General features: G+C 62.4%; 51 protein-coding genes, 4 tRNA genes and 1 pseudogene (2 of these 56 cut by a window edge). 24 read left to right on the forward strand and 32 right to left on the reverse strand.

Translation table 11 applies throughout. From position 1 onward, the window contains the following. Window positions 1-271, forward strand: the 3' portion of a protein-coding gene (locus LOY26_RS20345) for a peroxiredoxin (protein ID WP_156311203.1). 203 nt of this gene lie to the left of the window's left edge; only the last 271 of its 474 coding nucleotides appear in the window; the start codon falls outside the window, past its left edge; its stop codon occupies window positions 269-271. A gap of 31 nt (window positions 272-302) precedes the next feature. On the opposite strand, the gene LOY26_RS20350 is transcribed toward LOY26_RS20345, so the two are convergent. Beyond that, on the reverse strand, window positions 303-1,373 hold the full coding sequence (locus LOY26_RS20350) for an AI-2E family transporter (protein WP_186658352.1): 1,071 nt from the start codon (window positions 1,371-1,373) through the stop codon (window positions 303-305). Window positions 1,374-1,393: 20 nt separating this feature from the next. Further along, window positions 1,394-1,633: a sulfurtransferase TusA family protein gene (locus tag LOY26_RS20355; protein ID WP_027594652.1), complete on the reverse strand. Its 240-nt coding sequence runs from the start codon at window positions 1,631-1,633 to the stop codon at window positions 1,394-1,396. A 120-nt stretch (window positions 1,634-1,753) separates the two neighbouring features. On the opposite strand from LOY26_RS20355, the gene LOY26_RS20360 reads away from it, so the two are divergent. After that, on the forward strand, window positions 1,754-3,190 hold the full coding sequence (locus tag LOY26_RS20360) for a M48 family metalloprotease (RefSeq protein ID WP_033699831.1): 1,437 nt from the start codon (window positions 1,754-1,756) through the stop codon (window positions 3,188-3,190). A 45-nt stretch (window positions 3,191-3,235) separates the two neighbouring features. On the opposite strand, the gene nadA is transcribed toward LOY26_RS20360, so the two are convergent. Together nadA and LOY26_RS20370 are read right to left on the reverse strand one after the other, a co-directional pair. Continuing rightward, window positions 3,236-4,294, reverse strand: a complete 1,059-nt coding sequence (gene nadA / locus LOY26_RS20365; RefSeq protein WP_186658350.1) for a quinolinate synthase NadA — start codon at window positions 4,292-4,294, stop codon at window positions 3,236-3,238. A 230-nt stretch (window positions 4,295-4,524) separates the two neighbouring features. Next, the gene (locus LOY26_RS20370) at window positions 4,525-6,033 is read right to left on the reverse strand and encodes a YdgA family protein (protein WP_258714044.1); all 1,509 of its coding nucleotides are present in this window, start codon (window positions 6,031-6,033) and stop codon (window positions 4,525-4,527) included. A 472-nt stretch (window positions 6,034-6,505) separates the two neighbouring features. On the opposite strand from LOY26_RS20370, the gene LOY26_RS20375 reads away from it, so the two are divergent. The 4 genes and pseudogenes from LOY26_RS20375 to LOY26_RS20385 all read left to right on the forward strand — a co-directional run bounded on the left by LOY26_RS20375 (window position 6,506) and on the right by LOY26_RS20385 (window position 11,090). After that, window positions 6,506-7,858 carry an APC family permease gene (locus LOY26_RS20375; RefSeq protein WP_033699834.1) on the forward strand — a complete coding sequence of 451 codons (1,353 nt, stop codon included), beginning with the start codon at window positions 6,506-6,508 and terminating at the stop codon, window positions 7,856-7,858. A 285-nt stretch (window positions 7,859-8,143) separates the two neighbouring features. Then, a pseudogene (locus tag LOY26_RS27120) lies at window positions 8,144-9,133 on the forward strand (HAMP domain-containing protein); the annotation flags it as partial. Between the two features lie 102 nt (window positions 9,134-9,235). Next, window positions 9,236-9,991 carry a methyl-accepting chemotaxis protein gene (locus LOY26_RS27125; RefSeq protein WP_408980778.1) on the forward strand — a complete coding sequence of 252 codons (756 nt, stop codon included), beginning with the start codon at window positions 9,236-9,238 and terminating at the stop codon, window positions 9,989-9,991. A gap of 139 nt (window positions 9,992-10,130) precedes the next feature. Beyond that, window positions 10,131-11,090 carry a cation diffusion facilitator family transporter gene (locus LOY26_RS20385; RefSeq protein WP_033699836.1) on the forward strand — a complete coding sequence of 320 codons (960 nt, stop codon included), beginning with the start codon at window positions 10,131-10,133 and terminating at the stop codon, window positions 11,088-11,090. 117 nt (window positions 11,091-11,207) lie between these two features. Here LOY26_RS20385 and LOY26_RS20390 read toward each other — a convergent pair. The 18 genes from LOY26_RS20390 to LOY26_RS20475 form a co-directional block, all read right to left on the reverse strand. Further along, a tRNA-Lys gene (locus tag LOY26_RS20390) sits at window positions 11,208-11,283 on the reverse strand. Window positions 11,284-11,343: 60 nt separating this feature from the next. Beyond that, window positions 11,344-12,018 (reverse strand): 7-cyano-7-deazaguanine synthase QueC, encoded by a 675-nt coding sequence (gene queC / locus LOY26_RS20395; protein ID WP_186658343.1) that lies wholly within the window; start codon window positions 12,016-12,018, stop codon window positions 11,344-11,346. Window positions 12,019-12,035: 17 nt separating this feature from the next. Next, window positions 12,036-12,683 (reverse strand): 7-carboxy-7-deazaguanine synthase QueE, encoded by a 648-nt coding sequence (queE, locus tag LOY26_RS20400; protein WP_033700214.1) that lies wholly within the window; start codon window positions 12,681-12,683, stop codon window positions 12,036-12,038. 159 nt (window positions 12,684-12,842) lie between these two features. After that, window positions 12,843-13,658 carry a tol-pal system protein YbgF gene (gene ybgF, locus LOY26_RS20405; RefSeq protein WP_186658332.1) on the reverse strand — a complete coding sequence of 272 codons (816 nt, stop codon included), beginning with the start codon at window positions 13,656-13,658 and terminating at the stop codon, window positions 12,843-12,845. Window positions 13,659-13,664: 6 nt separating this feature from the next. Further along, complete coding sequence (pal, locus tag LOY26_RS20410; protein ID WP_008090230.1) at window positions 13,665-14,162, reverse strand: peptidoglycan-associated lipoprotein Pal; 498 nt, start codon at window positions 14,160-14,162, stop codon at window positions 13,665-13,667. 54 nt (window positions 14,163-14,216) lie between these two features. Next, complete coding sequence (gene tolB, locus LOY26_RS20415) at window positions 14,217-15,488, reverse strand: Tol-Pal system beta propeller repeat protein TolB (RefSeq protein ID WP_033699839.1); 1,272 nt, start codon at window positions 15,486-15,488, stop codon at window positions 14,217-14,219. A gap of 26 nt (window positions 15,489-15,514) precedes the next feature. After that, on the reverse strand, window positions 15,515-16,633 hold the full coding sequence (gene tolA / locus LOY26_RS20420) for a cell envelope integrity protein TolA (protein WP_033699841.1): 1,119 nt from the start codon (window positions 16,631-16,633) through the stop codon (window positions 15,515-15,517). Beyond that, window positions 16,633-17,085, reverse strand: coding sequence for a protein TolR (gene tolR / locus LOY26_RS20425; protein ID WP_012273765.1), 453 nt, complete (start codon window positions 17,083-17,085; stop codon window positions 16,633-16,635). Before tolR ends, tolA begins: the two co-directional genes overlap by 1 nt. 14 nt (window positions 17,086-17,099) lie before the next feature. After that, a complete protein-coding gene (gene tolQ, locus LOY26_RS20430) occupies window positions 17,100-17,795 on the reverse strand; it encodes a protein TolQ (RefSeq protein ID WP_008090219.1) in 696 nt (231 codons plus the stop codon). A 2-nt stretch (window positions 17,796-17,797) separates the two neighbouring features. Then, window positions 17,798-18,250, reverse strand: a complete 453-nt coding sequence (ybgC, locus tag LOY26_RS20435; protein ID WP_186658330.1) for a tol-pal system-associated acyl-CoA thioesterase — start codon at window positions 18,248-18,250, stop codon at window positions 17,798-17,800. A 125-nt stretch (window positions 18,251-18,375) separates the two neighbouring features. Continuing rightward, entirely contained in the window at window positions 18,376-19,422 is a 1,047-nt protein-coding gene (gene ruvB, locus LOY26_RS20440; protein ID WP_033699844.1) for a Holliday junction branch migration DNA helicase RuvB, read from the reverse strand. Continuing rightward, window positions 19,419-20,036 (reverse strand): Holliday junction branch migration protein RuvA, encoded by a 618-nt coding sequence (gene ruvA / locus LOY26_RS20445; protein WP_186658316.1) that lies wholly within the window; start codon window positions 20,034-20,036, stop codon window positions 19,419-19,421. The genes ruvB and ruvA overlap by 4 nt, the downstream gene beginning before the upstream one ends. 109 nt (window positions 20,037-20,145) lie before the next feature. Further along, the gene (ruvC, locus tag LOY26_RS20450) at window positions 20,146-20,670 is read right to left on the reverse strand and encodes a crossover junction endodeoxyribonuclease RuvC (RefSeq protein ID WP_033699846.1); all 525 of its coding nucleotides are present in this window, start codon (window positions 20,668-20,670) and stop codon (window positions 20,146-20,148) included. A gap of 187 nt (window positions 20,671-20,857) precedes the next feature. After that, window positions 20,858-21,604, reverse strand: a complete 747-nt coding sequence (locus LOY26_RS20455) for a YebC/PmpR family DNA-binding transcriptional regulator (RefSeq protein ID WP_186658314.1) — start codon at window positions 21,602-21,604, stop codon at window positions 20,858-20,860. Window positions 21,605-21,718: 114 nt separating this feature from the next. After that, window positions 21,719-23,494: an aspartate--tRNA ligase gene (gene aspS, locus LOY26_RS20460; protein ID WP_033699848.1), complete on the reverse strand. Its 1,776-nt coding sequence runs from the start codon at window positions 23,492-23,494 to the stop codon at window positions 21,719-21,721. A gap of 93 nt (window positions 23,495-23,587) precedes the next feature. Beyond that, the gene (locus LOY26_RS20465) at window positions 23,588-23,809 is read right to left on the reverse strand and encodes an FmdB family zinc ribbon protein (RefSeq protein WP_033699849.1); all 222 of its coding nucleotides are present in this window, start codon (window positions 23,807-23,809) and stop codon (window positions 23,588-23,590) included. Window positions 23,810-23,901: 92 nt separating this feature from the next. Then, window positions 23,902-24,231 carry a ribbon-helix-helix domain-containing protein gene (locus LOY26_RS20470; RefSeq protein WP_033700215.1) on the reverse strand — a complete coding sequence of 110 codons (330 nt, stop codon included), beginning with the start codon at window positions 24,229-24,231 and terminating at the stop codon, window positions 23,902-23,904. Window positions 24,232-24,409: 178 nt separating this feature from the next. Beyond that, window positions 24,410-24,883: a Dps family protein gene (locus LOY26_RS20475; RefSeq protein WP_033699851.1), complete on the reverse strand. Its 474-nt coding sequence runs from the start codon at window positions 24,881-24,883 to the stop codon at window positions 24,410-24,412. Window positions 24,884-25,161: 278 nt separating this feature from the next. On the opposite strand from LOY26_RS20475, the gene LOY26_RS26920 reads away from it, so the two are divergent. Next, window positions 25,162-25,755, forward strand: coding sequence for a cold-shock protein (locus LOY26_RS26920; RefSeq protein ID WP_186658308.1), 594 nt, complete (start codon window positions 25,162-25,164; stop codon window positions 25,753-25,755). 38 nt (window positions 25,756-25,793) lie between these two features. Here the strand turns inward: LOY26_RS26920 and LOY26_RS20485 are convergent, their stop codons facing one another. Together LOY26_RS20485 and LOY26_RS20490 are read right to left on the reverse strand one after the other, a co-directional pair. After that, a complete protein-coding gene (locus tag LOY26_RS20485) occupies window positions 25,794-26,000 on the reverse strand; it encodes a SlyX family protein (RefSeq protein WP_186658305.1) in 207 nt (68 codons plus the stop codon). A 1-nt stretch (window position 26,001) separates the two neighbouring features. After that, window positions 26,002-26,421 carry an HIT domain-containing protein gene (locus LOY26_RS20490; protein WP_186665711.1) on the reverse strand — a complete coding sequence of 140 codons (420 nt, stop codon included), beginning with the start codon at window positions 26,419-26,421 and terminating at the stop codon, window positions 26,002-26,004. A 765-nt stretch (window positions 26,422-27,186) separates the two neighbouring features. On the opposite strand from LOY26_RS20490, the gene LOY26_RS20495 reads away from it, so the two are divergent. The 3 genes from LOY26_RS20495 (at window position 27,187) to LOY26_RS20505 (ending at window position 31,320) form a co-directional block, all read left to right on the forward strand. Continuing rightward, a complete protein-coding gene (locus tag LOY26_RS20495; RefSeq protein WP_033699857.1) occupies window positions 27,187-28,470 on the forward strand; it encodes an OprD family porin in 1,284 nt (427 codons plus the stop codon). 160 nt (window positions 28,471-28,630) lie between these two features. Continuing rightward, window positions 28,631-30,346 carry a proline--tRNA ligase gene (locus LOY26_RS20500; RefSeq protein WP_033699858.1) on the forward strand — a complete coding sequence of 572 codons (1,716 nt, stop codon included), beginning with the start codon at window positions 28,631-28,633 and terminating at the stop codon, window positions 30,344-30,346. Window positions 30,347-30,366: 20 nt separating this feature from the next. Continuing rightward, complete coding sequence (locus LOY26_RS20505; protein WP_186658299.1) at window positions 30,367-31,320, forward strand: hypothetical protein; 954 nt, start codon at window positions 30,367-30,369, stop codon at window positions 31,318-31,320. A gap of 30 nt (window positions 31,321-31,350) precedes the next feature. Here LOY26_RS20505 and dinB read toward each other — a convergent pair whose 3' ends face one another. Beyond that, a complete protein-coding gene (gene dinB / locus LOY26_RS20510; RefSeq protein ID WP_186658513.1) occupies window positions 31,351-32,409 on the reverse strand; it encodes a DNA polymerase IV in 1,059 nt (352 codons plus the stop codon). Window positions 32,410-32,629: 220 nt separating this feature from the next. On the opposite strand from dinB, the gene LOY26_RS20515 reads away from it, so the two are divergent. The 5 genes from LOY26_RS20515 (at window position 32,630) to LOY26_RS20535 (ending at window position 37,325) form a co-directional block, all read left to right on the forward strand. Further along, window positions 32,630-32,706: transfer RNA gene (locus LOY26_RS20515), tRNA-Met, on the forward strand. Window positions 32,707-32,840: 134 nt separating this feature from the next. Beyond that, a tRNA-Met gene (locus LOY26_RS20520) sits at window positions 32,841-32,917 on the forward strand. Window positions 32,918-33,051: 134 nt separating this feature from the next. Then, window positions 33,052-33,128 (forward strand) — tRNA-Met (locus LOY26_RS20525). Window positions 33,129-33,390: 262 nt separating this feature from the next. After that, entirely contained in the window at window positions 33,391-36,033 is a 2,643-nt protein-coding gene (gene mprF / locus LOY26_RS20530) for a bifunctional lysylphosphatidylglycerol flippase/synthetase MprF (protein ID WP_186658297.1), read from the forward strand. Then, entirely contained in the window at window positions 36,033-37,325 is a 1,293-nt protein-coding gene (locus tag LOY26_RS20535; RefSeq protein WP_033699864.1) for a virulence factor family protein, read from the forward strand. Before mprF ends, LOY26_RS20535 begins: the two co-directional genes overlap by 1 nt. A 36-nt stretch (window positions 37,326-37,361) precedes the next feature. On the opposite strand, the gene LOY26_RS20540 is transcribed toward LOY26_RS20535, so the two are convergent. Continuing rightward, a complete protein-coding gene (locus LOY26_RS20540; RefSeq protein WP_186665705.1) occupies window positions 37,362-39,272 on the reverse strand; it encodes a potassium transporter Kup in 1,911 nt (636 codons plus the stop codon). 236 nt (window positions 39,273-39,508) lie between these two features. Here LOY26_RS20540 and rimO point away from each other — a divergent pair, with 236 nt between their 5' ends. From rimO to tsaA, 5 genes are all read left to right on the forward strand, one after another. Further along, window positions 39,509-40,840 (forward strand): 30S ribosomal protein S12 methylthiotransferase RimO, encoded by a 1,332-nt coding sequence (gene rimO, locus LOY26_RS20545; RefSeq protein ID WP_033699866.1) that lies wholly within the window; start codon window positions 39,509-39,511, stop codon window positions 40,838-40,840. A gap of 111 nt (window positions 40,841-40,951) precedes the next feature. Continuing rightward, complete coding sequence (locus LOY26_RS20550) at window positions 40,952-41,410, forward strand: GNAT family N-acetyltransferase (protein WP_033699869.1); 459 nt, start codon at window positions 40,952-40,954, stop codon at window positions 41,408-41,410. A 112-nt stretch (window positions 41,411-41,522) separates the two neighbouring features. Beyond that, complete coding sequence (locus LOY26_RS20555) at window positions 41,523-42,233, forward strand: rRNA pseudouridine synthase (RefSeq protein ID WP_033699870.1); 711 nt, start codon at window positions 41,523-41,525, stop codon at window positions 42,231-42,233. Between the two features lie 49 nt (window positions 42,234-42,282). Continuing rightward, entirely contained in the window at window positions 42,283-42,744 is a 462-nt protein-coding gene (locus tag LOY26_RS20560; RefSeq protein ID WP_186658291.1) for a DUF1456 family protein, read from the forward strand. Between the two features lie 6 nt (window positions 42,745-42,750). Then, window positions 42,751-43,446 (forward strand): tRNA (N6-threonylcarbamoyladenosine(37)-N6)-methyltransferase TrmO, encoded by a 696-nt coding sequence (gene tsaA, locus LOY26_RS20565; RefSeq protein ID WP_047583258.1) that lies wholly within the window; start codon window positions 42,751-42,753, stop codon window positions 43,444-43,446. A 57-nt stretch (window positions 43,447-43,503) separates the two neighbouring features. Here tsaA and LOY26_RS20570 read toward each other — a convergent pair whose 3' ends face one another. The 4 genes from LOY26_RS20570 to LOY26_RS20585 form a co-directional block, all read right to left on the reverse strand. Further along, window positions 43,504-44,826 carry a dicarboxylate/amino acid:cation symporter gene (locus tag LOY26_RS20570; RefSeq protein ID WP_186658288.1) on the reverse strand — a complete coding sequence of 441 codons (1,323 nt, stop codon included), beginning with the start codon at window positions 44,824-44,826 and terminating at the stop codon, window positions 43,504-43,506. A 324-nt stretch (window positions 44,827-45,150) separates the two neighbouring features. Then, window positions 45,151-46,497: an ATP-binding protein gene (locus tag LOY26_RS20575; RefSeq protein WP_033699876.1), complete on the reverse strand. Its 1,347-nt coding sequence runs from the start codon at window positions 46,495-46,497 to the stop codon at window positions 45,151-45,153. Continuing rightward, window positions 46,494-47,171: a response regulator gene (locus LOY26_RS20580; protein ID WP_033699878.1), complete on the reverse strand. Its 678-nt coding sequence runs from the start codon at window positions 47,169-47,171 to the stop codon at window positions 46,494-46,496. The genes LOY26_RS20575 and LOY26_RS20580 overlap by 4 nt, the downstream gene beginning before the upstream one ends. Before the next feature lie 80 nt (window positions 47,172-47,251). Next, complete coding sequence (locus tag LOY26_RS20585; protein ID WP_033699880.1) at window positions 47,252-47,857, reverse strand: outer membrane protein; 606 nt, start codon at window positions 47,855-47,857, stop codon at window positions 47,252-47,254. A gap of 131 nt (window positions 47,858-47,988) precedes the next feature. Here LOY26_RS20585 and LOY26_RS20590 point away from each other — a divergent pair, with 131 nt between their 5' ends. After that, window positions 47,989-48,780, forward strand: a complete 792-nt coding sequence (locus tag LOY26_RS20590; RefSeq protein ID WP_033699881.1) for a dienelactone hydrolase family protein — start codon at window positions 47,989-47,991, stop codon at window positions 48,778-48,780. Between the two features lie 74 nt (window positions 48,781-48,854). Beyond that, window positions 48,855-49,556, forward strand: coding sequence for a 4'-phosphopantetheinyl transferase (locus LOY26_RS20595; protein WP_258714046.1), 702 nt, complete (start codon window positions 48,855-48,857; stop codon window positions 49,554-49,556). A 3-nt stretch (window positions 49,557-49,559) separates the two neighbouring features. Here the strand turns inward: LOY26_RS20595 and LOY26_RS20600 are convergent, their stop codons facing one another. Next, entirely contained in the window at window positions 49,560-51,167 is a 1,608-nt protein-coding gene (locus LOY26_RS20600) for an ATP-binding protein (protein ID WP_186658285.1), read from the reverse strand. Next, entirely contained in the window at window positions 51,164-51,862 is a 699-nt protein-coding gene (locus tag LOY26_RS20605; protein ID WP_186658282.1) for a response regulator transcription factor, read from the reverse strand. The genes LOY26_RS20600 and LOY26_RS20605 overlap by 4 nt, the downstream gene beginning before the upstream one ends. 624 nt (window positions 51,863-52,486) lie before the next feature. Between LOY26_RS20605 and LOY26_RS20610 the strand changes: the two genes are divergently transcribed. Both LOY26_RS20610 and LOY26_RS20615 read left to right on the forward strand, forming a co-directional pair. Further along, window positions 52,487-55,366 carry a ribonucleoside-diphosphate reductase subunit alpha gene (locus tag LOY26_RS20610; RefSeq protein WP_033699885.1) on the forward strand — a complete coding sequence of 960 codons (2,880 nt, stop codon included), beginning with the start codon at window positions 52,487-52,489 and terminating at the stop codon, window positions 55,364-55,366. A gap of 586 nt (window positions 55,367-55,952) precedes the next feature. After that, window positions 55,953-57,150, forward strand: partial view of a ribonucleotide-diphosphate reductase subunit beta gene (locus LOY26_RS20615; RefSeq protein ID WP_033699886.1) — the 5' portion only. It continues 53 nt past the right edge of the window; only the first 1,198 of its 1,251 coding nucleotides appear in the window; it begins with the start codon at window positions 55,953-55,955; its stop codon lies off the right edge, out of view.

Consider the following 57,150-nt stretch of genomic DNA (forward strand, 5'->3'; position numbering starts at 1 on the left):
CGTATCGCGCGATGGCCTCAAGTCGCATGAGAACTTCAAGGCCAAGCAAGGCTTCCCGTTCGAGCTGATCAGCGACAAAGACGAGGCCCTGTGCCAGCTGTTCGACGTGATCAAGCTGAAGAAGCTGTATGGCAAGGAGTACATGGGCGTGGACCGCAGCACCTTCCTGATCGACAAGGACGGTGTGCTGCGCCAGGAATGGCGTGGGGTGAAGGTACCCGGGCATGTGGATGCCGTCTTGGCGGCGGCTCAGGCGTTGAACAAAGCTTGAGATTGTCGGGGCTGCTTTGCAGCCCCAAAAATCACAACAGCGGCGCCACTGTCGGCTCTTGCCGCGGCCAGGCATCCAGCACCGCCTTGAACAGCGTTGCCAGCGGGATCGCAAAGAAGATCCCCCAGAAGCCCCACAACCCGCCAAACAGCAGCACCGCGCAGATGATCGCCACCGGGTGCAGGCTCACCGCCTCGGAAAACAGCAACGGCACCAGCACGTTGCCATCCAGCGCCTGAATGATCGCGTACACCGTCATCAGGTAGATGAACTGATCGCCCCAGCCCCACTGGAACAGTGCAATCAACGTCACCGGCACGGTCACCACCACGGCGCCCACATAGGGCACCACCACCGACAAGCCCACCAGCAACGCCAGCAAGGCCGCATAGTTCAGCCCCAGGCTGATGAACGCGATATAGGTGGCAACCCCGCAGATCAGAATCTCGATGCCCTTGCCGCGAATGTAGTTGGCGATCTGCCGGTTCATCTCGTTGCCCACGCGGTTGAGCAAGGTGCGCTCACGGGGCAGATAACCCACCACCCAACGCCCGATCACCTCGCGGTCCTTGAGGAAGAAGAACACCAGGATCGGCACCAGCACCAGGTAGATCATCGCGTTGACCAGCAGCGGCAGGCTCGACAACGAGAAAGTCAGTGCCCACTGGCCGAACTTGCCGATTTCACCGCGCACCGACTCGATGGCATGCAATACCTGCTCATCCGACACCAGGTGCGGGTAGCGCTCGGGCAGCAGCAGCAACAGCGACTGCCATTTGCCGAGCATGCCGGGCAATTCGTTGAACAAGGTGATCAGCTGATGCCAGAGCAGCGGCACCAGCACCAGCAGGATGACCGCCAGTGCCCCCATGAACAACGCAAACACCACGGCCACCGCCAGCCGGGTGGGCACCCGCAGGCGCTCCAGGGCGTTGACCAGGCCCTGCATCAGAAACGCCAGCACCATCCCCGCCAGCACCGGCGCCAACATGCCGCCCAGGGTCAGTACCGCGGTAAACGCCAGAACCAGCAGGACCGCCAGCACCACCGCCTCCTCATCGGAGAAATAGCGCTGCATCCAGTCGCGAAGCACTTTGAACATTGACGATCCTTGGTTGAGACTCAGGCCTTGCGCAGCCAGTAAGTGTAGGTGCCGGCCTCGGCCGTTTCATGCAGCAGCGTATGACCGGCCAGCTTGGCAAAAGTGCGGAAGTCGCGCTGCGAGCCAGCATCGGTAGCAATCACCTTGAGCACCGCGCCACTGGCCAGGCGGTTGAGTTCCATCTTTGCCTTCAGCAGTGGCAGCGGGCAGTTCAGCCCGCTGGCGTCGAGTTCGGCGTCGCAGGTCAGGGTGTCACTCATCGGGGTTCTCCACGTGCGGGGCAGACGTCTTTGGTAACAGGCCCGCTAGGATACCGCCACTGGTCGCCAACGTGTGAGCGGGCTACAGTAGAGGCCTTTGACCCGACGCGAGCTTCGTGCATGAATCTACTGCGCCCTACCCTGTTGACGCTGGCCTGCCTGATGGCCCTTCCCGGCCATGCTGACGACCTGCCATCACTGGGTGATGCCAGCTCTGCGATCGTCTCGCCGCAACAGGAGCACCAGCTCGGCCGCGCCTGGCTGAGCCTGTTGCGTGGCCAGGTCAACCAGCTGAACGACCCGCAGCTCAAGGACTACGTCGAAACCAGCGTGTACCGCCTGGCGGAAACCAGCCAGTTGCAGGACCGGCGCCTGGAGTTCATCCTGATCGACAGCCGCGAGCTCAACGCCTTTGCCGCCCCTGGCGGCATCGTCGGGGTCAACGGCGGGCTGTTCCTCAATGCCCAGACCGAGGGCGAATACGCCTCGGTACTGGCTCACGAACTGGCGCACTTGTCGCAGCGCCACTTCGCCCGTGGCGTCGAAGCCCAGCAACGCATGCAACTGCCGATGATGGCCGCCCTGCTGGCAGGCATCGTGCTGGCCGCGGGTGGCGGCGGCGACGCCGGTATCGGCGTGATCGCAGGCACCCAGGCCGCCGCTATTCAGGAGCAGCGGCGCTTCTCGCGGCAAAATGAACAGGAAGCCGACCGCATCGGCATCCAGAACCTGGAAAAAGCCGGTTACGACCCGCGCAACATGCCCAGCATGTTCGAGCGCCTGGCGCGCCAGTACCGCTACGATGCCAAGCCGCCAGAATTTCTGCTGACTCACCCGGTGACCGAGTCGCGGGTTGCCGACACGCGCAACCGCGCCGAGCAGGCACCCAAGGGCGGCATCGAGGACACCCAGCGCTACCAGTTGATCCGCGCCCGCGTGGCACTCACCTACGAAGGCACCCCGGGCCTTGCCGCCAAGCGCTTCCGCGCCCAGCTTGACGAAGACCCGAAGCTTGACGCCGCGCGCTATGGCCTGGCCTTGGCGCAGATCAAGGGTGGCCAGCTGAACGAGGCCCGCGAGCTGCTCAAGCCGCTGCTGGCCAAGGCCCCCAACGACATTACCTACAACCTGGCGCAGATCGACCTGGACATCACCAACAACCGCCTGGCCGATGCACAGCAGCGCGCCGAGCGGATGCAGGGGCTGTACCCGGGCAATTACCCGCTGAAACAGGTGCGCGCCGACCTGCTGGTCAAGCAGAACAAGCCGGCCGAGGCGGAAAAGGTACTGAACGACCTGCTCAAGAGCCGGCCGGATGACCCGGATGTGTGGTACGAGGTTGCCGAAGTGCGGGGGTTGTCGGGCAATACCATCGGCTTGCACCGGGCACGGGCCGAGTACTTCACCTTGGTGGGGGATTTCGACCAGGCCATCCAGCAGCTGGATTACGCCAAACGCCGTGCGGGCAGCAACTTCCCGCTGGCGTCGCAGATCGATCAGCGCCAGCGCGAGATCATGGAGCAGCAGCGGATGGTCAAGGACATGATGGGCCGCTAGGGCACATCTGGACCGCGAATGGGCCGCAAAGCGGCCCCAGCAATATCAGGCGTTACCCGACAACTTCAAGCGCGCCGCCTGAGTAAAATCGAGCATCCTGTTCAATGGCTTGATCGCCTTGGGCACCAGCGCCGGGTCAACGAAAATCTCGTTGCTGCCCGTGCGCAGGCAATCCAGCACCCGCTCCAGGGTATTCATCGCCATCCACGGGCAGTGCGCGCAACTGCGGCAGGCTGCACCGTTACCGGCCGTCGGCGCCTCGACAAATTCCTTGTCCGGGCACAGCTGCTGCATCTTGTAGAAGATGCCGCGGTCGGTGGCGACGATGAAGGTCTTGTTCGGCAGGGTCTGGGCGGCCTTGATCAACTGGCTGGTAGAACCTACCGCGTCGGCCAGGTCGATCACCGCTTCGGGCGATTCAGGGTGAACCAGAATGGCTGCGTCCGGGTAAAGCGCCTTCATGTCGGCCAGCTGGCGCGACTTGAATTCTTCGTGAACGATGCACGCGCCGTCCCACAGCAGCATGTCGGCGCCGGTCTGCTTCTGGATGTAGCGCCCCAGGTGCTGGTCCGGGCCCCAGATGATGGTCTCGCCGTTGTCCATCAGGCTTTCGACGATCTCCAGCGCGCAGCTGGAGGTTACCACCCAGTCGGCACGCGCCTTCACGGCCGCCGAGGTATTGGCATAGACCACCACGGTACGTTCCGGGTGTTGGTCGCAGAATGCCGAAAACTCTTCAACCGGGCACCCCAGGTCGAGGGAGCAGGTGGCCTCCAGCGTCGGCATCAGCACGCGTTTTTCGGGGGTGAGAATTTTTGCCGTTTCGCCCATGAAGCGCACACCGGCAACGATCACGGTCTCGGCGGGGTGGTTCTTGCCGAAACGGGCCATTTCCAACGAGTCGGATACGCAACCGCCGGTCTCTTCGGCCAGCGCCTGGATCACCGGATCGCAGTAGTAATGGGCGACCAGCACGGCGTTCTGGGCCTTGAGCTCGGCAGCGATGGCCGCACGGTATTCGGCCTCCTGCTCGGCTGTCAGCGGGTTGGGCTGTTTGGCGTCGAGGTGGGCCTGAACCAACAGGCGTTCGGAAATCTGGGTCATGATCGCTGGACCTGCAGGCGCGTGTGCGCATCAAATCGAGTGTATCACCCGGCCCTGGCAGATCGGCTAGGGGCGCCGGACGGCGCGCAGGCCATCACGGCCCTCTGCGGGCGCGGATTATTATCGGACGCCGAAGGCTACAGACAATCGAGGCAATTCAAAAGGGTTTTATGCAGCCGGTACAGCCCTGTAACCGGGTTGCCGGCGACAGGGCTGTACCGCTCAGCCAATCAACCTTGCGGCTGCAAGGCTGCAAGACGCGAGGACATCAGCATGGCGAACGCTTCCACGGTCATTTTCTGGCCATTGAAGTCGACCATGCCATCGGCGTAGTGCAGGCTGCTCACCACATCATTGCCCTGCACCGTGGCCATGCCGCTTTGCAGCGCCATCATGCCGACCATTTCACCCGCCTGGCTGGACTGCATGGCGATCGCCTGGGCATCGGTCTGCCCTTCCAGCAATGCCTGCAAGGTTGCCAGGTCGCCAATCATCGGCTTGGACAGCGACAGCTTGCTCTTCCCCTCGCTGATCAGTTGTTTGCTCAACTGGTCAGGCGGCAGGTCGAAGGAGGTCGGGCTGGCGAAGTCCATGGCCAGGTTGAAGCGGCTTTCGCCATTGGCCGTCTTGAACGAGAAGTTTTCCACGGCCAGCTTGGGCTTGGACGCCAACAGCTGTTGCAGGTCGCCCTGGAACTTGGCCTTCTCGGCCTCGTCCATCTGGATCTGTGGCACCGGCTGGCCGGCTGCGGCCGCTGCCTCGAACTCCGGCAAGTGCGCCTGGTACCAGTGCGACAGCGCTTGCAGCGCCGGCGCGTTGAGCGACTTGATGCTCACGGCCAACTGAGCATTACCGACCGCGCGGCCGTCCCAGGTGATATCCGCCAGCGTGTAAGCCACGCGCCCACCCACGGTGTCCGGGCCGTCGAGGGTTTGCACGGCATTCTGCTCGAAGCCTTTGATCAACAGCACCTGCTGCTTGGGCCCCAAGGTGACCTTGGTTTCAGCCAGCGACAGGTCGACGTTGCCGACATAGATCGCATCATGCTTGGTGGCCGCCAGGTCGCCGCCGACCTTCAGGCCTTTCAGCTCGAACGTGGCAGGCGGCTGATCGTCGCGGACCACCTTCATCTCGAAGCGCTCGGCACTGCCCTGGAACTGGGTCGCCTTGCCTTCGCGGTCGCCGCTGACGTGCAGCTGCATGCCCGAGAAGTCGAGGCTGTTGCCATCGGTTTCGGTGACCTTGGCCGGGGCCAGCAATACCGTGCTGTCGACGCTGCCGCCGTAACCCAGGCTGGTCTGCGCGCTGACCGGCGACTGCTCGCCCGCTGCGGCGAACCAGGGGGCGGTGAATGCGTCTTTGACCAGCGTGCTGTTGCTGACCGCCAGCACTGGCATCAGCTTCAGCGCCTTGACCCGCGACCAAGGGAACGGGCCATGCTCGATCTGGTCGGTCATGCCCACCTCGAAATTGACCGCCTCGCCGTCGCCAAGGTTGATGTCCTTGGCGGTGAGCCGGTATTGGGCGGTACTGCTGAAGAAGTGCCGCTCCAGCGAGACCAGTTCGACGGTCATGCTGCCGCCGACGCCTACCAGGGCTTTCTTCAGTTCAGCGTTGCTGCGGTTGACGGAATATTCCAGCTCCGCAGGCAGGCGCTCGCCGGTGTACCAGGCGCCAGCGGTGGTTGCGACGGCAATGGCAAGGGCCAGGCCGGAAAGGATGCCTACTGATTTCTTCATGAATAAAACCGATTGCTGTCCATAAGGGCTTGCACGCGGCCAGGTGCCACGCAGGGCCTGAAGAATATCACTGCAGCCAGAGGCACGTGGCGGCCGAAGAAGAGAAATCCCGCTTTTAGGAAGCGTCTGAAAGGCGCAGGAAGCGTTGCGGGTTTGTTCGATTTTACGGACATTCAAATCGACCAAAAGCGCACAAAATCGCGCAATAACCGAACAAAACCCTATTGAAATCGATAAATATTTCAGTTTGGCAACATCTTGTCATGTTTAACTTGACACCAACCTACCCATCGTTTTTTATTTTAACCACTTGCACCGCGCCCACCTCACAAAGAACAACCGGCGTCTCGCACGCGCCTCCCTCTGCTCCGAACAATAAAGGTGAACAACATGGAGCCCACCCGCTCGCACTTGCCGCATGCGCCAATCACTGTGCCCGCCGTTCACGCCCAGCCGCAGGAGCCATGCCAGCATGCAGCCTGACCAGAGCGCTACCGGCAGCGGCCAATTCCACAAATCCCTGCGCCTCTGGCACGTGGTGATCATCGGCCTGGCCTACCTGACACCGATGACCGTGTTCGACACGTTCGGGATTGTTTCCGGCATCACCGCCGGGCATGTGCCCAGCGCCTACATCCTGGCGCTGGCCGGCATTCTGTTCACCGCCGTGAGCTATGGCACCCTGGTACGACGCTTCCCGCAATCGGGGTCGGCTTACACCTACACCCAGCGCGCCATCAACCCGCACGTTGGCTTCCTGGTGGGCTGGTCATCGCTGCTGGACTACCTGCTCCTGCCCATGGTCAATGCGCTGCTGGCCAAGCTCTACCTGTCGGCCATGTTCCCCGAAGTGCCGGCGTGGGTGTGGGTGGTCGGGTTCGTCAGCCTGATCAGCCTGATCAATATGCGCAGCATCAACCTGGTGGCGCACTTCAACCTGCTGTTCGTGGCGGTGCAGGTGGCAATCATCGGCGTGTTCATCTACCTCTGCGTGCGCGGCCTGCACCATGGCGAAGGGATGGGTACCACCTGGAGCCTGCTGCCCTTCGCCGACAACCAGACCCAGCTCAGCGCCCTGGCCGCTGGCGCGACCATTCTGTGCTTCTCGTTCCTGGGCTTCGACGCAGTCACCTGCCTGTCGGAAGAAACCCGCGACCCGGGCAAGACCATCCCACGGGCGATCTTCCTCACCGCGCTGATCGGCGGGATGGTGTTCATCCTGGTGTCGTACTTCATCCAGGCCTACTTCCCGACCATGGCGCGCTTCCATGACCAGGAAGCTGCCTTGCCGGAAATCGCCCTGTACGTGGGCGGCAAGCTGTTCCAGTCGGTGTTCATCGCCTGCACCGTGATCAATACCATCGCCTCGGGCCTGGCCTCGCAGACCAGCGTGTCACGCTTGCTGTACGTGATGGGCCGCGACAACGTGATCCCGGCCAGCATCTTTGCCCGCCTGCATTCGCGCTACAAGACGCCGGTCATGAACATCGCGGTGGTGGGGTTGATTTCGCTGTCGGCCATCTTCTTCGACCTGGTCACGGCCACGTCGATCATCAACTTCGGCGCCCTGGTGGCCTTCAGCTTCGTCAACCTGTCGGTGATCAACCACTGCTACCTGCGCGAAGGCAATCGCCAGGGGCTGGCCAACAAGCTCAAGTACCTGGTGCTGCCGACCATCGGCTTCTGCATCATCGTTTCGCTGTGGCTGGACTTGAACGCGCACTCGCTGATGTTTGGTGGCATCTGGGCATTGTTCGGCTTGTGCTACCTGGCCTGGCTGACCAAGGCCTTCAGGGTTGCCCCACCGAACTGCATCGCTGAATGACCCACGCTGCCGACAACGCCCGCGCCTGATCGCGGGCGTTGCGCTTGATCGAAAAGGAAAGCCCCTATGCCGCTGCGCCGCCTCTCCATCCAGTGGAAGATCACCCTGCTTGCCGGCTTGTGCCTGCTGGCCATCGTCGCCCTGCTGGTCGCCACCTCGCTGACCCAGGCCCGACGCAGCGCGGCACTGGTCAACCAGGCCAACACCGAAATGCTCGACCAGAGCGCGCGCCTGCGCCTGCAAGCGCACGCCCAGACCCAGGCATTGCGCATCCAGCGCTATTTCATGGACGCTTATCAGTATGGCAATGGCTTGCGCCGCTTGGTGCAGGTATTGAAGGCCCGCGGCGGCAGCGACCTGCGCGGCGACCTGGCCCGCGAAGCGCGTGCCAGCTTGGCCGGCAACCCGGATGTGATCGGCCTTTACCTGGTGTTCCAGCCCAATGCCTTGGACCACCAGGACAGCCAGTTCATCGGCCAGGATGCCCTGGGCAGCAACGACAGCGGGCGGTTCTCGCTGTACTGGTCGCAACCACGCCCTGGCACCCTCGAAGCAGAAGCCATGCCAGATTCGATGCTGGCCGACACCCGCACCAGCACCAGCGGCAGCCCGCAGAACCGCTGGCTGACCTGCCCGCAAGAGACGGCCCAGACCTGCATGCTCGAGCCGTACCTCGACGAGGTCAATGGCCGCCAGGTGCTGATGACCAGCATCGCCTTGCCCCTGCTGGAAAACGGCAAGGTCATCGGCGTGATCGGCCTGGACATTGGCCTGGACAACCTGCAGCAGCTGAGCCTGGACGGCCGTCAGGAGCTGTTCGATGGCCAGGGCCAGGTCAGCATCGTCAGCCCGGCCGGCCTGCTGGCAGGCCACAGCCGCGACAGCTCTCAGCTCGGCAAGGCGCTGAGCACGAGCGTGGCGAGCGGCCTGCTGCGGGTTGCCCACCCCTTCGCGCCGATCCCCGATGCAGCCCCCTGGCAGGTACTGCTTGAAGTGCCACAAAGCGTCCTGCAAGCGCCAGCGGTCGCCCTCAACCAACGGCTGGACGCGAACAACCAGCGCGCCAACCTCACCAGCCTGATGATTGGCATCGCCGCTGCCGTACTGGGCCTGCTGTTGGTCTGGCTGACCGCACGCGGGGTAACCCGGCCGATCCTTGCCGTAGCGGCGCGCCTGGAGGACATCGCCAGCGGTGAAGGGGACCTGACCCGCCGTCTGGACTACGCCCGCGAGGACGAACTGGGCCAGCTGACGGGCTGGTTCAACCGCTTCCTCGACAAACTCCAACCTGTAATTGCCCAGGTCAAGGGCTCGCTGCAGGAAGCCCGCGGCACCGCCGACCAGTCCGCTGCCATCGCCAGCCAGACCAGCAACGGCATGCAGCAACAGCACCGGGAAATCGAGCAGGTGGCCACCGCCGCCAACGAAATGAGCGCTACCGCACTGGATGTCGCCCACAATGCCGCCCAGGCAGCTCAGGCGGCTCGCGGCGCCGACCAGGCGAGCCGCGAAGGCCTGCAACTGATCGCCAGTACCCGCCAGGCCATCGACCGCCTGGCCGCCGACATGACCACCGCGATGAACGAAGCACGCGCCCTGGAAAGCCGCAGCGAGCAAATTGGCTCGGTGCTGGATGTGATCCGCGCCATTGCCGAGCAGACCAACCTGCTGGCGCTCAATGCCGCCATCGAAGCCGCCCGGGCTGGCGAAGCCGGACGCGGTTTTGCCGTGGTCGCCGATGAAGTGCGCAGCCTGGCCCAACGCACCCAGGTATCGGTCGAGGAAATCCGCCAGGTCATCGAAGGCTTGCAGCAAGGCACCGAGGATGTGGTGGGCGCCATGCATGAAGGCCAACGCCAGGCCCAAGCCAGCGCAACGCGCATGGAGCAGGCACTGCCGACCCTGCAGCGAATCGGCGAGGCGGTGACGGTGATCAGCGACATGAACCTGCAGATCGCCTCGGCAGCGGAAGAGCAAAGTGCGGTGGCCGAGGAAGTGAACCGCAACGTGGCCGGCATCCGCGATGTGACAGAATCGCTGTCTGGCCAGGCCGAGGAGTCGGCGCGGATCAGCCAGGCACTGAACCGGCTGGCCAACCAGCAGCAAGCCTTGATGGAGCAGTTCCGCGTCTAGTCTGTACTGGCCGCTTCGCGGGGCAAGCCCGCCCCCACAGGATTATCACCAGCCTTGGGCGCGCTGCCGCACCTGTGGAGCGGGCTTGCCCCGCGAAGAGGCCGGTACAGGCAACCCACCTTTTGAAAGAGCTTTACCCATGGAAGCAGCACACAAACCCCCATTCTTCGACATCACCAGCGAACAGGGCCTGCTACGCACCTCGATCGCCGTCACCCTGTTCATCGCCACCATCGGCATCGCCTTCGGCCTGGCCTCCGGCTCGTTCTCGATCATCTTCGACGGCGTCTATTCACTGGTCGACGCCAGCATGAGCGGGCTGTCGCTGGTGGTGGTCAAGCTGATCACCTCGCACACCACCACCGCACACATGTCACGCAAACTGCGCGAGCGCTTCACCATGGGCTTCTGGCACCTGGAGCCGATGGTGCTGGCGCTCAATGGCATCCTGCTCAGCGGCGTGGCCATCTATGCGCTGATCAACGCCGTCAGCAGCGTGCTGCAAGGCGGGCGCCACCTGGAATTCGGCATCGCCATGGTCTACGCGGTACTGACCGTGATTGCCTGCGTGACCATCGCGGTGATCGAAGCCCGGGCCAACCGCAAGTTGTGTTCGGACTTCGTGCGCATGGACGTCAAGGGCTGGGTGATGTCGGCCAGCATTACCGCCGCGTTGCTGATCGCCTTCTGCTTTGGTTATGCCGTGCAAGGCACGCAGTGGGAGTGGATGTCACCGTACATCGACCCGGCGGTACTGGCGCTGGTCTGCCTGGTGATCATTCCATTGCCGTTGTCGGTGGTACGCCAGGCATTTTCAGAGATATTCCTGGTGACGCCGGGCGACCTCAAACTGCATGTCGACGAGGTCGCCAAGGCATTCGTCGCCCGCCACGGCCTGCAGTCGTACCGCGCTTATGTGGCCAAGGTGGGGCGCTCGCGGGAGATCGAGCTGTACTTCATCGTGCCGACCGGCATGGGCGCGAAAACCATCGATGAGTGGGATGCACTGCGCAACGAGATCGGTGATGCCGTGGGCGGCGAAGGGCCGGACCGCTGGCTGACCGTGGTGTTTACCGGCGACCCGGAGTGGGCCGAGTAACGGGGCCGCTTTGCAGCCCATCGCCGGCTCGCCGGCGATGGGCCAAGGCAAGCAACACGAGCCAGAAACGACAAAGCCCGCGACCGTTGCCGGTAGCGGGCTTTGACTTACTGCGTATGGTGGGTCGTGTAGGATTCGAACCTACGACCAATTGGTTAAAAGCCAACTGCTCTACCAACTGAGCTAACGACCCGTTGGATGGCGCGTATAATACTGATTTCTAACGGGAAATCAACACCCTACGGCAAAAAAATCAAAAATAACGCGTCGGGTCGCTCACACCGGCAGCTTTGAAGCCATCGGCACGCAGGCGGCAGCTGTCGCACTTGCCGCAGGCACGGCCCTGCTCATCGGCCTGGTAGCAGGACACCGTCAGGCTGTAGTCCACACCGCGGGCGATGCCCTCCTGAACGATCTGTGCCTTGCTCAGGTTCTGCAACGGCGCCTGGATACGGAAGCCCTGCCCTTCGACGCCCGCCTTGGTCGCCAGGTTGGCCATGCGCTCGAAAGCTTCAACGAATTCGGGGCGGCAGTCCGGGTAACCGGAGTAGTCCACGGCATTGACGCCAATGAAGATGTCACGCGCTTCGAGCACTTCCGCCCAACCCAGGGCCAGGGACAGAAACACAGTGTTGCGCGCCGGCACGTAGGTGACTGGAATCCCCTCACCGGGGGTTTCCGGTACATCGATGCTGCTGTCGGTCAGGGCCGAGCCACCGATACCGTTCAGGCTCAGGCCGATGACCTTGTGCTCGACCACCCCGAGGTCGCGAGCCACGCGGGCAGCGGCATCGAGTTCTGCACGATGACGCTGGCCGTAGTCGAAACTCATGGTGTAACAGCTGTAGCCCTCGGCCTTGGCCATGGCAACAACGGTGGCCGAGTCGAGGCCGCCAGACAGCAGGATTACCGCGCGTTTTTCAGTCATGTACTGCTACTCCTCAATCAACGCCCGGGTTCGTCGTTCCACAGCAGCTTGTGCAGCTGCAGCTGGAACCGTACGGGCAGGTTGTCGGCAATGATCCAGTCGGCCAGGTCACTCGCGCGCACCTGGTGATGGCTAGGCGAGAACAATACCTCGCCGGCACGCTCGGCAAGGTTGTACTGGATCAGCTTGGACACCGCCCAGTCATAGTCCTCGCGCGAGCAGATCACGAACTTGACCTGGTCGTTGCGGGTCAAGTGCTCGATGTTCTCATAGCGATTACGGTGCGACTCCTCGGAGCCTGGCGTCTTCAGGTCGACCACACGGCTGACGCGGGTGTCGGTACCCGAAATATCCAGCGCGCCGCTGGTCTCCAGCGAAACCTCGTAGCCGGCATCGCACAGCTGTTGAAGCAACGGCAAGGCATTGGGCTGGGCCAACGGCTCGCCGCCCGTGACGCAGACGTAGCGCGGCTTGAAGCCGGCCACCTGTTCCATGATCGAATCGAGGGTGCGCAGGGTGCCGCCGCTGAACGCGTAGGCACTGTCGCAGTACTGACAGCGCAGGGGGCAACCGGTCAGGCGCACGAAAACCGTGGGCAGCCCAGCCGTTCGTGTTTCACCCTGCAAAGAGTAAAAAACTTCGGTGATGCGTAATGTGTCTTGCATGATCGCCACGGGCGTGACAGCTAAACAGGCTGTCCGCCTCCGTCAGGCACTGTCGCGGACTCGACATGGCGTTATCCGCTGCAGCGTGTTTAAGAAAAAGGGCAGTGATTCTAACGAAAAAACCCGCGACTGGCGCGGGTTTCTTGCGAAGGGTGCGGCTTAGAGCTTTTGCAGGTCACGCTGCGCCAGTTGCGCGGCGGATGTGCCGGGGTACTGGGTGATGACCTGTTGCAGAATGCCTTTGACCTTGTCGGTGTGGCCCATGCGGCGCTCGACGTCGGCCAGCTTGTACAGCGAATCAGGCACTTTGCTGTGCTTGGGGTACTTCTGGCTCACCTGCGCGAACGCCTGGCTGGCACCTGGCAGGTCGCCCTTGGCCAGGTTCACCTCACCCAGCCAATACTGGGCATTGCCGGCGTACTGGCTGTTGGGGTACTTGCGCAGGAAGGCGTTGAACGCCTGGCTGGCCTTGTCGAAGTCCTTCTGCTTGATCAGGTCGAAAGCGGCATCGTAATAGAGCTTCTCTTTCGCCGGATCACCGGGCTCGCCACTGGCGGCCGGTTGTTGCGCAGCGGCGCCAGCGGCACCTGCTGCTGCACCGGCGGCGGCATTGGATGCGCCCCCGGTAGAGGAATTGTCAGGGGTCGCGGCAGGCGCGGCACCACTGTTGATGCGACGGTCCAGGTCCTGGTATCGCTCCAGGTTTTCCTGCTTCATGCGCGACACATCGTTTTGCAGCTCTTCGATGATGCCTTGCTGGCGGGAAAGCTGGTCCTGCATCTGTTGCAGCTGCATGAACAGCTGGCCCTGTGCCGAGGTAGGGGTTGAAGCCCCTGCCCCGGCATAGGCGCCGCTCGTGCCATAACCCGCAGGCGGATAACTGCCTGCGTTGTCATCTACTACAGGGACCTCAGCCCAGGCCGCGAGCGGCAGGCTGAGTGCGAGGACGGTTACTACACGGCGGCACATTCGCATGGGAACTTACTTACGCAGTTCTACGCGACGGTTCTGAGCCCAGGATTGCTCGTCGTTGCCGGTAGCAACAGGACGCTCTTCACCGTAGGAGACCAGTTCCAGCTGAGCAGGGGAAACGCCCTGCAGAACCAGGTAACGCTGAACGGCCTTGGCACGACGCTCACCCAGAGCCATGTTGTACTCGCGGGTGCCGCGCTCGTCGGTGTTGCCTTCCAGAACAACGCGGTTGCCGTTGGACTTCAGGTCCTTGGCGTGAACGTCCAGAGCGCGCATGGCTTCTGGCTTCAGGTCCGAGCTGTCGTATTCGAAGTAGAAGGTGGTGATTGCGCGCAGGGCGGCTTCTTCGCTCAGGGAGCCGTCGACAGCGCCAGTGTTGGCACCGTAGCCAGCGTTCGGGTCAACAGCGCCTTCACCAGCGTTGTCACCGCCTTTCGAGGAGCAACCTACAGCTACAGCCATGGCCAGAGCCAGCGCAGCGAATTTACCAAACTTCAGCATTTCCATCGTGAAACTCCTAATGAAACCCCAGTGTGTTAAGCAAAACGTATTACGCCGCAATCAGTTCAGGTAAGGGGACCAGGACGGTTCTCTGACTTCGCCTTGAGCGGTAGGAAGTGGGAGCCTCACGCGGCCATTAAGCGACACGAGCATCAAGACTCCCCGGCCCTGCTGGCGGGTGGCGTAGATTAGCATGGTGCCGTTTGGCGCAACAGTGGGAGACTCATCAAGACTTGTTTCTGAGAGAATCTTTACACTTCCGCGTTGCAAGTCCTGTGCCGCCACTTTGAAGTTGGTGAAGCCCTGCTGACGGTGGATCATCACCAGCGTCTTTTCGTCCGCCGAAAGTTTCGGGTTGGCGTTGTAGTTACCAACGAAAGTTACGCGCTCGGCGCTACCACCACTGACCGACTGTTTGTAGATCTGCGGCTTGCCGCCACGGTCGGAGGTGAAGTACAGGGTGTTGCCATCCTTGCCCCAGAACGGCTCGGTATTGATACCGGGGCCGGCAGTGACACGGCTGATCTGACGCGAAGCCACGTTCATCACGTAGATGTCCGGGTTGCCATCTTTCGACAGCACGAACGCCAGGCGCGAACCGTCAGGCGACCAGGCCGGTGCACCGTTGAGGCCTTCGAAGTTGGTGACCTGCTCACGGCGGCCGGTGTCGATGTGCTGCACGAAGATGCGCGGGCGCTTCTGCTCGAACGACACATAGGCAATACGCTTGCCATCCGGTGCAAAGCGTGGCGACAGGATCGGCTCACGCGATTGCAGCAGGGTCACTGCCCGGGCACCGTCGTAGTCCGAGCGCTGCAGGGTGTAACGGGTGTTGTTGGTGGAGAAACGCTCGGCCGTCACGTACAGCATGCGGGTAGAGAACGCACCCTTGATGCCGGTGAGCTTTTCGAACGACTGGTCGGCGATGTAGTGCGACATGTCGCGCAGTTGGTCGACGCTGCCTGCCACGCTGCCGGTCAGCACTTGCTGCTCGGTGGCGACGTTGAACAGGGCGTACTGCACCTGCAGGCGGCCGCCGGACGGCACGATGCTGCCAACCATCACGTACTGCGCACCCAACGCCTTCCAGTCGCGGAAGATGACTTCGCTGGCCTGGGAAGGCTGGCTGATCATGTTCTGCCGCGGGATCGGCGAGTAGTAGCCGGAGTTGCGCAGGTCGTTGCCAATGATGTCAGCCATGTCTTCGGGCAGCACGCTGCCGCCCTGCAGACCGAACGGCACTACCGCGATGGGCGTGGCCCGGTCGCTGCCGCTGGTGACCAGGATGTTCTTTTCCTCTGCTACGGCCATGCCTGCCACGCAGCACAGCATGACCAGCAGTCCTCGAAGGAGTTTAATCACAACGCTAGATCCTCAGGAGTAAATGTCATCTTGAACGAACGATACCTGTTGAAATCGCTCGGCTTCATACCCTGCATTTCGGTCAGACGACCGATGTTCTTCATTGCTGCCACCGCCGAACTGTCAAACGGGCCGTCGCCACTGGAGCGCAACACGCTGACGTTGGTGATGGTGCCATCTGGCAGCATGTTGATCTGCAGGACTACCGTCATGCCCTTGCGCGCGGAAGGCGGACGTGCCCAGCCCTCGGCTGCGCGCATGCGGATCAGGTCGTCGAAATCGCCGGCCACCTGGTCACCTTGCTCGTCAGCCAGCGCCTGCTGCCGCTCGGTGGTATCGGACAACAGCTCGGCCAGGGCCTGGGCTTTCTTGTCTTCTGCCGACTTGCGGGCCGCTTCCTGTGCCTTTTTCTTCTGGGCGTCTGCCGCGGCCTTTTTCTTGGCCTCTTCAGCTGCCTTCTTCTTCGCGTCCTCTGCCGCCGCTTTCTTCTTGGCGTCCTCGGCTGCTTTCTTCTTGGCCTCTTCGGCTGCCTTTTTCTTGGCATCCTCGGTGGCTTGTTTTTTCGCTTCCTCGGCGGCCTCTTTCTTGGCGTCCTCGGCGGCTTTCTTCTTGGCCTCTTCCTCTGCCTTCTTCTTGGCGATGTCGGCCTGCTGTTTCTCGGCGGCTTTCTTCGCCTCATCGGCCTTCTTGGCTTCGGCGGCTTTCTTGGCCTCGGTGGCCTCTTTCGCCTCGGCGGCCTTGGCGGCGTCCTCGGCCTTCTTGGCTTCGGCGGCCTCGCGAGCCTCTTCGGCCTTTTGAGCGGCGTCGGCTTTCTTTTGTTCCGCGGCCTTCACGGCCTCTTGCTCGACCTTCTTCTGCTCCAGCTGCTCGACTTCGGTCTGGCGCGAGGCGGTTTTCTTCGCTTCCCCGGCAATCTTCTGATTGGTCTGGGTAGTCGCCTGGCTCTTGGACTTGAGCTGATACAGAGTAGCCTGGACGATCGGCTTGGAAGGCGGCAGTTCAGGCGTCATGGCAAAACTGACGAACAGCATAGCGAACACCAGCACATGCAGGCCGATGGCCCAGACGCTGGGCCAGAAGTAGCTTTCCGAGGCGGATGGCTCTCGCTGTTGCATCAGGGCGCCTCGGTAATCAGGCCAACGTTACCGACACCGGCCTTCTGCAACCCGCCCATGGCACCCATGACCGCGCCGTAGTCGACAGCCTTGTCGCCACGAATGAAGACCTGGGTCTGCTTGCCCTGGTCACGACCGGCAGCAATGATCTTGGTCACTGCGTTGGTCATGTCGGGCAAGGTCATGGCCTTGTCCATCTGTTTATCGGTATCGACTTCGCTGCCGAGGTTCCAGTAGTAGGTCTTGTCGGCCTTGATGGAGATGGTGAGGATCTGGACGTTGTTGTCTTGCGGCAAGGCTTCACTGGAAACCTTGGGCAGGTCGACCTTCACGCCCTGGTTGAGCATGGGGGCCGTCACCATGAAGATGACCAGCAGCACCAGCATCACGTCGATGTAGGGCACCACGTTCATCTCGGCGACCGGCTTGCGTTTGTGGCGAACTCGGGCCATGGGCTTCTACCTGATTACTCTTCGCTGGTGTGCACTTTACGGTGCAGGATCGCCTGGAACTCGTCGGCGAAGGTGTAGTAACGGCCGATCAGCACTTCGCTGCGTGCGGCGAAACGGTTGTAGGCGATAACCGCAGGGATTGCCGCGAACAGGCCGATTGCGGTGGCGATCAGGGCTTCGGCGATACCTGGGGCAACCGTGGCCAAAGTGGCCTGCTGGGCGCTGGCCAGGCCGCGGAAGGAGTTCATGATGCCCCACACGGTACCGAACAAGCCGATGTACGGGCTGGTCGAACCGACAGTGGCGAGGAACGGCAGGCTCTGCTCGAGCTTTTCTTCCTCACGCGAGATGGCCACGCGCATGGCCCGGCCAACGCCTTCCATGACCGCGTCCGGGTCTACGCCAGGCTGCTGGCGCAGGCGCGAAAACTCCTTGAAACCTGCGCGGAAGACTTGCTCCACGCCCGAATCAGGGTCCGGGTTACTGCCTGCCTGACGGTACAGCTTGGACAGGTCGATGCCCGACCAGAAGCGCTCCTCGAAGGCATCCAGCGCACGACGACCGGCGCGCAGCATGGTGCTGCGCTGAAAGATCATGATCCATGAGGTGACCGAGGCGGCCACCAGGATCAGCATTACCAGCTGTACCACCACGCTGGCATTGCTGACCAGACTCCACATGGAGGTATGGTCGACGACGTTAGCTTCCACGCTTATTCTCCTGCATTCGATTGAGTACCCGAGCCGTCCGCCACAAAGGCGTCGCGCAGCTTGGGGGGTATGGCTCGGGGTTTGAAAGTGTCGGCGCGCACGGCGGCCACCAGGAACTGCCCCTCGCAGAGCAGCGTTTCATCCTTTTCCCGCCAGACCTGCTGCACGAAGCGCAGGCTGGCACGATTGAGTTCAAGTACTTGCGCGGTGACCCGTAGCTCATCGTCCAGCCGCGCCGGCGCGTGATAGCGCGCCTCGCTGGAATGGACCACGAACAACAGGTTTTCACCGGCCAGCTGCGACTGGGAAAAGCCCAGGTGCCGCAACCGCTCGGTACGCGCGCGCTCCATGAATTTCAGGTAGTTGACGTAATACACCACGCCGCCCGCATCGGTGTCTTCGTAATAGACGCGACAACGGTGGGCGAACGGTTCGAGCTGATTTTGCGCGCGCATACTCTAGTGCTTACTCCTCAGCTTGCCAATCCGCTGCGGCAACTGTTTTTTCTTCATTAATGTCTTATTGCCAGCGCGCCTGTGGCATGCCAGCGGTAGGACCACAAAAAGCCGGTTTTGATCTGTCATTCATCGCCTGGCTCGGAAAAATCACTACCCTCCCCCAGGCGCCCGGGAACATTCAGGCCAAAGTGCAGGTAGGCATGCCGGGTGACCACACGGCCGCGCGGCGTGCGCATGATGTAACCCTGCTGGATCAGGTAGGGTTCGAGCACGTCCTCGATGGTGTGACGCTCTTCGCTGATGGCTGCCGCAAGGTTGTCCACCCCCACCGGGCCACCGTCGAATTTCTCGATCATGGTCAACAGCAGGCGGCGGTCGGAGTGGTCGAAACCACGCTCGTCGACGTCAAGCAGGTTCAGCGCAAGGTCTGCCACGGCCTTGGTGATCTGGCCCTTGCCGCGCACCTCGGCATAGTCGCGCACACGGCGCAGCAAGCGGTTGGCGATACGTGGCGTGCCACGGGCACGCCGGGCGATCTCGAAGGCGCCCTGGTCTTCGATGACCAGGCCCAGGATACCGGCGGAACGGCTGACAATGGTCGCCAGGTCCTTGTCGCTGTAGAACTCCAGGCGCTGAACAATGCCGAAACGGTCCCGCAAGGGGTTGGTCAGCATGCCGGCACGGGTGGTGGCCCCCACCAGGGTGAAGGGCGGCAGGTCGAGCTTGATCGAGCGTGCGGCGGGCCCCTCGCCGATCATGATGTCGAGCTGGAAGTCTTCCATTGCCGGGTAGAGCACCTCTTCGACGACCGGCGAAAGCCGGTGAATTTCGTCGATGAACAGCACGTCATGGGGCTCAAGGTTGGTCAGCATCGCCGCCAGGTCGCCCGGGCGCTCGAGAATTGGCCCCGAGGTACTCTTGACCGACACGCCCATTTCCTGGGCGATGATGTTGGCCAGGGTGGTCTTGCCCAGCCCTGGCGGGCCGAAGATCAAGGTATGGTCAAGCGACTCGCTGCGGCCACGCGCGGCCTGGATGAACAGCGCCATCTGCTCGCGCACCACGGGCTGCCCGATGTAGTCGTCCAGGCGCAAGGGGCGGATCGCGCGGTCCTGGACCTCTTCGCGGTCACGCCCACTGGCGGCGATCAGACGGTCGGCTTCGATCACTTGGTAATCATCCCTTTGAGGCTGCGGCGGATCAGCTCTTCACTGCTCAGGCCGGCCTTGTCCTTGATGGCGGACACTGCCTTGCTGGCTTCCTGGGGTTTGTAGCCCAGGGAAACCAATGCACTGACCGCATCGGCCTCGGCCGAGGAGTCGCCGCTGGCCGGTACCGGCCCGTCGGACACCAGGGTGAACATGGCCGGCGAGGTCTCCCAGGCCTTGAAGCGGTCCTTGAGTTCGACCAGCAGGCGTTCGGCGGTCTTCTTGCCAACACCCGGCACGCGCACCAGGGCCGAGGTGTCCTGGGCCTGCACGCAGCGCACCAATTCGTCGGCTTCCAGGCCCGACATCAATGCCAGCGCCAGCTTCGGCCCGACGCCATTGAGGCGAATGAGTTCGCGGAACAGTTCGCGCTCGCGCTTTTCGTGGAAGCCATAGAGCAAGTGGGCGTCTTCACGTACCACCAGGTGGGTGTGCACGGTCACCGTTTCGCCAACCCTGGGCAGGCGATACAGGGTGGTCATGGGCACTTCCAGCTCGTAGCCCACGCCATTGACGTCGATAATCAGGTGCGGCGGTTGTTTTTCCGCCAGGGTGCCGCGCAAACGTCCAATCACGTTCCGATCCTTCCTCTCGGGGAGCCGGTCAAAGACCGCTCAACCCTATCAGCAAATGCGCCGGGTGAGCTTGCCACCCGAACAAAATGTGTATCAGCGCATGAAGCGCTTACAGACGCAAGCGCCCACCGCGTCGGCGTGCCGTGGCCAAGCCATGTGGCACCAGGCTGGAGCGGGTATGGGCATGGCACAGGGCGATGGCGAGGGCGTCGGAGGCGTCGATCTGCGGCTTTTGCGTCAGCTTGAGCAGGTGCATGACCATCATCATCACTTGCTCCTTGTTGGCACCGCCCGTGCCCGCGACGGCCTGCTTGACCTGGGTGGCACTGTATTCGGCGATTTCCAGCCCCGCCTCGGCCGCCGCCACGATCGCCGCACCGCGGGCCTGGCCGAGCTTGAGCGCCGAGTCGGGGTTGCGGGCCATGAACACCCGTTCGATGCCCATGGTTACCGGTTCGTGCAGCCTGATGACCTCGCCGACACCGCGAAAGACGATCTGCAGACGTTCATGCAACTCGCCACTGCCCGTGCGGATACAACCCGACGCCACATACTCGCAACCACGGGCCGTTTGGCGAACCACGCCGTAACCGGTGATCCGCGAGCCGGGGTCGATACCAAGAATCAGAGTCATAACGCCTGTCGTATTTAGGGATGCATTTTTGCAAACTGCACCGGCCCTTTCGCAGGGCGAGCCCGCCCCCACAGGTACCCCGCTGGCCTTAAGGATGGCAGGGACCTGTGGGAGCGGGCTCGCCCCGCGAAAGGGCCGGTACAGACGCTGAAAAACTCACTTGCCGGGCTTGATCCGCCAGCACACCTTAGCCGAGTTTTTCCATGATCTCGTCAGAAATCTGCGCATTGGAATAGACGTTCTGCACGTCGTCCAGGTCCTCGAGCATGTCGATCAGCTTGAGCACCTTTTCTGCGCCTTCCAGGTCGAGTTCGGCGCTGGTGGTCGGCTGCATGACGATTTCGGCGTCATTGGCATTGAAGCCGGCCTCTTCCAGGGCATTACGCACAGCGTAGAAGCTGTTGAAGGAAGTGAAGACGTCGAACGAGCCATCGTCATTGCTCACCACGTCGTCGGCATCGGCCTCCATCGCGGCTTCCATCAAGGCGTCTTCATCCACCCCCGGCGCGAAGCTGATCTGGCCCTTGCGCTCGAACAGGTAGGCCACCGAGCCATCGGTACCGAGGTTGCCACCACACTTGGTGAAGGCATGACGCACGGCCGCGGCAGTACGGTTGCGGTTGTCGGTCATGGCCTCGACCATGATCGCCACGCCACCTGGGCCGTAACCCTCGTAGCTGAGCTCTTCGACGTTGTCGCTTTCGTTGGTGCCAGCACCACGGGCAACAGCGCGGTCGATGATATCGCGGCTCATGTTGGCGCCAAGGGCCTTGTCCAGCGCCAGACGCAGGCGCGGGTTGGACGCCGGGTCACCGCCGCCCTGCTTGGCTGCAACGGTCAGCTCGCGGATCCACTTGGTGAAAACCTTGCCTCTCTTGGCATCCTGGCGCTCTTTGCGGTGCTTGATGTTCGCCCACTTGGAATGACCAGCCATAACGACTCCAAATTCTTTGAAACACAAACAATTGCGCCCCTGACGGGGCGCAACGACAAAAAAACCTGCGCCGTAACGCAAAGGCGCATCCATGTGGATGCGCCTGGGGCCCGCTTACTCGACCTTGGTCTGTTCGCGCAGGCGGATGTGCAGCTCGCGCAAGGCCTTGGCGTCGACCATGCCTGGGGCCTGGGTCATGACGCAGGCAGCGCTCTGGGTTTTCGGGAAGGCGATCACTTCACGGATCGACTGGGCGCCGGTCATCAGCATGACCAGGCGATCCAGGCCGAAGGCCAGGCCACCGTGAGGCGGGGCGCCGAACTTCAGGGCGTCGAGCAGGAAGCCGAACTTCTCTTCCTGTTCTGCCGCTTCGATACCCAGCAGACGGAACACCGCCTGTTGCATCTCTTTGCGGTGGATACGGATCGAGCCGCCACCCAGTTCGGTGCCGTTCAGCACCATGTCGTAAGCACGCGACAGCGCGGTGGCCGGGTTGGCCTCCAGCTCTTGCGGGGAGCACTTCGGTGCAGTGAACGGGTGGTGCAGCGCAGTGAAGCTGCCGTCGTCGTTCTCTTCGAACATCGGGAAGTCGACAACCCACATCGGCGCCCATTCGCAGGTGTGCAGGTTGAAGTCGTTACCCACCTTGATCCGCAGCGCGCCCAGGGCTTCGCTGACGATCTTGGCCTTGTCGGCGCCGAAGAACACGATGTCGCCATCGACTGCGCCCACGCGATCGAGGATCACGTTGAGGTTGGCCTCAGGGATGTTCTTGACGATCGGCGACTGCAGGCCTTCGACGCCTTTGGCGCGCTCGTTGACCTTGATGTACGCCAGGCCCTTGGCACCATAGATGCCGACGAACTTGGTGTACTCGTCGATCTTGCTGCGCGGCATGCTGGCGCCGCCTGGCAGACGCAGGGCGGTAACGCGGCACTTAGGATCGTTGGCCGGGCCTGCGAAGACCTTGAACTCGACGTCCTTGAGCTGATCGGCAACGTCGACCAGTTCCAGCGGGTTACGCAGGTCTGGCTTGTCGGAACCGTAACGGCGCATGGCTTCTTCGAAGGTCATGTGCGGGAATTCACCGAACTCCAGGTCCAGGACTTCCTTGAACAGCTTGCGGATCATGCTCTCGGTGAGGCCCATGATCTCGGCTTCATCGAGGAAGCTGGTCTCGATGTCGATCTGGGTGAATTCCGGCTGGCGGTCAGCACGCAGGTCTTCGTCACGGAAGCATTTGGCGATCTGGTAGTAACGGTCGAAACCGGCAACCATCAGCAACTGCTTGAACAGCTGGGGCGACTGCGGCAGGGCAAAGAAGCTGCCAGCGTGGGTGCGGCTCGGCACCAGGTAGTCACGCGCGCCTTCTGGGGTGGCGCGGGTGAGGATCGGCGTCTCGACGTCAAGGAAGCCGTTCTCGTCGAGGAAGCGACGGATGCTGCTGGTGATGCGCGAACGCAGACGCAGCTTGTCGGCCATTTCCGGACGACGCAGGTCGATGAAGCGGTAGCGCAGGCGGGTTTCCTCGCCGACGTCGGAGTATTCGTTGAGCGGGAACGGCGGCGTTTCGGCCTCGTTGAGCACCTGCAGCTCGTAGCCCAGCACTTCGATGCCACCGGAGGCCATGTTCGGGTTGACCGCGCCTTCCGGACGGCGGCGTACCTTGCCGGTGATCTGCACGACGTACTCGCTGCGCACACGGTCGGCGGCAGCGAAGGTTTCGGCGCGATCAGGGTCGAATACGACCTGGGCCATGCCCTCGCGGTCACGGATGTCGAGGAAGATCACCCCGCCGTGGTCGCGGCGACGATGGACCCAGCCGCAAAGGGTGACTTCCTGGCCGTCCAGGCTCTCGTTCAGTTGGCCGCAATAATGGCTGCGCATCATGATGGTGGTTTCGCTTCTCGTGATTCGTGTATTCGGTGGAGGCCTTGGCCGCCCAGAGGGCTAATACTGCAAGACCCGGTCACAGCATTCAACTCAGTCGGCCTTGTCGCCGCCTGCCAGATTCTTTTTTGCCCCGGTCTTGAAGTCGGTTTCGTACCAACCGGTGCCGCTCAGGCGAAAGCCTGGGACAGACAGCAGCTTCTTCAGTGCCGGCGCCTGACAGGCCGGGCAATCGGTCAGCGGCGCGGCGCTGATCTTCTGCAGCGCTTCCATGCGGTGCTCGCAGGACGCACATTGATAGTCATAAAGGGGCATGGGTGTCTCTCGTCAACCATAACGCTGGCTGCCGGGGCAGCAAAAAGCGGGATTATATATGGTTAGCAAGCACTGCGCAGCCCGCCTGGCGATCAGCGTGCACTCGGCGGGTCGAGCAGCCAGGCGACGCAGATCACGCGGATCAGGCCGCTGAAGTTGCGCACCCCACCCTGGCGCAGATGTACCTCGCGGTCCACATACGACAGCACCGCACTGACCGAACAGCGGTTGGCCTCGGCGATACGCTCCAGAATGCCCCAGTAGACTGCTTCCAGCCGCAGGCAGGTTGAAAACCCATTGAGCCGGACCGAGCGTGACACCGGCCTGATCTGCAGCATGTCGAAATCGGCCTTGAAGGGGTCGACGCATTGCTTGCCTGGCCACCCCCCCTGACCAGCGCCCCGCTTGTCCACCTGCCACATACTCGCCATCGGGCCACTCCATCCATCGACTGTCATTGCCCTGCACCCAGGGCTACGGCAGCCATGAAGCGCCAGCCTGCGCATCCGCAGCAGCGGCAAAACCTTCCCGCAGAAATGCAGAAAGCCCGGTTGCCGTGACGGCAACCGGGCTTTTCAGGCTTTTCTGACGCTACGGCGGCTATTTACCGTCAAGCAACACGCGCAGCATCCAGGCAGTCTTTTCGTGCACCTGCATGCGCTGGGTCAGCAAGTCGGCGGTCGGCTCATCGCTGACCTTATCCACCACCGGGAAGATGCTGCGCGCCGTGCGCACGACCGCTTCCTGGCCTTGCACCAACTGACGGATCATCTCATCCGCCACCGGCACGCCCTCCTCCTCCTTGATCGAAGAATGCCGCGCATAAAATGCATAGGACCCCGGTGCCGGGAAGCCCAGGGCTCGAATCCGCTCGGCGATCGAGTCGACCGCCAGGGCCAGCTCGTTGTATTGCTCTTCGAACATCAGGTGCAGGGTGCGAAACGAAGGGCCGGTGACGTTCCAATGAAAATTATGGGTTTTCAGATACAGCACATAGGTATCCGACAACAGGCGCGACAGCCCGTCGACGATGGACTTGCGATCCTCTTCACTGATACCGATATCGATTGCCATGAAGTTCCCCTTTCCATAAGGCTTGATGATCAAGCGGGCCCTTGACACTGTATCAACACTTGGCAAAAGCCGCCTGTGACATGGCGCAACACATCGGCTGCGCAGACCTGCGGTTTGAGTAGCCTGCGCCTTTGCTGTTAAATAGGCAGGGTGCCACCCGTGCGGATTGTCATTGCCGGGTGCATAGGCTGGCCCATCACGTGTTCGCGCTTTACACCTCATGCGCACCGTGTCGCCAGCTCTTCCTGTGATCAGCTTGTCAACTGTGAGCCAACCCCATGTTCAAGATCGTCCATCTGGTGACGGGCGTAGCGGCTTTGCTGCTATCGCTCATGCCCAGCCTGAAAACCGATGCAACACCCTTCCTGCAGCAACCCGATGCGGTCTACCTGGCACTGCTCGGCCTGCTTAACCTGGTATTGGCCCCGGTCGTGCCGCTGTACTACCGAGGTGCACGGCAACAGCTGCAACACCTGGCTTGCGCCTTGCTGGTGGTCGCCGTGGTACTGCAGACACTGACCCTGCTGGCTCGCCCCGAGATGGGCAACCTGGCTGCACTGGTGTGCGCGGTGCTGGCCGTGGCCCTGCACCTGGCCGCAGGTTTCGCCCGCAGCCCCCGCAAGGCCCGCAGCAGCCAGAGCGCCCCACTGGAGGCCGGCAACCGCGATACGGGCACCGTGAAGTGGTTCAATACTTCCAAAGGCTTTGGCTTTATTTCCCGCGATTCGGGCGATGACATCTTCGTGCACTTTCGCGCTATTCGCGGCGAAGGCCACCGTATTCTGGTGGAAGGCCAGCGCGTCGAGTTTTCGGTCATGCACCGTGACAAAGGCCTGCAGGCCGAAGATGTGGTGGCAGTAACCCGTCGCTGACCTTGCCAGCCCTGGTGCAATGCCAGGGCTGCCTGAACTCAATAATGAGGGGGCGGCGCCTCTTCTCCCTCGCTGCCGTACTGCCCTACCATTTCTTCGTAACGCTTGAGCAGTTCGGCCATCTGCAGTTGCAAGCGGTCGATCACACGCCCCTGCTCGACCACCACATCATTCAACGCCTGGAGCGTGTCGTCCTGGAACGCCTGGCGGGTTTCAAGCTCGATAATTCGCGATTCAGGTGACATATCAGGCCTCCCGGTAATCGTTGTCGAGCAGCGTGCGAAGGCGTTGACGAATGGCGTCGACCTGCCCAGGCGCATACTCGCCCGCAGGCACCTTGCCCCACACCGGCGCAGGCCAGGCCACATCGCCATGGCGGCGAACGATGACATGCATGTGCAACTGGCTGACCACGTTACCCAGCGTGGCAACGTTCATCTTGTCAGCCTTGAACTCACCCTTGAGCGCCTGCGACAGGTCCGTGGTTTCCTTGAACAGCTGGGCCTGGTCTTCCTGACTCAAGTCGAACACTTCGCTCACGCCGGCGCGCCTGGGCACCAGGATGAACCAGGGGTAATTGGCATCTTTGCTGAGCAGCAGACGGCACAACGGGAAGTCTCCAAGCACCAGGCAATCCTGCTGCAAACGCGTATCCATCTCAAACACTGCAAAACCTCCAACAGACAAAAACGGGCCCGCCCTACACGGGGCATCGGGCAAGGATACCTTGCTTCGCAGGCGCCGGCATGCAAGCGCTGCCCTGCGCTGCACACTTTAAGTTCATCTATGCCCCCCCGCCTGCACAACGGCGGTAACACAGCGCTACTTTTCGCACCAAAATGAGGCCGCAAACGAGCACACCACTACGCTTTTACCCACTCGAATGACACTGCATTAACAGTGGCCGGTAACACATTGACTTTTATGACAGCTTTTGGGTTTCAAACGCCTAACTTATCTGGCACACCATCAGACAAGCTTCAGCCCGTGTTTTCGGTACTTTCCGACCTTCGGCACCCCGATTTGTGAAAATTTCATGAACCGGGGTTAATTTTGTGCACGCTTGTTGCATTCCCTCCACACCAAGTCGGCACGACATCTGCATCAAGGGATGTACGCGACAAATAACAACAGCCGCTTTGGATACACCAGGGAGTTTCCCTAGCCGGAATCTGTAGTTACAGATTCGTTACGGTGACAGGAACGGCGCTGGCGTTGTACGGCCCGGGAATCCGGGACGTGATTTGCGACATGGAATTACCTACAAGCGACATGACCATAAAGATCCCGAAAGGTTCTATATGCCCATATCGCCAACAACAGTCAGCGTGCTATACATTTCCGCCGACATAACAAGAAAGAGCTGCCCCATATAACTAAAAGACTTGGGCGCAGCGGTACTCTTCCTAAAAACCAAAGGAGCAAATCACGATGCGCGTGATGAAGTGGAGCATGATCGCCCTGGCCGTTTCGGCAGGGACCTCGCAATTGGCCTTCGCCTCTGCACAAGACGAGTCCAAGGGTTTCATCGAAGACAGCCAGCTGAACGTCAAAACTCGCATGCTGTACTTCAGCCGTGACTTCCGCAACAACCCAGCCGGCACCCAGAGCCGCGTGGAAGAAACCGGCCTTGGCTTCCTCGGCACTTACGAATCGGGCTTCACCCAGGGCACCGTAGGCTTCGGCGTCGACGCCATCGGCATGCTTGGTCTGAAGCTGGACAGCGGCCGTGGCCGTGCCGGCACCGGCCTGTTCCCACAAGGCTCCGACGGTCGCTCGCAAGATGATTACTCCGAAGGCGGTGGCGCTGTAAAAATGCGCATCTCCAATACCGTGCTGAAGTTCGGCGACCAGTTCACCGCCATGCCAGTATTCGCCACCGACGACAGCCGACTGCTGCCGGAAGTTGCCGAAGGCGGCCTGATCACCAGCAACGAGATCAGCGGCCTGACCTTGAACGCCGGTCACTTCACCGCGATGAATGCCCAGGCTCAGACCTACCACGACAGCCTGAACCTGAGCGAAGCCAACATCTTCGGTGGCACCTACGCCTTTACCGACAGCCTCAGCACCAGCATCTACTACTCGCGCGTCGAAGATCACTTCCGCAAGTGGTACGGCAACGTGAACTGGGCGCTGCCGATCAGCGACAAGCAAGGCCTGGTGTTCGACTTCAACATCTATGACACCAAGTCCATCGGCGACAACCGCACTGGCGCGTTCGTCACCAAGTCCGACGGCAGCAACGAACTCGACAACATCGCAGCCAGCCTGTCCGGCGCCTACAACATCGGCGCCCACACCTTTACCCTGGCCTACCAGAAGGTCAGCGGTGACGGCGACTACGCCTACGGCGTAGACGGCGGCGGTACCGTGTTCCTGGCCAACTCCATCGCCCGTTCCGACTTCAACGCCGAAGACGAGAAGTCCTGGCAGGCGCGCTACGACCTGAACTTCGCCGAGTTCGGCGTACCAGGCCTGACCTTCATGACCCGTTATGCTCGCGGTAGCGGTGCAACCACCCGCACCACCGACAACGGCAAGGAATGGGAACGCGACATCGACGTCAAGTACGTCATGCAGAGCGGCCCAGCGAAGGACCTGAGCTTCCGTGTCCGTCAGGCCACTTACCGTTCCAGCGACGGTGTGTACTACGGTTCGAGCTCGATCGACGAACTGCGTCTGATCGTCGAGTACCCGCTGAGCATCCTGTAAGCCTCGCTTATAGTGCCCCGCACCTGAAAAAGCCCGGCACGATTGCCGGGCTTTTTCTTGGCTGACAATTGCCACGCCCTGGGGCATCCTGTACGCCTTCGTTTCACCCCCGTACAATGCGGGGTCATTTCAACGTCTTAGGCAATCGACACGGCCCACCATGCGCACCAGTCAATATTTGCTCGCCACCCAGAAAGAAACCCCTGCCGACGCAGTGGTCATCAGCCACCAGCTCATGCTGCGCGCCGGCATGATCCGCAAACTGGCCTCGGGCCTGTACACCTGGCTGCCGATGGGCTTGCGAGTAATGCGCAAGGTCGAAGCCGTGGTCCGCGAAGAAATGAACGCCGCCGGCGCCCTGGAAGTGCTGATGCCAAGCATCCAGCCCGCCGAACTGTGGCAGGAATCCGGCCGCTGGGAGCAGTATGGCCCCGAGCTGCTGCGCCTCAAAGACCGCCACAACCGTGATTTCTGCGTTGGCCCGACCCACGAAGAAGTCATCACCGACCTGGCCCGTAACGAGCTGTCCAGCTATAAACAGCTGCCGCTCAACATGTACCAGATCCAGACCAAATTCCGTGACGAGATCCGCCCGCGCTTCGGCCTGATGCGCGGCCGCGAGTTCATCATGAAGGACGCCTACTCCTTCCATGCCGACCAGGCTTCCCTGCAGGAAACCTACGACCGCATGCACCAGGCGTACACCAACATCTTTACCCGCCTGGGCCTGGACTTCCGCCCGGTGCAGGCCGATACCGGCTCCATCGGTGGCAGTTATTCGCACGAATTCCACGTGTTGGCCGAGTCCGGCGAAGACGATGTGATCTTCAGCGACAGCTCCGACTACGCCGCCAACATCGAGAAGGCCGAGGCCATCCCGCGTGAAACCGTGCGCCCTGCCCCTGCCGAGGAGCTGCGCCTGGTCGACACCCCGGACGCCAAGACCATCGCGCAACTGGTCGAGCAGTTCGGCCTGCCGATCGAGAAAACCGTCAAGACCTTGATCGTGCGCGGCGCCGAAGAAGGCAAGCTGATCGCCCTGATCGTCCGTGGTGACCACGAGCTCAACGAAATCAAGGCCACCAAACTCGAACAGGTTGCCGACCCGCTGGTCATGGCCACCGAAGCCGAACTGCACGACGCCATTGGCGCCGGCGCAGGTTCGCTCGGCCCGCTGAACCTGCCGCTGGAATGCATCATCGACCGTTCGGTTGCCCTGATGAGCGACTTCGGCATTGGCGCCAACATCGACGACAAGCACTACTTCGGCGTCAACTGGGAACGCGACCTGCCGGTACCGCAAGTCGCCGACCTGCGCAATGTCGTCGAAGGCGACCCGAGCCCGGACGGCCAGGGCACCCTGGTGATCAAGCGCGGCATCGAAGTCGGGCACATCTTCCAGCTCGGCACCAAGTACAGCGAGGCGCTCAAGTGCCAGGTACTGGGCGAGAACGGCAAGCCGGTGGTGCTGTCGATGGGTTGCTACGGCATCGGCGTTTCCCGCGTGGTCGCCGCCGCGATCGAGCAGAGCTACGACGACAAAGGCATCATCTGGAACGATGCCCTGGCGCCATTCCAGATCGCCCTGGTGCCGCTGCGCTACGAAACCGACGTGGTTCGCGAGGCTACCGACAAGCTGTATGCCGAGCTGACCGCCGCCGGTTTTGAAGTGTTGCTGGACGACCGCGACAAGAAGACCAGCCCAGGCATCAAGTTTGCCGACATGGAGCTGATCGGCATCCCGCACCGCATCGTCGTCAGCGACCGCGGGCTGGCCGAAGGTAACCTGGAATACAAGCACCGCACCGAACAGGATGCTCAAGCGCTGCCACTCAATGAAGTGCTGTCGTTCCTGCAGGCCCGCGTTCGCCGCTGATAATCAATGCACGAGTGATCATGTCCAAGCGAAGTACCTTTACCCTGGGGGGCGCCGCACTTAGCGGCGCCCTGCTCATCAGCGGCTGCGCCAACCAGATGTCCCAGCGCAGCGAGCATGAGGAGCGCGTCGAGCGCAAGTTGCTCGAACACAGTCTGCAGATCGATGTCGGCGAGCCGAAGGTGATGGAGCTGCCGCAACGACGTGTGCGCGTGCATGAGCAGAAGCGCTTCGAAGTCACCGAATTCGAAGTCACCCGTCGCTACGACCGCTACACGCCCTACCAGCCCTGGCGGGAGGTCTACGAGATCCCGCTGGGCGCGGTGGCTGTGGTGGCCGGCGTGGGCGCCAACGTGGTCAATGTGTTCGCCTTGGGCAACCTGCCCAAAAGCGTGACCCACGACTGGCTCAGCTATGGCGCGGCGGGGCTCAACCCGTTCATGAACGTGCAGTCCAACGGTCGCGCCCAGCAGAACCTTGCCGGGATCAGCGAAGTGCAGAAGGACCAGCGCGAAGAATCCACCAGCCTGCCCTGGAGCGAGCGCCTGGTCGAGGTCAAGGCCGGCAAGATGACCCACGAGCTGACCACCGACAGAAACGGCGTACTGCGCCTAAACCTGCTCGACAGCCCGTTCTCCGAGCAGAACCTCAACCACATTGGTACCCTGCACTTGCAGGTGGTCGATGAGGACAACGCGGTGCGCGGTGACGCCAGCCTGCTGGTCAGCGCCACCCTGCGCAACAAGCTGCTCGAAGCCCACGAACTGATCTTCGACGACCTGGAAGACGATGATGTCGGCCAGTGGGTACACCGGGTCAAACGCCTGTCCGAACTGGGCCTGGAAGAGGAAGCCAGCGAAATGGAGCAGAGCCTGATCGAGCTGACGCGCAACGATCCGGAACTGCAGCAGGAATTTCTACAGTCGCTGACCAAGGCAACCGGGCGATTGGTCGCCGACCCTGGCGTGCAGTGAACTGATTCAGGGGCCGCTTTGCGGCCCCTTTCATTTAGGCGGGAACAATTCCAACTGTTCATGCGCCCCGCGCAAGTCCTTCAACCTCACCCCTACCCCCAGCAAGCGCACCGGCTTGCCACCCCGGGCAAACGCCTGCCGCAGTAACTGCCGATAACTTTCCAGGTCTCTGCCAGCCCCTGCCTGTTCCATCGTTGTCTGGCTGAAGTCATGGAACTTGACCTTGACGAAAGGCTTGTCTGGCCGGTAACTGCTGTCCATGCGGGCAATGCGTTCATTAAGGCTGTCGAGCAAGGCTGGAAGACGCTCCAGGCAACTGGCCAGGTCTGGCAGGTCAGTGTCGTAGGTGTTTTCCACGCTGACCGACTGCCTGCGGCTGTCGTTGTGCACGGCGCGGTCATCAATACCCCGCGCCAACCCCCACAACCGCTCACCAAAGCTGCCGAACTCGCGCACCAGCCCCAAGCGCGACCAGTCACGCAGGTCCAGGCAGGTATCGATACCCAGCCGCGCCAGTTTGTCCGCCGTGACCTTGCCAACGCCGTGCAACCTGGCCACCGGCAAAGCCGCGACAAAGGCTTCGACTTCACCCGGGGTTATGACGAACAGCCCGTTGGGCTTGCGCCAGTCACTGGCGATCTTGGCCAAGAACTTGTTGGGTGCAACACCCGCCGACACGGTGATATGCAAGGTACGGGCAACGCGCCGGCGGATATCTTCGGCGATACGCGTGGCGCTGCCGGCATACCACTGGCTATCGCTCACATCCAGGTAGGCTTCATCCAGCGACAACGGCTCGATCAGCTCGGTGTAGTCACGGAAAATGGCGTGAATCTCACGGGATGCCTCGCGATAGGCTTCAAAGCGTGGCTTGACGATCAACAAGTCAGGGCAAAGCTTGAGCGCATGGCGCGATGACATGGCCGAGCGCACACCATAGGCCCGCGCTTCATAATTACAGGTGGCGATCACCCCGCGGTGGTCGGCCGACCCGCCTACGGCCATGGGCCGACCGGCCAGGCGCGGGTCATCACGCATTTCGATTGCGGCATAGAAACAATCGCAGTCGACATGGATGATCTTGCGCAAGGACATGGATGACCGTCAGTACTGTAGATTCATACAGATAATATCGCATGCCTCCTACGCTGCAACAGATTGCACGCCGCTTGCCTCGACAATCGGCCTGAAACCCCCGCCGCGCCTGAGCCGCGTGCTTTGAGCGAGTGCTAAGGGTTTGAACGAAAAAGGTTTTTTAGGAAAAACGCTTGACATAGTTGCGTAAATCCGTAGAATTCGATCTCACAGGCGCGGGATGGAGCAGCCTGGTAGCTCGTCGGGCTCATAACCCGAAGGTCGTCGGTTCAAATCCGGCTCCCGCAACCAGATTCGAGAAAAGGCCACTGTTAACGCAGTGGCCTTTTTCTTTGCCCGTAGAAAAGCCATTGGCAAAAACTGGCGAGAAATCAATTAGTAGCGCTTGACACTGATTCGATAAACTGTAGAATGCGCCCCACAGACGCGGGATGGAGCAGTCTGGTAGCTCGTCGGGCTCATAACCCGAAGGTCGTCGGTTCAAATCCGGCTCCCGCAACCAGCTTTAAGAAAAGGCCACTGTTAACGCAGTGGCCTTTTTCTTTGCATCGAAAATGATGCCGAAGAAAAAAGATCGATAAATCAACAATTAACGCTTTACACAGTTTCAACAAGCTGTAGAATGCGCGCCTCTGACGCGGGATGGAGCAGTCTGGTAGCTCGTCGGGCTCATAACCCGAAGGTCGTCGGTTCAAATCCGGCTCCCGCAACCATATTCGTCAGAACAAACCCCGCCTGTGTAACAGCAGCGCGGGGTTTGTTGCTTTACGCCCTCTGCATTTCGTCGCCTGGAAATGCCTTGCCATCAGCCTACCCCCAGGCTTGAGATGTCGCCCTTTGGATGAACTATCTTTAACCCTGCCAGGCAGCTGAAAGCGTCTGTGCCCGGAGTAACATTGGATACGTTTTCCTAAGGGACTTTCACTTGGCCGCACCTCGCCCTCACCTCGCGCTGCCTGCTCGGGGTATTGATTCATGACCTCCCATAACCCCGAACCTCCGGAGCCCCTTGCTTCGGTGCTACCCACGGCCGCGCAGCGCCTGCCCCTGATCGAGCGATTGAGCCGCTATCGTCAACCCATCAGCCTGGCGGTGACGCTGATACTGTTCGCCATGGCCCTGGTTGCCTGCCGCCACCTGCTCAGCGAGCTGGACATCTACGCCTTGCACGATGCCATGCTCAGCGTGCCGACGCAGTCGCTGCTGGGGGCCTTGCTGGCCACGGCTGTCGGGTTCGTGATTCTGCTGGGGTACGAGTGGTCGGCCAGCCGCTATGCCGGGGTAAAACTGCCAGCAGGCAGTTTGATACTGGGCGGCTTCAGCGCCTTCGCCATTGGTAACGCCATCGGCCTGTCGATGCTGTCTGGTGGTTCGGTGCGTTACCGCCTGTATGCCCGCCAAGGCCTGGGGGCTGGCGAAGTCGCGCGGATGACCGTGTTTGCCAGCCTGTCCCTAGGGTGTGCGCTGCCCCCCCTGGCTGCTCTGGCTACTTTGAGCGACCTGCCAGCAGCCTCGACCGCACTGGGCCTTTCGCCGGGGCTGCTGGCCGGCATCGCCGCAGCCGTGCTGGTGCTGGCTGCCGTGCTGGTGCTCGGGCTTTACCGCAAGCGCCTGGCCGAACAGCCCTTGGCCGACAACCTGCTGGTTCAGCTGGGCCGGCGTACCCTGCGCCTGCCAAACGGTCGCCTCGCCTCGCTGCAATTGCTGATCACCGCCCTGGATGTGGCCGCCGCCGCCACCGTACTGTATCTCCTGCTGCCAGAAGCCCCGCCATTTGGCGCTTTCATCCTGGTGTACCTGCTGGCCCTGGCCGCAGGCGTGCTCAGCCATGTGCCAGGGGGCATCGGGGTGTTCGAGGCGATCTTGCTGGCAGCCTTTGCCGACCAGTTGGGCGCCGCGCCACTGGCTGCGGCCCTGCTGCTCTATCGCCTGATCTATGTGGTGTTGCCGCTGCTGCTGGCGTGTGTACTGCTGCTGGCCAACGAAGCCCGGCGTCTGCTGTTCGCGCAACAGGCCATCAAGGTGGCCTCCGGCCTGGCGGCGCCGGTGCTGTCAATTCTGGTGTTTCTGTCCGGGGTGGTGCTGCTGTTCTCGGGGGCCACGCCCGAGATCGACACGCGCCTGGAACACATGGGCTTTCTGGTACCCCACCGCCTGATCGATGCTTCGCACTTCGGCGCCAGCCTGATCGGCGTGCTGTGCCTGCTGCTGGCCCAAGGCTTGCGCCGGCGCCTGTCCGCAGCCTGGCTGCTGACCACCACCTTGCTGCTGGTCGGCGCATTGTTGTCATTGCTCAAGGGCTTCGACTGGGAAGAAGCCTGCCTGTTGACGTTCACCGCCGCGCTGCTGGCCCTGTTCCGCCGTTCGTTCTACCGCCCCAGCCGCCTGCTGGAACTGCCCTTCTCTCCGGTGTTTCTGGTGGCCAGCGCCTGCGTGGTCGGGGCCTCGGTATGGCTGCTGCTGTTCGCCTACCAGGATGTGCCCTACAGCCACCAACTGTGGTGGCAGTTCACCCTGGACGCCGATGCACCGCGGGGCCTGCGCGCCGCCATGGGCAGCGCCGTGCTGCTGGTGGCTGTCGCCCTGACCTGGCTGCTGCGCACCGCACCGCCGGTCATCCACCTGCCTGACGACGCAGAACTGCAACGCGCCAACCGCATCCTGCTGGCATCCGACCAGCCCGATGGCGGCCTGGCCCTGACCGGCGACAAGGCTTTGCTGTTCCACCCGCGCGACAACGCCTTCCTTATGTACGCCCGTCGCGGTCGCAGCCTGGTGGCCTTGTATGACCCGATCGGCCCGGCCCAGGAGCGCGCTGAGATGATCTGGCAATTCCGCGACCTGTGCGACCTGCACCACGCCAGGCCGGTGTTTTATCAGGTCCGCGCGGAGAACCTGCCGTTCTACATGGACATTGGCCTGACCGCGCTCAAACTTGGCGAGGAGGCCCGGGTCGACCTGCGCCGCTTCGACCTCGAAGCCAAGGGCAAGGAGATGAAAGACCTGCGCTACACCTGGAACCGCGGTGGCCGTGACGGCCTCAGCCTGGAAATCCACGAACCCGGTCACGCGCCACTGATAGCGCTCAAGGAAATCTCCGATGCCTGGCTGGGTGGCAAGAACGTGCGCGAGAAAGGCTTCTCGCTCGGGCGCTTCAGCCCCGAGTACCTGCAGCACTTTCGCATCGCCCTGATTCGCTTCCAGGGCCGGCCGGTGGCCTTTGCCAACCTGTTGGAAACCCACGGTCGCGAGCTGGCCAGCCTCGACCTGATGCGGGCCCACCCTGAAGCTCCGAAGCTGACCATGGAGTTCATGATGATAGGGCTCATCCTGCACTACAAAAGCCACGACTATGCCCGCTTCAGCCTGGGCATGGTCCCGCTGTCCGGGCTGCAGCCACGGCGCGGCGCGCCCTTGACCCAGCGCCTGGGTTCAATGGTGTTCCGCCGTGGCGAACAGCTCTACAACTTCCAGGGGCTTCGACGCTTCAAGGACAAATTCCAACCGGACTGGGAACCCCGTTACATGGCCGTGCCTGCGGGGCTCGACCCGCTGGTGGCACTGGCCGACACTGCCGCCCTCATCGCTGGCGGCCTGACTGGATTGGTGAAACGCTGATGATCCGACGCTATTGGCTGTACCTGGCGATTCCCCTGCTGCTGGCCGCCCTGGGCGGTGCCGTGGCCTTCTGGCTATGGACGCGCCCTGCGCCTGAGGCGCACCTCGAACAGCTGTCCCTCAACAACCTCAGCATCACCCGCGTGACCCCGGGCGTGCACGCCAAGGCCCGGGTCGCCATCGGCGTCCCTCAGGACCAGGCTCTGACCGACAAGCAGTTGCTGGACCTGAGCCAGGCTGGGGAAGCGCAACTGGTGCAGGTTATCCTGCCACCCAACGACTGCACCCAGCAGCAACAAGCGCTGGACCTGGCAGCGACCCAGCTGTCCGAAAAACCGACCCTGGTAGCCGGTATCGGCCCAGGCGCGGCGCAGGCCTGGCGCTGGCTGGCGGCACAGACCGACGACAAGGCGCGGGCCATTTCCGTGGACTTCAGCCTGGAGCAACCCGGCTGCCAGGCCGCGCTACCCAAAGCGGCGGCCCATGGCCACTGGAACGTCGCCTGGAACGACAACCCGGATGACGCCAGCGCAGCCTTCGTACGCGACCAGGCCAACGCCGAAACCAGCATCAGCGATTACGACATCCATTTGCCGCAGGTGCTCAAGTCACAGCTGACCCAAGCCCTGGTCGGCCACGACGGCAACGCCCTGGCCATTCCAGTAGTCGAGGTGCCGGCAGGGCAAACCACCGATACCGTCACCCTGTTCCTCTCCGGGGATGGCGGCTGGCGCGACCTGGACCGCGACGTGGCCGGAGAAATGGCCAAGCTGGGCTACCCGGTGGTCGGCATCGACACGCTGCGTTATTACTGGCAACACAAGACCCCCGAGCAGAGCGCCGCAGACCTGTCGGAACTGATGCAGCACTATCGCCAGAAATGGGGCACCAAGCGCTTTGTATTGACCGGCTACTCGTTTGGCGCCGACGTGCTGCCAGCGATCTACAACCGCTTGCCGGCCGAGGACCAGCAGCGTATCGATGCAGTGATGCTACTGGCCTTCGCCCGTAGCGGCAGCTTCGAGATCGAGGTGGAAGGCTGGCTGGGCAAGGAAGGCCAGGAGGCGCCAACCGGGCCGGAAATGGCCCGGCTGCCGGCGTCCAAAGTGGTGTGTGTGTATGGCGTGGAAGAGACCGACGAGAGCGGTTGCACCGAGAAGACGGCGGTGGGCGAGCGCCTGAAGCTGCCGGGTGGGCACCACTTCGACGAGAACTACCCGGCCCTGGCCAAGCGCCTGATCGGTGAGATCGAGACGCGCCAGGGCAAGTCGAGCGTGGCCGAGCAGAATTGAGCCACGCCTAACCCACTACGCAGATCAGGCACCCATTCAGATCTCGACCTGGGTGCCCAACTCGATCACCCGGTTCAACGGCAGATTGAAGAACCGCAGGTTACCGTTGGCATTCTTGAGCAAGAACGCAAACAGGTTGCCACGCCAGCGCGACATACCCTCCAGCCGCGAAGCAATCACCGTTTCGCGGCTGAGGAAGTAGGTGGTGCGCATCGGGCTGAAATCCAGGTCATCCAGATGGCACAACTTCAGGGCCGCCGGCACGTCCGGCTCGTCCATGAAGCCAAAATGCAACAGCACACGGAAGAACCCGTCGCCATAGGCTTCCACCTCGAAACGCTCCTGCTCCGGCACCCGTGGCCGGTCTTCGCTGACCACCGTCAACAGCACCACCTGGCTGTGCAGCACCTGGTTGTGCAACATGTTGTGCAGCAGCGCATGGGGCACGGCGTCCGGCCGTGCAGTCAGGAACACAGCAGTACCTTCAACCCGGTGCGGCGGCTGTATGCGGATGCTGCTGATGAACACCGGCAGCGGCAGCGCCCCTTCATCGATGCGCTCGACGAGGATCTGCTTGCCGCGCTTCCAGGTACTCATCAGCAGATACAGCACACCACCTGCCAGTACCGGGAACGCCCCGCCCTGCACGATCTTGGGCACGTTGGCGGCGAAGAACAGCCCGTCGACGAAGAGAAAGCCCAGCAGAATCGGCACCGCCAGCACCGGCGGCCACTTCCATAGCAGCAACATCACCACCGACACCAGAATCGTGGTCATCAACATGGTGCCGGTGACCGCCACACCGTAGGCCGCCGCCAGGGCACCGGAAGATTCGAAACCGATGACCAGCAACACCACACCAACCATCAGCGTCCAGTTCACCGCACCGATGTAGATCTGCCCCTGCTCATCGCTGGACGTATGCTGGATGTGCATGCGCGGAATGTAGCCCAGCTGGATGGCCTGGCGGGTCAGGGAGAACGCCCCGGAAATCACGGCTTGCGAAGCGATCACCGTGGCCATGGTCGCCAGCCCCACCAGCGGCAACAGCGCCCAGGAAGGTGCCAGCAGGTAGAAGGGGTTGCGCGCCGCCTCCGGGTTCTGCAGCAGTATTGCGCCCTGGCCGAAATAGTTGAGCACCAGCGCCGGCAACACCAAGGCAAACCACGCGCGAGCGATGGGTTTACGGCCGAAGTGGCCCATGTCGGCGTACAGCGCCTCGGCACCGGTCAGCGCCAGCACCACGGCGCCGAGAATGGCCACGCCCATGCCGGGGTGGACGATGAAGAAGTTCACCGCCCAGCCTGGGTTGAACGCCCTGAGCACTTCGGGGCTCTGCGAGATGCCGTGCACCCCCAATGCCCCGAGCACCACGAACCAGGCCACCATGATCGGGCCGAACAGCTTGCCGATCTTCTCGGTGCCATGCTTCTGCACCAGAAACAGCGCCACCAGCACCACCAGCGAAATAGGTACCACCCAGTGATCGATGCCGTCGAAGGCCAGGCCCATGCCCTCGACAGCCGACAGCACCGACACGGCCGGGGTGATCATGCTGTCGCCATAGAACAGCGAAGCGCCGATCAACCCGCAGATGACTATCACGCTACGCAGCCGCGGGTGGGCCGCAGTGGCCCGCCGCGCCAGCGCGGTTAGCGCCATGGTGCCGCCCTCGCCCTGGTTGTCGGCGCGCAGGATGAACATCACGTATTTGAACGAGACCACCCACAGCAGCGACCAGAGGATCAGCGACAGGATCCCCAGCACGCCATCATGGTTGACCGGCACGCCATAGCCACCGGTAAAGACTTCTTTGAGCGTATACAACGGGCTGGTGCCGATATCGCCATAGACCACCCCGACTGCCGCCACGAGCAGGCCCAGCGACCGTGTCGCGCCCTGCTTCCCCGCGTGCCCGCCTTCGGCATGACTGCTTGCCTGAACCATCGACCACTCCCGCAGACGGCCCTCTCGGCCGATAGAATTCACCCCCACGCCAGGGCATGGCAGATGCCCGGACGCAACGGCGCGAAGCATAGCGCAGCGTTCGTCGCATTTCTGCTAGTCAAGTGACCTTGCGCTCGCTAGAATTGCGCACTTTTTGATCAGAGGCGCCAATAAGCGCCCGTCAAGATCGCCCCCGTTTCCGGCCGGGCGACCTGCATTCAATACCGAGGTTAGTCATGTCCACCACTCCCGCCACTCCCAAGGTAGGTTTCGTAAGCCTGGGTTGCCCAAAAGCCCTGGTCGATTCCGAGCGCATTCTGACCCAGCTGCGCATGGAAGGTTATGAAGTCGTGCCTACCTACGAGGACGCCGACGTGGTGGTGGTCAACACCTGCGGCTTCATCGACAGCGCCAAGGCCGAGTCGCTTGAAGTGATCGGTGAAGCCATCAAGGAAAACGGCAAGGTCATCGTCACCGGCTGCATGGGTGTCGAGGAAGGCAGCATCCGCGATGTGCACCCAAGCGTGTTGTCGGTGACCGGCCCCCAGCAGTACGAGCAAGTGGTCAACGCCGTGCACCAGGTAGTGCCACCGCGCCAGGACCACAACCCGCTGATCGACCTGGTGCCGCCGCAGGGCGTCAAGCTGACGCCGCGCCACTATGCCTACCTGAAGATTTCCGAAGGCTGCAACCACAGCTGCAGCTTCTGCATCATCCCGTCGATGCGCGGCAAGCTGGTCAGCCGCCCGGTTGGCGAAGTGCTGAGCGAGGCCGAGCGCCTGGTCAAGGCCGGCGTCAAGGAGATCCTGGTGATTTCCCAGGACACCAGCGCCTACGGTGTCGACGTCAAGTACAAGACCGACTTCTGGAACGGCCGCCCGGTCAAGACCCGTATGCTCGAGCTGTGCGAAGCGCTGAGCAGCCTGGGCGCCTGGGTGCGCCTGCACTATGTATACCCGTACCCGAACGTCGACGACGTGATCCCGCTGATGGCCGCCGGCAAGATCCTGCCGTACCTGGACATCCCGTTCCAGCACGCCAGCCCCAAGGTGCTCAAGGCGATGAAGCGCCCGGCCTTCGAAGACCGTACCCTAGCGCGCATCAAGAACTGGCGCGAGCAGTGCCCTGAGCTGGTGATCCGCTCGACCTTCATCGTCGGCTTCCCCGGCGAAACCGAAGAAGACTTCCAGTACCTGCTCGACTGGCTGACCGAAGCCCAGCTCGACCGCGTCGGCTGCTTCCAGTACTCGCCTGTCGAAGGTGCCCCGGCCAATGACCTGGGCCTTGATGAAGTACCGGATGAGGTCAAGCAGGACCGTTGGGACCGCTTCATGGCCCATCAGCAGGCCATCAGCAGCGCCCGCCTGCAACTGCGCATCGGCAAGGAGATCGAAGTGCTGATCGACGAAGTCGAAGAGCAAGGTTCGGTGGGCCGTAGCTTCTTCGACGCGCCGGAAATCGACGGCAGCGTGTTCATCGATGGCGACCACGGCTTCAAGCCAGGCGACAAAGTGCGTTGCCGGGTGGTGGATGCCGACGAATACGACATGTGGGCTGAGCCTGTCTGATCGGCGTATAGGTGTGAAATGCCCGGGGCTGCGTTTGCAGCCCCAACATCCGCCAGGCCCCCTCTGGTTTTTACATCTATGTTTTCCTCAATCCCCTAGAGGAATACACGGATGCGCCAGGTATCGACGCTACAAACCCCTCATCTTAGCGACTACCCCGAGCTGACCCAGGTCTGGGAGGACTCGGTGCGCGCGACCCATGACTTCCTGCCTGATGCCTATATCGTCCTGCTTCGCGAGCATGTACTGCGCCATTACCTGGACGCAGTGATGCTGATCTGCAGCAAGGACAGCCAGCAACGCATACAGGGCTTTGCCGGCGTGTCCAACAGGCAGGTCGACATGCTGTTCGTCGCGCCCGCCTGCCGTGGCATGGGCATTGGCAAGCGGCTGCTGCGCTACGCCATCGACGAACTCAATGCCGAACGCCTGGACGTCAACGAGCAGAACCCGCAGGCGCTGGGGTTCTATCTGCACGAAGGCTTCGAGGTGGTCGGCCGCTCGCAGACCGATGGGCTGGGGCAGCCCTACCCCTTGCTGCACCTGCGGCTGATCCGCACAGGGGCCTGAGCCGCCTGCCGTGTTGTCTCGCCAAAACGGCGTAAATGACACAGATTCCGAGCCCCTCGACCGCTCAGGCAGGTACAATGGCGGCCTTTCCCTGCCTTTGCGAATCACCGTCATGTCTGAGCCCGTCCGCCTGTCCAAACGCCTTATCGAGCAGTTCGGCTGCTCCCGCCGCGAAGCCGAGCTGTATATCGAAGGCGGCTGGGTCACGGTCGATGGCGTGGTGGTCGAGCAGCCGCAGTTCAAGGTCGACGGCCAGCAGGTCGCGCTGCTACCTGGCGCGCGTGCCGACAGCCTTGAGCCCGTCACCCTGCTGCTCAACCAGCCTGCTGGCCTGGACACCGAGTCGGCGCGTATCAGCATGACCATGGACAGCCTCAGCGAGGCGCACCGTGAAGGCGTACGGCCATTGCATGGGCATTTCACCAAGTTGTCCTGCATTGCCCCGCTGGAGCGCGGCGCCAGCGGCCTGCAGGTGTTCACCCAGGATTGGCGGGTTGCCCGCAAGATCGACGCAGACCTGCGGCGCCTGGAGCAGGAATACATCATCGAAGTAAGCGGCGAAGCCACGCCACAGGCGCTGGAGCGCCTGGCCCGCGGCATCATGCGCAACGACCGTGAACTGCCCAAGGCCAAAGCCAGCTGGCAGAACGAAACCCACCTGCGCCTGGCCTTGAAAAACCCGCAACCGGGGCAGATCTCCGAGCTGTGCGCCAGCCTGCGCCTGCAGATCATCAGCATGCGCCGCATTCGGCTGGGCGGTGTGTCCATGGGCAAGCTGCCACTGGCACAGTGGCGTTACATGGCCGCCAGCGAACGTTTCTAAGCAATACCGCCGCGCCAGATGGCACGGCTCAGAACAGGATTCGAGTCAAATGAACCACAACGATGTACTGCGCAGCCTGCGCTACATGCTCAAGATCAATGATGCCAAGATGGTGGGCATCATCAAGCTGTCTGGCCTGGAGGTCAGCGCCGAGGCCTTGGCCAGCTACGTCAAGAAAGAAGAAGAGCCCGGCTTCGTGCGCTGCCCTGACCCGGTCATGGCGCACTTTCTGGATGGCCTGGTGATTCACCGTCGCGGCAAGGACGACAGCCGCCCGGCCCAGCCGGTGGAGCTGCCGGTGACCAACAACACCATCCTGAAAAAACTGCGGGTAGCGTTCGAACTCAAGGAAGAAGACCTGCATGTCATCCTCAATTCGGTCAAGTTCCCGGTCTCCAAACCCGAACTCAGCGCCTTGTTCCGCAAAGTCGGCCATGACAACTACCGCCCGTGCGGCGACCAGTTGCTGCGCAACTTCCTCAAGGGCCTGACCCTGCGCGTGCGCGGCTGAGTGGCCATGCAGCATACGGTTTCACCGGTCGGCATCGTCCGCTCGTGCTTCAAGGAAAAGTTCGCCATCCCGCGCCAGCCGCAGTTGGCACCGGCGGCGCGTGGTGTGCTGGAGTTGCTGCCGCCGTTCGACCAGGGTGATGCAGTGGCGGGGCTGGAACAGGTCAGCCATGTGTGGTTGTTGTTTCTGTTTCACCAGGCCCTGGAAGACAAACCACGCCTGAAAGTGCGACCACCCCGCCTTGGCGGCAACAAGAGCATGGGGGTGTTCGCCACCCGCGCCACCCACAGGCCCAACGGTATCGGCCAGTCGGTGGTACGCCTGGAGGGCGTTGAGCCTGGGCGCCTGCTGCTGTCCGGGATCGACTTGCTCGATGGCACCCCAGTGCTGGATATCAAGCCCTACGTACCGTACGCCGACAGTGTTGCCGGCGCCAGCAACCTGATGGCCAGCGAAGCGCCTGACGCAATCGCCGTGCAGTGGCACGACAATGCCCTGCCCCAGGCCCGCGCGCATGCACTGCGCCTGGGTGAGCCGCTGGTGGAACTGATCGAGCAGTGCCTGGGGCAAGACCCGCGGCCGGCGTATCAGGTGCCACCTGCGGAGCGGGTGTACGGGGTGAAGTTCTGGGATGTGCAGGTGCGCTGGCATTATCCGCAGCCCACGCTGATCCGGGTGCTGGAAGTGGTCCAGGACTGTTGATCGACCCACCACGAAAAAGGCGACCCGAAGGTCGCCTTTTTCATTTCAGTTGCGCGATCAGCGAGCCGGGCCTTCGGCCACGCCGAGGTCGTCGGTCGGGCGGGTATCTTCCAGCGGTGCGCCACCGGAAGCCAGTTCCGAGGCCAGCTTGTCGTTGTCCATTTCGTTGACCCACTTGGCCACGACCACGGTAGCGACAGCGTTGCCAACCAGGTTGGTCAGGGCGCGGGCTTCGGACATGAAGCGGTCGATGCCGAGGATCAGCGCCAGGCCGGCAACCGGCAGGTGGCCAACAGCAGACAACGTAGCGGCCAGTACGATGAAGCCCGAACCGGTTACACCAGCAGCGCCTTTGGAGGCCACCAGCAGCACCAGCAGCAGGGTGATCTGGTGGGTGATGTCCATGGTGGTGTCAGTCGCCTGGGCGATGAACACAGCGGCCATGGTCAGGTAGATCGAAGTACCGTCGAGGTTGAACGAGTAACCGGTCGGGATGACCAGGCCAACCACGGATTTCTTCGCACCCAGGCGCTCCATCTTGGCCAGCATGCGGGGCAAGGCGGACTCGGAGGAGGACGTGCCCAGCACGATCATCAGCTCTTCACGGATGTAGCGGATCAGCTTGATGACGCTGAAGCCGTGGGCGCGGCAGATACCACCGAGCACCACCAGGACGAACAGCAGGCAGGTCACGTAGAAGCAGGCCATCAGGTAGCCCAGCTGCACCAGCGAACCCACGCCGTACTGGCCGATGGTGAAGGCCATGGCACCGAAGGCACCGACCGGGGCCAGCTTCATGATCATGTTGATGATGTTGAACATGACATGGGCGAAGCGGTCGATCAGGTCCAGCACCGGCTTGCCGTAGCTGCCCAGGCGATGCAGGGCGAAGCCGAAGATCACCGAGAACATCAGCACTTGCAGGATGTCGCCGTTGGCGAAGGCACCGACCACGGTGTTGGGGATGATATTGAGCAGGAAGCCAACGGTGGTCTGCTGCGCGCCGGCGGCGGCATAAGCGGCCACGCTGCTGGCGTTCAGGGTGGTGACGTCGATGTGCATGCCAGCGCCCGGCTTGACCACGTTGACGACGACGAGGCCGATGATCAGGGCGATGGTGGAGACGATTTCAAAGTACAGGAGCGCGTAGCCGCCGGTCTTGCCTACCGACTTCATGCTCTGCATGCCAGCGATGCCACTGACCACGGTGCAGAAGATGATGGGGGCGATGACCATCTTGATCAGTTTGACGAACCCGTCACCCAGCGGTTTGAGGGCGACACCGGTTTCAGGATAGAAGTGGCCGAGCAGGATGCCGATGGTGATGGCGACCAACACCTGGATATACAGGGATTTGTACAGCGGCTGACGTGTCGTCATGGCTAATTTCCTCAAGTGTGCCGGTTTTCACCCTTCCCAGGGTGAGGGCACCTGAATCGCTAACCCTCCTGCACTTGGAGGGATTTGTCGTTGTGTTCGAGTTGCCTTTGCAGGCCTCTGCCAGGATCAATAGCAAGGGCAATGCCAAAATGCCCATGAAGGGTGCAAAGGCACTGTTTGCTAGGGGTCACTGCCCAACGACAGGGCGAAAATGCTGAGGAAGGCTGGCGGATATCCGCCCGGTGGCGGATTTTGTACAGGGGATGATGGCGGGAATCCGCCCGCTATGGGTTCCCCCGCGAAAGGGCAGCCCCTGGCCGCACGTCAATCCAGCCTGAAGGTGACCCGGAACGCCGCGCCGCCCAGTGGCGAATCCCCCAGGCTCAAGCTGGCGTCATAGCTGTCGACGATATCCTTGACCACCGCCAGGCCGATGCCCTGCCCCGGGTGTTGGCTGTCCAGCCGCTCGCCGCGCTCAAGAATGCGCTCGCGCTGATCGGCCGGCACCCCGGGCCCATCGTCCTCGATGCACAGGGTCAGTTGGCCTGGCGCTTGTTCCAGGCTCACCCGCACCTGGCCCAGGCTCAACCGGTAGGCGTTCTCCAGCAGGTTGCCGAGCAGTTCCAATAAGGCGCCCTGCTCCATCGGCACCTGCGCGGCCTCGGGTATTTCCAGCAGCACGCTGACGCGCTTGTCCCGATAGACCTTGTCCAGCGTGCTGCACAAGCTGTCGAGCAATGGCTTGAGGTGCACGCTGTGGCGCACCAGGCCGCTCTTGCGCAAACTGGCGCGCTGCAGTTGATAGTCGATCTGCTGGCTCATGCGCTCGATCTGGCTTTGCAGCACCCGCGCCTGCTCGCGCTCACCACTGCGCTGGCGCAGGCTCTCGCCCACCCCCTGCAACACCGCCAGCGGTGTCTTGAGGCTATGCGCCAGGTCATCCAGGGAATCTCGGTAGCGCTGGCGTTGTTCACGCTCGCTGTGCAACAGGCGGTTCAACGAACCGGTCAGGCGCAGCAGTTCACGCGGGTGCTCGCGGCTCAACCCATCACGCGCGCCAGCCTCGACCTCGTCCAGCTCCCGGCTCAGCCGCCGCAGCGAACGCAGGCCCCAGGTCAGGCCAGCCCACAGCAGTACCAGCAGCGCCAGCAGGGCTGCGCCAAAGCCCAGGTAGAGCTTTTCACGCAGGCCATCGAGGGTGTGCTGGTACTCGCGCACCGGTTGCAGCGCAACGATGCTGTAGGCCGCACTCTGGCCGCCGAGCAGTTTTATTTCGACGTCATAGACGAAGAACTCTTCGCCATCGCCTTGGTGGATGCGGGCGAATTCGTTGCCACGCCCGTCGTAGCGTGGCCGGTAGTTGACGTTCTGGTCTGCAGTGGCCCGCGACTGCCACACCAGATGGCCTTCACGGTCAAAGATATAGCCAAGCAGGCCGGTGTACGGCAGGTTGTAGCGCTCGTCCGGCAACAGTGTCGGCATCTGCAACTGGCCGTGTTCGATGCGTGCTGCGGAGATCAACGTGGTCACGTCCGAGGCCAGGCGTTGCTCGATGGATTCCTGCAGGGCAAGGCTGAAGGCCTTCTGCAAGGCAGGCAGCAGCGCCAGCATGAACAGCAGCGCCAGCACTGCGGCCGCCAGCATCAGGCGCACCCGCAGGGAACGGATCATCGGCAGCGCTCGGTGAACAGGTAACCCAGGCCACGTACCGTATCGATGGGCTTGAAGCCTCGTTCGCCCTCGAGCTTGCGACGCAGGCGCCCGACCAGCACTTCGATGACATTGGGGTCACGCTCCTCATCGCCCGGGTACAGCTGCTCCATCAGGCGGTCCTTGGCCACCACCTGCTGGTGATGGCGCATGAGGTATTCGAGGATGCGGTATTCGTAGGCGGTCAGGGCCAGGGGCTGATCGTCCAGGGTCGCCTGCTTGCGGTTGAGGTCGAGTACCAGTGGCCCGGCGGCGATGGTCGACTGGGTGAAACCGCTGGAGCGGCGCAGCAGGGCGTTGAGGCGCGCTTCGAGCTCTTCGAACTGGAAGGGCTTGACCAGGTAGTCGTCGGCACCGGCGGCCAGGCCTTCGACCTTGTCCTGCCAGTTGCCACGGGCGGTGAGGATGAGAATGGGGAAGGTCTTGTCCTGGCTGCGCAGGCGACCAATGAGTTCGAGGCCGCTCATGCCCGGCAGCCCCAGGTCGATCACGGCCAGGTCAAAGTGGTACTGCTCGGCCTGGTACAGCGCTTCTTCGGCATCGGCCACCGCCTCGACCACATGGCCGCTTTCGCCCAGGCGCGTGTAGAGGTGATGGCGAAGCAGGGCTTCGTCCTCGACCACCAGCAGTTTCATGTGCAGCTCCTTTTATATGGCCTGTACTGCCCTGTGCGCGGGTTTACCCGCGCACAGGGCAGTACAGGATAACAACTACCTCAGAACTTGTAGTTGGCCGACAGATACGTCTGTGCACTGCTGGTCAGGCGCAGGGTGCCGTCCTTGGGCCCACCGCTTTGGCCGACTTCGGTCGCGGCATTGGTGCGCAGGTAACGGTAGCCCAGTTCCACCGACGCCTTGTCGGTAATCTCCTGGATCACACCGGCCTGCAGGCCGACCGCGTAGCCGTAGTCGGTATCACGGCTGGCACCTGGCGAATCCTGGGTCAGCTTGGTCATGCCCAGGCTGCCACCGCCGAACAGCTTGGTGGTGTCGCCCACCGGCAGGAACAGGTCATAGCTGCCCAGCAGGTTTTCCTGGCGCAGCTTGAGGCCGCTGTGGTCGCCCGAGACGTTGTCGTAGGTCATGTAGTAGCGACCCTGGTCATTGATTTTGCCCAGACGCACACCCCAGGTGTCGTCCTTGCCGATGATGCCGTCGGCGTTCAGGTTGTCGGTGTTGCGCTGCAGCAGGCCGGACTTGCGGACTTTGTCGCTGGTCTGGCCGTAGGTCAGGCTGGCGAAATTGTCATCGGCGGCCTGGACGGTGGTGATGCCAGCGGCGCAAACGGCCATGGCAGCGAGCAGGGTGTTGAAGGATTTCATGGCTTCGTACTCCAGTTGGATGCGCTGTTTCGGTCTGGAAGCTAGAGTAAGGAGGGCACCCTGAACCGTGACTGAACCCTGGCTGAACCGCGGCTGAACGAACCGTTTGCGATGAACAAGGAGTAGTGAACATGCGTGCCCTGCTGGCCTTGACCCTGATGTGCAGCGCCGCCCTTGCCCAGGCGCAAGTGGTGACCCGCGATATCCCCTACCAGGACGACGAAGGCAAGCGCTTTGTCGGCTACTACGCCTATGACGATGCGCTGGACGACAAGCGCCCGGGCATCGTCGTGGTGCATGAATGGTGGGGCCTGAACGACTATGCCAAGCGCCGCGCCCGCGACCTGGCGGCCCTGGGCTATAAAGCGCTGGCCATCGACATGTACGGCGATGGCAAGCACACCGAGCATCCGCAGGATGCCCAGGCATTCATGGCCGAGGCAATGAAAGACCCGGCAGCGGCGGCCGCGCGCTTCGACGCAGGCCTTGAGTTGCTGAAAAAGCAGCCCAACGTGAACAAACACCAATTGGGCGCCGTGGGTTACTGCTTTGGCGGCAAGGTGGTGCTCGATGCGGCGCGCCGGGGTGAGAAGCTGGACGGCGTGGTGAGTTTCCATGGGGCATTGGCCACACAGACCCCGGCCAAGCCCGGCGTGGTCAGGGCCGACATACTGGTCGAGCACGGCGCGGCAGACAGCATGGTGACCGAGGAGCAGGTTGCAGCGTTCAAGGCGGAAATGGACGCAGCCAAGGTCAATTACCAGTTCGTCAGTATTCCTGAGGCCAAGCATGGGTTTACCAACCCGGATGCCGACCGCTTGAGCCATGGCGAGCATGGCGGGCCGGACATTGGTTACAACAAAGCGGCTGATGAAAGCTCGTGGAAGGATATGCAGGCGTTCTTCAAGAAGGCGTTCCAGTAATGATCGCTGGGGGCGCAAGCGCCCCCGACGCGCCCACCTCCCCTACAGCCGCTACGGCTGGCACAATACCCCCCATGAACACACTCCCCACCTGCTGCGCCCCGCTTCAGCACCACTGGCCCCTGCCCCGCCCGCTGCCAGGTGCGGTGCTGGTCAGTTGCGCCTTCGACCCCGCCCGCCTGGCTGCCGACGACTTCCAGCGTGCCGGCATCGTCCCCAGCGCCAGCCTGCAACGCTCGGTGGCCAAGCGCCAGGCCGAGTACCTGGCCGGCCGTGTCTGCGCCCGTGCCGCGCTGCAACGCCTGGACGGCCGCAACTACGTGCCAGCCAGCCATGAAGACCGCTCGCCCATCTGGCCCGCCGGCATTCACGGCTCGATCACCCACGGCAAAGGCTGGGCCGCCGCCGTGGTCGCCGGCCAGGGCAGTTGCCGCGGCCTGGGCCTGGACCAGGAAGCGCTGCTGGACGACGAACGCGCCGAGCGCCTGCTGGCCGAAATCCTCACGCCCGCCGAAATAGAGCGCCTGGACCGCCGCCAGCTCGGCCTGGCAGTGACCCTGACCTTCTCGCTCAAGGAAAGCCTGTTCAAGACCCTCTACCCGCTGACCCGCCAGCGTTTCTATTTCGAGCACGCCGAGGTGCTGGAATGGTCGGCCGCGGGCCTGGCCCGTCTGCGCCTGCTCACCGACCTATCGGCCGAGTGGCAGCAGGGCACCGAGCTGCAAGGCCAGTTCTGCCTTCAGGACGGCCACCTGCTCAGCCTGATCAGCGTCTGAGCCCTACAGCGGCGCCTGTGCCCGCGGCCAGCTCAGGCTGAAGCAGGCACCGCCGAGGGTTTCGCTGCGCCCTACCGTGGCCCGGCCTGCGTGCCAGTAGATGATCCGCCGAACGATCGACAGGCCCAGGCCATGCCCGCCCGACGCACGGGTGCGGCTGTCGTCGAGCCGGGTGAAGGGCGTGAAGATGCGGTCCCAGACCCCTTCCGGGATACCCGGGCCGTCGTCTTCCACGTCGACCCGGCAGCGTTGCTGGCCCAACTGGTAGCTCAGGCGCACCTCGGCCTCGGCATGGCGCATGGCATTGCTCACCAGGTTTTGCAGGGCCCGGTGCAGGTAGCGCGGCTCGGCTTCGACCCAGGCGCCATCGCTTTCATCCCCTTGGCATGCGCCGCGCACCACCTTGATTTCAGCGCGCAGCGGCGCCAGCTCTTCGATCACCCGGTCCAGCAACGCATCCAGGTCGACCCGCTGGAACTTCAGGGCCGGTGCGCCTTGCTCAAGCCGTGCGTAAGTCAGCATTTCATCGACCAGCTTGTCCAGGTCCTGGATGTCGCCATCCATGCCAGCCAAGTGTTTGGCACGGGCCTGCTCAGTGCTCGCGGTCTCTATCATCTCCAGGCCAAAACGCAGCCGCGCCACCGGCGTGCGCAGCTCGTGGGACACCGCCCGCACCAGCTCGCGCTGCATGGTCAGCGAGCGCTGCAAATGTTCGGCCATGCCGTTGAATGCCGCAGCCAGGCGCCCGACCGAGTCGGCATCGCCAGCCGGTACCCGCGTGTCGAGGCTGCCCTGGGCAATACGCGTGGCGGCAACCTCCAACCCCGACACACGCCGCTCCAGCTGACGCACCAGCAGGTACACCACCAGCCCGATCAGGCACAGCCCAAGGAAGGCGATCAAGATCAGCAACTGCGGCGGATAGGGGTTCAACTGATGCAACGGGCCGATTTCCAGCACCCAGGGCGAGCCCGACAGCCCGGCGAATACCCGGATAGAATCGCCATCCTTGCCCAGGGCCATGACCGTGTCGCCCTCCTCGACCCGGCGCCGCTGGTCGTCATCCAGGCCAACCCGCTCCAGGCGCTGCAGGGCAATGTCAAAACCAAAGCCCTTGCTCTGCTTGAGCTGCGCCAGGCGTTGCTGCTGCTCGGTAACCGGGTAACGCACCAGTTCGTCGGCCAACAGATAAAGGGTGGCCCGCGCCAGTTGCTCGCTGACCTGCTTCACTTGGGCCACCAGCAGCACCTCCTCGCGGCCGACCTTGCGCAGCACCTGGGCGGCGTGCGGGCCGGTCTTCTCGACCACCACCAGGCCACGGTACAGGCGGGCACGCTGGCCGCCATCGAGGGTACGCGCCGACATCGGCTGCAGCGCCAGCGGCACCCCGAGCAGGCGCTCCCACATCAGCAGCGAGCGCTTGCGTTCGGTTTCGTTCTGCCCGGCCAGGTTGTCAGCCATCAGGCTGAAGGTACCCTGGGCCAGGCCCTCGCGGTGCTGGGCGGCGCGCACTTCGTTGACCAGGTGCAGGCTGAGCACGCCGAGCAGCGCCACCAGCACCAGCACGGCGAGCATGCCGCCATAGATGCGCAGAAAGATCGAGTTGTTCATGGCGCCTCGCCGACGAACAGGTAGCCCTTGCTGCGCAGGGTCTTGATCAGGCGTGGGTGGACCGGGTCGTCACCGATCTTGGGGCGAATCTTGGAGATGCGCACATCGATGGAGCGGTCCTGGCCGTCGTAGCCGACACCGCGCAGGGCGGTGAACAGTTGCTCGCGCGACAGCACCCGGCCGGCGTTGCTGGCCAGCAACCAGAGCAGGTCGAATTCGGCGCCGGTCAGGTCTATCAGCTGCTCGCCCAGCCGGGCTTCGCGCAGGCGGTTGTCGATGCGCAGCGCACCAAAGGCCAGGGCCTGGCGCTTGCTTTCCGGCGCCTCGCTGCGCCGCAGCAGGGCCTGGATACGGGCCAGCAGCAAGCGCGGGCGCACAGGTTTGCAGACATAGTCGTCGGCGCCCAGGTCCAGCCCCTGCACCTGGTCGAGCTCGTCGCTGCGGGCGGTGAGCATGAGGATCGCGCCCGCGTACTGGCTGCGTACCCGGCGGCAGATGCTCAGGCCGTCTTCACCGGGCAGCATGAGGTCGAGCACCACCAGGTCGGGCTGGCTGTCGACGATTCGCCGCACGGCGCGGCCACCATCGCCCTCGACGGCCACATCGAAGCCGTTGGCCTGCAGGTATTCGGCCGTGAGTTCGGCCAGGCGCTGGTCGTCTTCAACGATGAGGATGCGCGGTGCGGGTTGGTCCATTGCCTGTGCCTTTGCAATTGTTGTTGTTCTGTGGCCGATACTACGTGCCGCCCCGGGTACTGCCAACCGGCCAGCGGTGCCGCACAAGCCACTGGACTGAACCGTTTTTTGTGGTAGGGTTCGCGCCCTCAAAATTCTGCCTTGGGGCAGCGAGCGAAAGAAAAATACTGCAAACCACTTGGCACAAGGCCTACAGGCCATACCCACAAAGTACGCACAACTTATCCACAGGCGCTCGCCTTGCAAAGACCCCAATACCGCATTATCTTGTATCCCGATCGCAGCGAACCACTAGATGTTGGGGTTCGTGCAAAATCACACACAAAAGTCAACCCGGCAAATTATTCGATTTTACGGTTGAACTTCAGGTGATCTGACCAGCCATACCGCTCCAGCGGAGTACTGAACTGCAACAGCTTTTGGGCTCAGCCCAAAGCCTTTGACTTCGGCCAGGGAGCGGCAAGCTATTGCCCCTTATTCCTGAGTCTGTCCCGAAGTCGGTACGCCCGAGCGGGCGGATGCGCGCGCATGACGCATCCCCCGCCAGGTGATCGAGCAAGTGGACGGAACGGTGGGCGCTCAAAAGGCGCCTGTACAATATAGAAACTGTGGAGACACCCACCCATGCAAACCGACACAACTCGCGAGAACCCGCAGGCCCAGGTGCCGCAGGCCGCCGATGCCAACCAGGATCTGGCTGCCACCGCGCCCGGCCAACTGCGCGTGATCAAGCGTAACGGCACTGTCGTCCCCTACACCGACGACAAGATCACCGTGGCCATCACCAAGGCGTTCCTCGCAGTTGAAGGCGGCACCGCCGCCGCCTCGTCGCGCATCCACGACACCGTCGCGCGCCTGACCGAGCAAGTCACCGCCACGTTCAAGCGTCGCATGCCATCGGGTGGCACCATCCACATCGAAGAAATCCAGGACCAGGTCGAACTGGCCCTGATGCGTGCCGGTGAGCAGAAAGTCGCCCGCGACTACGTGATCTACCGCGACCAGCGCGCGAAAGAGCGCGCCACCCGCGCCAACACCGACGCTGTGGTCGAGCCGCACCCAAGCATCCGCATCACCCTGGCCGACGGCAGCATGGCGCCGCTCGACATGGCGCGCCTGAACACCATCATCAGCGAAGCCTGCGAAGGCCTGGCCGAAGTCGATGGCGACCTGATCCAGCGCGAAACCCTGAAGAACCTGTACGACGGCGTGGCCATCAAGGACGTCAACACCGCCCTGGTGATGACCGCCCGTACCCTGGTCGAGCGTGAGCCGAACTACTCGTTCGTCACCGCCCGCCTGCTGATGGACACCCTGCGTGCCGAAGGCCTGGGCTTCCTCAGCGTTGCCGACAGCGCCACCCACCACGAGATGGCCGAGCTGTACGCCAAGGCCCTGCCCGCCTACATCGCCAAAGGTATCGAGTTCGAACTGCTGAACCCGGCCCTGGCCGACTTCGACCTGGAAAAACTGGGCAAGGCGATCAACCACGAGCGCGACCAGCAATTCACCTACCTGGGCCTGCAGACCCTGTACGACCGCTACTTCATCCACAAGGATGGCGTGCGCTTCGAGCTGCCACAGGTGTTCTTCATGCGCGTGGCCATGGGCCTGGCGCTGGAAGAGAAAGAAAAAGAAGCCCGTGCGATCGAGTTCTACAACCTGTTGTCGTCCTTCGACTACATGGCCTCGACCCCGACCCTGTTCAACGCCGGTACCCTGCGCCCGCAGCTGTCCAGCTGCTACCTGACCACCGTGCCGGACGACCTGTCGGGCATCTACCACGCGATCCACGACAACGCCATGCTGTCGAAATTCGCCGGTGGCCTGGGCAACGACTGGACCCCTGTGCGTGCACTGGGCTCCTACATCAAGGGCACCAACGGTAAATCCCAGGGCGTCGTACCCTTCCTGAAAGTGGTCAACGACACCGCCGTTGCGGTCAACCAGGGCGGCAAGCGCAAGGGCGCTGTCTGTGCCTACCTGGAAACCTGGCACCTGGACATCGAAGAATTCATCGAGCTGCGCAAGAACACCGGTGATGACCGTCGTCGTACCCACGACATGAACACCGCCAACTGGATCCCTGACCTGTTCATGAAGCGCGTCTTCGATGACGGCAAGTGGACCCTGTTCTCGCCGTCGGAAGTGCCAGACCTGCACGACCTGACCGGCAAGGCCTTCGAAGAGCGCTACGAGTACTACGAAGCCCTGACCGAGTACAACAAGATCAAGGTGTTCAAGACCATTCAGGCCAAAGACCTGTGGCGCAAGATGCTGTCGATGCTGTTCGAGACCGGCCACCCATGGCTGACCTTCAAGGACCCGTGCAACCTGCGTTCGCCGCAGCAGCACGTGGGCGTGGTCCACAGCTCGAACCTGTGCACCGAGATCACCCTGAACACCAACAAGGACGAGATCGCGGTCTGCAACCTGGGCTCGATCAACCTGCCGAACCACATTGTCGATGGCAAGCTGGACACCGCCAAGCTGCAACGCACCGTGAATACCGCCGTGCGCATGCTCGACAACGTGATCGACATCAACTACTACTCGGTGCCACAAGCGCGTAACTCGAACCTCAAGCACCGCCCGGTCGGCCTGGGCATCATGGGCTTCCAGGACGCACTGTACCTGCAGCACATCGCCTACGGCTCCGACGCTGCCGTCGAGTTCGCCGACAAGTCGATGGAAGCGGTCAGCTACTATGCGATCCAGGCTTCCTGCGACCTGGCCGACGAGCGTGGCGCCTACGAGACCTTCCAAGGTTCGCTGTGGTCCAAGGGCATCCTGCCGCTGGATTCGCAACAGATCCTGATCGAAGCCCGTGGCCAGAAGTACATCGATGTCGACCTGAACGAGACCCTGGACTGGGCACCGGTGCGTGCTCGCGTACAAAAAGGTATTCGTAACTCGAACATCATGGCCATCGCGCCGACCGCGACCATCGCCAACATCACCGGCGTATCGCAGTCCATCGAGCCGACCTACCAGAACCTGTACGTGAAATCGAACCTGTCGGGCGAATTCACCGTGATCAACCCGTACCTGGTCCGCGACCTGAAGGCCCGCGGCCTGTGGGACTCGGTCATGATCAACGACCTGAAGTACTACGACGGTTCGGTGCAGCAGATCGAGCGTATTCCACAAGAGCTCAAAGACCTGTACGCCACTGCGTTCGAAGTCGAGACCAAGTGGATCGTCGATGCCGCCTCGCGTCGCCAGAAGTGGATCGACCAGGCTCAGTCGCTGAACCTGTACATTGCCGGCGCTTCGGGCAAGAAGCTGGACGTGACCTACCGCATGGCCTGGTACCGTGGTCTGAAAACCACCTACTACCTCCGTGCCCTGGCCGCGACCAGCACCGAGAAGTCGACCATCAACACCGGCAAGCTCAACGCCGTTTCCAGCGGCGGCGACAGCGCCCCGGTCCAGGCTGCCGGCCCGGCACCAGTGCCGAAAGCTTGCGCGATCGACGAGCCTGACTGCGAAGCCTGCCAGTAAGGCCTGATGCCGCAAAAGGGGTGCCCACGGGTACCCCTTTGCGGCATTTTTGTATCTGCACAGTGGCCGGCTGAACGCGGTTCTGTAGGAGCGGCCTTGTGTCGCGAAAGGGCTGCGCAGCGGCCCCAGGATTTGAGCGTCGCCGCGGGTATCGATGGGGCCGCTACGCAGCCCTTTCGCGACACAAGGCCGCTCCTACAAGAATCGCGCCAGACACAACATAATGTGCCGCTAAAATTAAAAAACACAACATGTAGTGACATGCGCTTTTTACCGCTACACTTCCACCCCGTAAATACCGACACAAGCCTCGTGAACGGACGCACCTAAAACCGGTCGAAAAAGTTACCCCCGACCGCCAGACACGCGCCCCGATCGAAGACGAATTCCGGTATACTGCGCCCCCTCTGAAAAGGGCACCCATTCAAGTCCCTGGCCCCTCCCCGAGGCCTGGCCAGGCACACGTCAGATGTAACGAGAGTCAGCCTCTCGAGCTGTCCATTCGCCGTAACGGCCTTGCGTCAGGCATCACATTCTTAAAATCCAACCGGTTGCCTCAGGGCAACCCTCAAGCAGGAGCCAAACCATGCTGAGCTGGGACGAATTCGACAACGAAGACGGCGAAGTAGCCGCCAAAGGCAACACCCCTGCGCAGGCCAACGCCGCCGCCACCCTCGACAAGCTCGACAGCGCCGGCGGTGCCGCCGCCCTGGAAGCCCGTGCTGCTACCGCTTCTGACTCCGAAGCCGTAAAACGCGCCAAGGCCGCCCTCGACGCCCTCGACGTTGCCGAAGGCCTGGCCGAGCTGGAAGGCTCCGCTGCCCGCGTTGCGGTCGACGAAAAGCGCATGATCAACTGCCGCGCCGACCTCAACCAGTTGGTACCGTTCAAGTACGACTGGGCCTGGCAGAAGTACCTCGACGGCTGCGCCAACCACTGGATGCCGCAAGAGGTCAACATGACCGCCGACATCGCCCTGTGGAAGAGCCAGGACGGCCTGACCGAAGACGAGCGCCGCATCGTCATGCGCAACCTGGGCTTCTTCTCCACCGCCGACTCCCTGGTTGCCAACAACCTGGCCCTGGCCGTGTACCGCCTGATCACCAACCCGGAGTGCCGCCAGTACATCCTGCGCCAGGCCTTCGAAGAGGCGATCCACACCCACGCCTACCAGTACTGCATCGAGTCGCTGGGCATGGATGAAGGCGAGATCTTCAACATGTACCACGAGATCCCGTCGGTCGCGAAAAAAGCCGCCTGGGGCCTGAAGTACACCCGCGCCATCTCCGACCCGGAATTCAACACCGGCACCCCGGAAACCGACAAAGAGCTGCTGCGCAACCTGATCGCCTACTACTGCGTACTGGAAGGCATCTTCTTCTACTGCGGCTTCACCCAGATCCTGTCGATGGGCCGCCGCAACAAGATGACCGGCGTTGCCGAGCAGTTCCAGTACATCCTGCGTGACGAGTCGATGCACCTGAACTTCGGTATCGACGTGATCAACCAGATCAAGATCGAGAACCCGCACCTGTGGGATGCCTCGATGAAGGAAGAAGCGACCCAGATGATCCTGCAAGGGACCCAACTGGAGATCGAATACGCCCGCGATACCATGCCGCGTGGCGTACTGGGCATGAACGCCGCGATGATGGAGGACTACCTCAAGTTCATCGCCAACCGCCGCCTGACCCAGATTGGCCTGAAGGAAGAGTACCCAGGCACCACCAACCCGTTCCCATGGATGAGCGAGATCATGGACTTGAAGAAGGAGAAGAACTTCT

Origin of the sequence: Pseudomonas sp. B21-047 (genome assembly GCF_024748775.1) — a bacterium.
Classification (GTDB): Bacteria; Pseudomonadota; Gammaproteobacteria; order Pseudomonadales; family Pseudomonadaceae; genus Aquipseudomonas; species Aquipseudomonas capeferrum.

Coding starts and splice junctions, on each gene's coding strand:
- LOY26_RS20350 (WP_186658352.1), bottom strand. CDS start 1,373: ATGTTCAAAGTGCTTCGCGACTGGATGCAGCGCTATTTCTCCGATGAG.
- LOY26_RS20355 (WP_027594652.1), bottom strand. CDS start 1,633: ATGAGTGACACCCTGACCTGCGACGCCGAACTCGACGCCAGCGGGCTG.
- LOY26_RS20360 (WP_033699831.1), top strand. CDS start 1,754: ATGAATCTACTGCGCCCTACCCTGTTGACGCTGGCCTGCCTGATGGCC.
- nadA (WP_186658350.1), bottom strand. CDS start 4,294: ATGACCCAGATTTCCGAACGCCTGTTGGTTCAGGCCCACCTCGACGCC.
- LOY26_RS20370 (WP_258714044.1), bottom strand. CDS start 6,033: ATGAAGAAATCAGTAGGCATCCTTTCCGGCCTGGCCCTTGCCATTGCC.
- LOY26_RS20375 (WP_033699834.1), top strand. CDS start 6,506: ATGCAGCCTGACCAGAGCGCTACCGGCAGCGGCCAATTCCACAAATCC.
- LOY26_RS27125 (WP_408980778.1), top strand. CDS start 9,236: ATGCAGCAACAGCACCGGGAAATCGAGCAGGTGGCCACCGCCGCCAAC.
- LOY26_RS20385 (WP_033699836.1), top strand. CDS start 10,131: ATGGAAGCAGCACACAAACCCCCATTCTTCGACATCACCAGCGAACAG.
- queC (WP_186658343.1), bottom strand. CDS start 12,018: ATGACTGAAAAACGCGCGGTAATCCTGCTGTCTGGCGGCCTCGACTCG.
- queE (WP_033700214.1), bottom strand. CDS start 12,683: ATGCAAGACACATTACGCATCACCGAAGTTTTTTACTCTTTGCAGGGT.
- ybgF (WP_186658332.1), bottom strand. CDS start 13,658: ATGCGAATGTGCCGCCGTGTAGTAACCGTCCTCGCACTCAGCCTGCCG.
- pal (WP_008090230.1), bottom strand. CDS start 14,162: ATGGAAATGCTGAAGTTTGGTAAATTCGCTGCGCTGGCTCTGGCCATG.
- tolB (WP_033699839.1), bottom strand. CDS start 15,488: ATGCTGTGCTGCGTGGCAGGCATGGCCGTAGCAGAGGAAAAGAACATC.
- tolA (WP_033699841.1), bottom strand. CDS start 16,633: ATGCAACAGCGAGAGCCATCCGCCTCGGAAAGCTACTTCTGGCCCAGC.
- tolR (WP_012273765.1), bottom strand. CDS start 17,085: ATGGCCCGAGTTCGCCACAAACGCAAGCCGGTCGCCGAGATGAACGTG.
- ybgC (WP_186658330.1), bottom strand. CDS start 18,250: ATGCGCGCGCAAAATCAGCTCGAACCGTTCGCCCACCGTTGTCGCGTC.
- ruvC (WP_033699846.1), bottom strand. CDS start 20,670: ATGACTCTGATTCTTGGTATCGACCCCGGCTCGCGGATCACCGGTTAC.
- LOY26_RS20455 (WP_186658314.1), bottom strand. CDS start 21,604: ATGGCTGGTCATTCCAAGTGGGCGAACATCAAGCACCGCAAAGAGCGC.
- aspS (WP_033699848.1), bottom strand. CDS start 23,494: ATGATGCGCAGCCATTATTGCGGCCAACTGAACGAGAGCCTGGACGGC.
- LOY26_RS20465 (WP_033699849.1), bottom strand. CDS start 23,809: ATGCCCCTTTATGACTATCAATGTGCGTCCTGCGAGCACCGCATGGAA.
- LOY26_RS20470 (WP_033700215.1), bottom strand. CDS start 24,231: ATGTGGCAGGTGGACAAGCGGGGCGCTGGTCAGGGGGGGTGGCCAGGC.
- LOY26_RS20475 (WP_033699851.1), bottom strand. CDS start 24,883: ATGGCAATCGATATCGGTATCAGTGAAGAGGATCGCAAGTCCATCGTC.
- LOY26_RS26920 (WP_186658308.1), top strand. CDS start 25,162: ATGTTCAAGATCGTCCATCTGGTGACGGGCGTAGCGGCTTTGCTGCTA.
- LOY26_RS20485 (WP_186658305.1), bottom strand. CDS start 26,000: ATGTCACCTGAATCGCGAATTATCGAGCTTGAAACCCGCCAGGCGTTC.
- LOY26_RS20495 (WP_033699857.1), top strand. CDS start 27,187: ATGCGCGTGATGAAGTGGAGCATGATCGCCCTGGCCGTTTCGGCAGGG.
- LOY26_RS20500 (WP_033699858.1), top strand. CDS start 28,631: ATGCGCACCAGTCAATATTTGCTCGCCACCCAGAAAGAAACCCCTGCC.
- LOY26_RS20505 (WP_186658299.1), top strand. CDS start 30,367: ATGTCCAAGCGAAGTACCTTTACCCTGGGGGGCGCCGCACTTAGCGGC.
- mprF (WP_186658297.1), top strand. CDS start 33,391: ATGACCTCCCATAACCCCGAACCTCCGGAGCCCCTTGCTTCGGTGCTA.
- LOY26_RS20535 (WP_033699864.1), top strand. CDS start 36,033: ATGATCCGACGCTATTGGCTGTACCTGGCGATTCCCCTGCTGCTGGCC.
- LOY26_RS20540 (WP_186665705.1), bottom strand. CDS start 39,272: ATGGTTCAGGCAAGCAGTCATGCCGAAGGCGGGCACGCGGGGAAGCAG.
- rimO (WP_033699866.1), top strand. CDS start 39,509: ATGTCCACCACTCCCGCCACTCCCAAGGTAGGTTTCGTAAGCCTGGGT.
- LOY26_RS20550 (WP_033699869.1), top strand. CDS start 40,952: ATGCGCCAGGTATCGACGCTACAAACCCCTCATCTTAGCGACTACCCC.
- LOY26_RS20555 (WP_033699870.1), top strand. CDS start 41,523: ATGTCTGAGCCCGTCCGCCTGTCCAAACGCCTTATCGAGCAGTTCGGC.
- LOY26_RS20560 (WP_186658291.1), top strand. CDS start 42,283: ATGAACCACAACGATGTACTGCGCAGCCTGCGCTACATGCTCAAGATC.
- tsaA (WP_047583258.1), top strand. CDS start 42,751: ATGCAGCATACGGTTTCACCGGTCGGCATCGTCCGCTCGTGCTTCAAG.
- LOY26_RS20570 (WP_186658288.1), bottom strand. CDS start 44,826: ATGACGACACGTCAGCCGCTGTACAAATCCCTGTATATCCAGGTGTTG.
- LOY26_RS20575 (WP_033699876.1), bottom strand. CDS start 46,497: ATGATCCGTTCCCTGCGGGTGCGCCTGATGCTGGCGGCCGCAGTGCTG.
- LOY26_RS20580 (WP_033699878.1), bottom strand. CDS start 47,171: ATGAAACTGCTGGTGGTCGAGGACGAAGCCCTGCTTCGCCATCACCTC.
- LOY26_RS20585 (WP_033699880.1), bottom strand. CDS start 47,857: ATGAAATCCTTCAACACCCTGCTCGCTGCCATGGCCGTTTGCGCCGCT.
- LOY26_RS20590 (WP_033699881.1), top strand. CDS start 47,989: ATGCGTGCCCTGCTGGCCTTGACCCTGATGTGCAGCGCCGCCCTTGCC.
- LOY26_RS20595 (WP_258714046.1), top strand. CDS start 48,855: ATGAACACACTCCCCACCTGCTGCGCCCCGCTTCAGCACCACTGGCCC.
- LOY26_RS20600 (WP_186658285.1), bottom strand. CDS start 51,167: ATGAACAACTCGATCTTTCTGCGCATCTATGGCGGCATGCTCGCCGTG.
- LOY26_RS20605 (WP_186658282.1), bottom strand. CDS start 51,862: ATGGACCAACCCGCACCGCGCATCCTCATCGTTGAAGACGACCAGCGC.
- LOY26_RS20610 (WP_033699885.1), top strand. CDS start 52,487: ATGCAAACCGACACAACTCGCGAGAACCCGCAGGCCCAGGTGCCGCAG.